The sequence below is a fragment of the Acinetobacter sp. NEB149 genome (assembly GCF_012516415.1).
Taxonomy (GTDB): domain Bacteria; phylum Pseudomonadota; class Gammaproteobacteria; order Pseudomonadales; family Moraxellaceae; genus Acinetobacter; species Acinetobacter lwoffii_V.
Genome location: NZ_CP051208.1, coordinates 865,069 through 922,739, shown reverse-complemented (window position 1 = coordinate 922,739; position 57,671 = coordinate 865,069). Strand labels below are relative to the sequence as shown.

53 protein-coding genes, 1 tRNA gene, 1 other RNA gene and 3 pseudogenes (2 of these 58 only partly in view) are annotated in these 57,671 nt (G+C 42.0%); 23 read left to right on the top strand and 35 right to left on the bottom strand.

Annotated features, from left to right (window positions below):
- Positions 1-652: the 5' portion of a polyprenyl synthetase family protein gene (locus tag HGD77_RS04315; protein WP_005104690.1), read on the bottom strand. 257 nt of this gene lie to the left of the window's left edge; only the first 652 of its 909 coding nucleotides appear in the window; it begins with the start codon at positions 650-652; its stop codon lies off the left edge, out of view.
- 225 nt (positions 653-877) lie between these two features.
- On the bottom strand, positions 878-2,068 hold the full coding sequence (prpF, locus tag HGD77_RS04310; RefSeq protein ID WP_005104691.1) for a 2-methylaconitate cis-trans isomerase PrpF: 1,191 nt from the start codon (positions 2,066-2,068) through the stop codon (positions 878-880).
- Positions 2,069-2,400: 332 nt separating this feature from the next.
- Here prpF and HGD77_RS04305 point away from each other — a divergent pair, with 332 nt between their 5' ends.
- From HGD77_RS04305 to HGD77_RS04290, 4 genes are all read left to right on the top strand, one after another.
- Complete coding sequence (locus HGD77_RS04305; protein WP_035342426.1) at positions 2,401-3,756, top strand: amino acid permease; 1,356 nt, start codon at positions 2,401-2,403, stop codon at positions 3,754-3,756.
- 88 nt (positions 3,757-3,844) lie between these two features.
- A tRNA-Arg gene (locus HGD77_RS04300) sits at positions 3,845-3,920 on the top strand.
- Between the two features lie 337 nt (positions 3,921-4,257).
- On the top strand, positions 4,258-5,586 hold the full coding sequence (locus HGD77_RS04295; protein ID WP_138743401.1) for an OmpP1/FadL family transporter: 1,329 nt from the start codon (positions 4,258-4,260) through the stop codon (positions 5,584-5,586).
- A 316-nt stretch (positions 5,587-5,902) separates the two neighbouring features.
- Complete coding sequence (locus HGD77_RS04290) at positions 5,903-7,123, top strand: OmpP1/FadL family transporter (protein ID WP_138743400.1); 1,221 nt, start codon at positions 5,903-5,905, stop codon at positions 7,121-7,123.
- Between the two features lie 66 nt (positions 7,124-7,189).
- On the opposite strand, the gene thrH is transcribed toward HGD77_RS04290, so the two are convergent.
- Complete coding sequence (gene thrH / locus HGD77_RS04285) at positions 7,190-7,807, bottom strand: bifunctional phosphoserine phosphatase/homoserine phosphotransferase ThrH (RefSeq protein WP_138743399.1); 618 nt, start codon at positions 7,805-7,807, stop codon at positions 7,190-7,192.
- A gap of 203 nt (positions 7,808-8,010) precedes the next feature.
- On the opposite strand from thrH, the gene HGD77_RS04280 reads away from it, so the two are divergent.
- A complete protein-coding gene (locus HGD77_RS04280; protein ID WP_004646224.1) occupies positions 8,011-8,745 on the top strand; it encodes a phosphoadenylyl-sulfate reductase in 735 nt (244 codons plus the stop codon).
- A 153-nt stretch (positions 8,746-8,898) separates the two neighbouring features.
- On the opposite strand, the gene HGD77_RS04275 is transcribed toward HGD77_RS04280, so the two are convergent.
- Positions 8,899-10,028, bottom strand: a protein-coding gene (locus HGD77_RS04275) for an IS3 family transposase (protein WP_089041187.1) whose coding sequence is annotated in 2 segments (ribosomal slippage) — positions 8,899-9,776 and positions 9,776-10,028 — 1,131 coding nt in all. Because the reading frame shifts where the segments join, the coding sequence is not laid out codon by codon here.
- A 472-nt stretch (positions 10,029-10,500) separates the two neighbouring features.
- Between HGD77_RS04275 and HGD77_RS04270 the strand changes: the two genes are divergently transcribed.
- Positions 10,501-11,883, top strand: coding sequence for a WS/DGAT/MGAT family O-acyltransferase (locus tag HGD77_RS04270; RefSeq protein ID WP_114541186.1), 1,383 nt, complete (start codon positions 10,501-10,503; stop codon positions 11,881-11,883).
- 177 nt (positions 11,884-12,060) lie between these two features.
- Here the strand turns inward: HGD77_RS04270 and HGD77_RS04265 are convergent, their stop codons facing one another.
- From HGD77_RS04265 to HGD77_RS04230, 8 genes and pseudogenes are all read right to left on the bottom strand, one after another.
- A complete protein-coding gene (locus HGD77_RS04265; RefSeq protein WP_004282344.1) occupies positions 12,061-12,762 on the bottom strand; it encodes an IS1 family transposase in 702 nt (233 codons plus the stop codon).
- 64 nt (positions 12,763-12,826) lie between these two features.
- Positions 12,827-13,918, bottom strand: a pseudogene (locus HGD77_RS04260) (IS4-like element ISAba33 family transposase).
- A 159-nt stretch (positions 13,919-14,077) separates the two neighbouring features.
- A complete protein-coding gene (locus HGD77_RS04255; RefSeq protein WP_005262425.1) occupies positions 14,078-14,251 on the bottom strand; it encodes a PA1571 family protein in 174 nt (57 codons plus the stop codon).
- Between the two features lie 132 nt (positions 14,252-14,383).
- On the bottom strand, positions 14,384-15,838 hold the full coding sequence (rng, locus tag HGD77_RS04250; protein ID WP_138743027.1) for a ribonuclease G: 1,455 nt from the start codon (positions 15,836-15,838) through the stop codon (positions 14,384-14,386).
- Positions 15,839-15,876: 38 nt separating this feature from the next.
- Positions 15,877-16,443, bottom strand: coding sequence for a Maf-like protein (locus HGD77_RS04245; RefSeq protein WP_085064472.1), 567 nt, complete (start codon positions 16,441-16,443; stop codon positions 15,877-15,879).
- A complete protein-coding gene (mreD, locus tag HGD77_RS04240) occupies positions 16,431-16,922 on the bottom strand; it encodes a rod shape-determining protein MreD (RefSeq protein ID WP_004279364.1) in 492 nt (163 codons plus the stop codon). Before mreD ends, HGD77_RS04245 begins: the two co-directional genes overlap by 13 nt.
- The gene (gene mreC, locus HGD77_RS04235; RefSeq protein WP_004279362.1) at positions 16,909-17,766 is read right to left on the bottom strand and encodes a rod shape-determining protein MreC; all 858 of its coding nucleotides are present in this window, start codon (positions 17,764-17,766) and stop codon (positions 16,909-16,911) included. Before mreC ends, mreD begins: the two co-directional genes overlap by 14 nt.
- A 16-nt stretch (positions 17,767-17,782) precedes the next feature.
- Entirely contained in the window at positions 17,783-18,829 is a 1,047-nt protein-coding gene (locus HGD77_RS04230) for a rod shape-determining protein (RefSeq protein ID WP_004279360.1), read from the bottom strand.
- A 132-nt stretch (positions 18,830-18,961) separates the two neighbouring features.
- On the opposite strand from HGD77_RS04230, the gene gatC reads away from it, so the two are divergent.
- Genes gatC through gatB form a run of 3 tightly spaced genes read left to right on the top strand, consistent with a single transcriptional unit; the run spans position 18,962 to position 22,288 of the window.
- Positions 18,962-19,276: an Asp-tRNA(Asn)/Glu-tRNA(Gln) amidotransferase subunit GatC gene (gatC, locus tag HGD77_RS04225; protein WP_004279359.1), complete on the top strand. Its 315-nt coding sequence runs from the start codon at positions 18,962-18,964 to the stop codon at positions 19,274-19,276.
- Between the two features lie 52 nt (positions 19,277-19,328).
- The gene (gene gatA / locus HGD77_RS04220; protein ID WP_004730378.1) at positions 19,329-20,807 is read left to right on the top strand and encodes an Asp-tRNA(Asn)/Glu-tRNA(Gln) amidotransferase subunit GatA; all 1,479 of its coding nucleotides are present in this window, start codon (positions 19,329-19,331) and stop codon (positions 20,805-20,807) included.
- On the top strand, positions 20,807-22,288 hold the full coding sequence (gatB, locus tag HGD77_RS04215; RefSeq protein ID WP_004730380.1) for an Asp-tRNA(Asn)/Glu-tRNA(Gln) amidotransferase subunit GatB: 1,482 nt from the start codon (positions 20,807-20,809) through the stop codon (positions 22,286-22,288). Before gatA ends, gatB begins: the two co-directional genes overlap by 1 nt.
- A 46-nt stretch (positions 22,289-22,334) precedes the next feature.
- Here the strand turns inward: gatB and HGD77_RS04210 are convergent, their stop codons facing one another.
- Positions 22,335-22,793, bottom strand: a complete 459-nt coding sequence (locus HGD77_RS04210) for a hypothetical protein (protein WP_138743026.1) — start codon at positions 22,791-22,793, stop codon at positions 22,335-22,337.
- 136 nt (positions 22,794-22,929) lie between these two features.
- Here HGD77_RS04210 and HGD77_RS04205 point away from each other — a divergent pair, with 136 nt between their 5' ends.
- Both HGD77_RS04205 and HGD77_RS04200 read left to right on the top strand, forming a co-directional pair.
- Complete coding sequence (locus HGD77_RS04205) at positions 22,930-23,334, top strand: transposase family protein (RefSeq protein ID WP_005103592.1); 405 nt, start codon at positions 22,930-22,932, stop codon at positions 23,332-23,334.
- A gap of 37 nt (positions 23,335-23,371) precedes the next feature.
- Positions 23,372-23,674, top strand: a pseudogene (locus tag HGD77_RS04200) (transposase family protein); the annotation flags it as partial.
- Here the strand turns inward: HGD77_RS04200 and HGD77_RS16940 are convergent.
- Positions 23,617-24,414: an AAA family ATPase gene (locus HGD77_RS16940; RefSeq protein WP_228761460.1), complete on the bottom strand. Its 798-nt coding sequence runs from the start codon at positions 24,412-24,414 to the stop codon at positions 23,617-23,619. The pseudogene HGD77_RS04200 and the gene HGD77_RS16940 sit on opposite strands and share 58 nt — an antisense overlap.
- A 39-nt stretch (positions 24,415-24,453) precedes the next feature.
- Positions 24,454-25,386: an IS5-like element IS17 family transposase gene (locus HGD77_RS04190; RefSeq protein ID WP_000743272.1), complete on the bottom strand. Its 933-nt coding sequence runs from the start codon at positions 25,384-25,386 to the stop codon at positions 24,454-24,456.
- Positions 25,387-26,134: 748 nt separating this feature from the next.
- On the opposite strand from HGD77_RS04190, the gene otsB reads away from it, so the two are divergent.
- Together otsB and HGD77_RS04180 are read left to right on the top strand one after the other, a co-directional pair.
- On the top strand, positions 26,135-27,016 hold the full coding sequence (gene otsB, locus HGD77_RS04185) for a trehalose-phosphatase (protein ID WP_004730399.1): 882 nt from the start codon (positions 26,135-26,137) through the stop codon (positions 27,014-27,016).
- On the top strand, positions 26,973-28,406 hold the full coding sequence (locus tag HGD77_RS04180) for a trehalose-6-phosphate synthase (protein ID WP_004730400.1): 1,434 nt from the start codon (positions 26,973-26,975) through the stop codon (positions 28,404-28,406). The genes otsB and HGD77_RS04180 overlap by 44 nt, the downstream gene beginning before the upstream one ends.
- 25 nt (positions 28,407-28,431) lie before the next feature.
- On the opposite strand, the gene HGD77_RS04175 is transcribed toward HGD77_RS04180, so the two are convergent.
- The 7 genes from HGD77_RS04175 to katE form a co-directional block, all read right to left on the bottom strand.
- Positions 28,432-29,676 carry an MFS transporter gene (locus HGD77_RS04175; protein ID WP_004730402.1) on the bottom strand — a complete coding sequence of 415 codons (1,245 nt, stop codon included), beginning with the start codon at positions 29,674-29,676 and terminating at the stop codon, positions 28,432-28,434.
- 205 nt (positions 29,677-29,881) lie between these two features.
- Complete coding sequence (locus HGD77_RS04170; protein WP_004730403.1) at positions 29,882-30,595, bottom strand: glycosyltransferase; 714 nt, start codon at positions 30,593-30,595, stop codon at positions 29,882-29,884.
- The gene (locus HGD77_RS04165; protein ID WP_004730404.1) at positions 30,592-31,206 is read right to left on the bottom strand and encodes a class I SAM-dependent DNA methyltransferase; all 615 of its coding nucleotides are present in this window, start codon (positions 31,204-31,206) and stop codon (positions 30,592-30,594) included. Before HGD77_RS04165 ends, HGD77_RS04170 begins: the two co-directional genes overlap by 4 nt.
- A complete protein-coding gene (locus HGD77_RS04160; RefSeq protein WP_004730407.1) occupies positions 31,196-31,981 on the bottom strand; it encodes a PIG-L deacetylase family protein in 786 nt (261 codons plus the stop codon). The genes HGD77_RS04165 and HGD77_RS04160 overlap by 11 nt, the downstream gene beginning before the upstream one ends.
- Complete coding sequence (locus tag HGD77_RS04155) at positions 31,969-32,952, bottom strand: acyl-CoA dehydrogenase (protein ID WP_138742652.1); 984 nt, start codon at positions 32,950-32,952, stop codon at positions 31,969-31,971. The genes HGD77_RS04160 and HGD77_RS04155 overlap by 13 nt, the downstream gene beginning before the upstream one ends.
- Before the next feature lie 52 nt (positions 32,953-33,004).
- On the bottom strand, positions 33,005-33,214 hold the full coding sequence (locus HGD77_RS04150; RefSeq protein WP_004730408.1) for a hypothetical protein: 210 nt from the start codon (positions 33,212-33,214) through the stop codon (positions 33,005-33,007).
- 71 nt (positions 33,215-33,285) lie between these two features.
- Positions 33,286-35,409 carry a catalase HPII gene (katE, locus tag HGD77_RS04145; protein WP_004730411.1) on the bottom strand — a complete coding sequence of 708 codons (2,124 nt, stop codon included), beginning with the start codon at positions 35,407-35,409 and terminating at the stop codon, positions 33,286-33,288.
- Between the two features lie 759 nt (positions 35,410-36,168).
- On the opposite strand from katE, the gene HGD77_RS04140 reads away from it, so the two are divergent.
- Positions 36,169-36,669, top strand: a complete 501-nt coding sequence (locus tag HGD77_RS04140) for a Dps family protein (RefSeq protein WP_004646199.1) — start codon at positions 36,169-36,171, stop codon at positions 36,667-36,669.
- A gap of 329 nt (positions 36,670-36,998) precedes the next feature.
- Here HGD77_RS04140 and HGD77_RS04135 read toward each other — a convergent pair whose 3' ends face one another.
- From HGD77_RS04135 to HGD77_RS04105, 8 genes and pseudogenes are all read right to left on the bottom strand, one after another.
- Positions 36,999-37,715: an ABC transporter ATP-binding protein gene (locus tag HGD77_RS04135; RefSeq protein ID WP_138742653.1), complete on the bottom strand. Its 717-nt coding sequence runs from the start codon at positions 37,713-37,715 to the stop codon at positions 36,999-37,001.
- Positions 37,708-38,931 carry an ABC transporter permease gene (locus HGD77_RS04130; RefSeq protein WP_004646197.1) on the bottom strand — a complete coding sequence of 408 codons (1,224 nt, stop codon included), beginning with the start codon at positions 38,929-38,931 and terminating at the stop codon, positions 37,708-37,710. Before HGD77_RS04130 ends, HGD77_RS04135 begins: the two co-directional genes overlap by 8 nt.
- Positions 38,928-40,151, bottom strand: a complete 1,224-nt coding sequence (locus HGD77_RS04125; protein ID WP_004730417.1) for an efflux RND transporter periplasmic adaptor subunit — start codon at positions 40,149-40,151, stop codon at positions 38,928-38,930. The genes HGD77_RS04130 and HGD77_RS04125 overlap by 4 nt, the downstream gene beginning before the upstream one ends.
- Positions 40,152-40,231: 80 nt before the next feature.
- A pseudogene (locus tag HGD77_RS04120) lies at positions 40,232-41,113 on the bottom strand (IS982-like element ISAba9 family transposase).
- 350 nt (positions 41,114-41,463) lie between these two features.
- Positions 41,464-42,987, bottom strand: coding sequence for a M81 family metallopeptidase (locus HGD77_RS04115; protein WP_004730419.1), 1,524 nt, complete (start codon positions 42,985-42,987; stop codon positions 41,464-41,466).
- Positions 42,988-43,018: 31 nt separating this feature from the next.
- Positions 43,019-43,162 (bottom strand): hypothetical protein, encoded by a 144-nt coding sequence (locus tag HGD77_RS04110; protein ID WP_155118326.1) that lies wholly within the window; start codon positions 43,160-43,162, stop codon positions 43,019-43,021.
- Positions 43,163-43,165: 3 nt separating this feature from the next.
- Positions 43,166-43,360: a hypothetical protein gene (locus HGD77_RS16935; protein ID WP_228129702.1), complete on the bottom strand. Its 195-nt coding sequence runs from the start codon at positions 43,358-43,360 to the stop codon at positions 43,166-43,168.
- A gap of 21 nt (positions 43,361-43,381) precedes the next feature.
- Positions 43,382-44,347 (bottom strand): MFS transporter, encoded by a 966-nt coding sequence (locus tag HGD77_RS04105; RefSeq protein WP_004730423.1) that lies wholly within the window; start codon positions 44,345-44,347, stop codon positions 43,382-43,384.
- 118 nt (positions 44,348-44,465) lie between these two features.
- Here HGD77_RS04105 and HGD77_RS04100 point away from each other — a divergent pair, with 118 nt between their 5' ends.
- Positions 44,466-45,404 (top strand): LysR family transcriptional regulator, encoded by a 939-nt coding sequence (locus HGD77_RS04100; RefSeq protein WP_004730425.1) that lies wholly within the window; start codon positions 44,466-44,468, stop codon positions 45,402-45,404.
- Between the two features lie 328 nt (positions 45,405-45,732).
- Here HGD77_RS04100 and HGD77_RS04095 read toward each other — a convergent pair whose 3' ends face one another.
- Positions 45,733-46,725, bottom strand: a complete 993-nt coding sequence (locus tag HGD77_RS04095; RefSeq protein WP_138743390.1) for a Fic family protein — start codon at positions 46,723-46,725, stop codon at positions 45,733-45,735.
- Between the two features lie 88 nt (positions 46,726-46,813).
- Here HGD77_RS04095 and HGD77_RS04090 point away from each other — a divergent pair, with 88 nt between their 5' ends.
- From HGD77_RS04090 to HGD77_RS04075, 4 genes are all read left to right on the top strand, one after another.
- Positions 46,814-47,506, top strand: coding sequence for a Fic family protein (locus tag HGD77_RS04090; RefSeq protein WP_004730429.1), 693 nt, complete (start codon positions 46,814-46,816; stop codon positions 47,504-47,506).
- A gap of 224 nt (positions 47,507-47,730) precedes the next feature.
- The gene (locus HGD77_RS04085; RefSeq protein WP_004730431.1) at positions 47,731-48,057 is read left to right on the top strand and encodes a DUF4236 domain-containing protein; all 327 of its coding nucleotides are present in this window, start codon (positions 47,731-47,733) and stop codon (positions 48,055-48,057) included.
- Positions 48,058-48,132: 75 nt separating this feature from the next.
- The gene (locus HGD77_RS04080; protein WP_138743389.1) at positions 48,133-48,699 is read left to right on the top strand and encodes an AAA family ATPase; all 567 of its coding nucleotides are present in this window, start codon (positions 48,133-48,135) and stop codon (positions 48,697-48,699) included.
- A 69-nt stretch (positions 48,700-48,768) separates the two neighbouring features.
- Entirely contained in the window at positions 48,769-49,737 is a 969-nt protein-coding gene (locus HGD77_RS04075; RefSeq protein ID WP_081398964.1) for an IS30 family transposase, read from the top strand.
- A 442-nt stretch (positions 49,738-50,179) separates the two neighbouring features.
- Here HGD77_RS04075 and HGD77_RS04065 read toward each other — a convergent pair whose 3' ends face one another.
- The gene (locus HGD77_RS04065; RefSeq protein WP_168387081.1) at positions 50,180-51,148 is read right to left on the bottom strand and encodes an IS30 family transposase; all 969 of its coding nucleotides are present in this window, start codon (positions 51,146-51,148) and stop codon (positions 50,180-50,182) included.
- 77 nt (positions 51,149-51,225) lie between these two features.
- Here HGD77_RS04065 and HGD77_RS04060 point away from each other — a divergent pair, with 77 nt between their 5' ends.
- On the top strand, positions 51,226-51,570 hold the full coding sequence (locus tag HGD77_RS04060; RefSeq protein ID WP_228761459.1) for a hypothetical protein: 345 nt from the start codon (positions 51,226-51,228) through the stop codon (positions 51,568-51,570).
- 15 nt (positions 51,571-51,585) lie between these two features.
- Here the strand turns inward: HGD77_RS04060 and HGD77_RS04055 are convergent, their stop codons facing one another.
- Together HGD77_RS04055 and ssrA are read right to left on the bottom strand one after the other, a co-directional pair.
- Positions 51,586-52,728: a tyrosine-type recombinase/integrase gene (locus HGD77_RS04055; protein WP_138742939.1), complete on the bottom strand. Its 1,143-nt coding sequence runs from the start codon at positions 52,726-52,728 to the stop codon at positions 51,586-51,588.
- A 181-nt stretch (positions 52,729-52,909) separates the two neighbouring features.
- Positions 52,910-53,268, bottom strand: a transfer-messenger RNA (tmRNA) gene (gene ssrA / locus HGD77_RS04050).
- A 130-nt stretch (positions 53,269-53,398) separates the two neighbouring features.
- On the opposite strand from ssrA, the gene glpK reads away from it, so the two are divergent.
- On the top strand, positions 53,399-54,883 hold the full coding sequence (glpK, locus tag HGD77_RS04045; protein WP_005267342.1) for a glycerol kinase GlpK: 1,485 nt from the start codon (positions 53,399-53,401) through the stop codon (positions 54,881-54,883).
- Positions 54,884-54,962: 79 nt separating this feature from the next.
- Here the strand turns inward: glpK and HGD77_RS04040 are convergent, their stop codons facing one another.
- Entirely contained in the window at positions 54,963-55,460 is a 498-nt protein-coding gene (locus HGD77_RS04040; protein WP_004646146.1) for a thioesterase family protein, read from the bottom strand.
- Between the two features lie 105 nt (positions 55,461-55,565).
- Here HGD77_RS04040 and hemB point away from each other — a divergent pair, with 105 nt between their 5' ends.
- Positions 55,566-56,579, top strand: a complete 1,014-nt coding sequence (gene hemB / locus HGD77_RS04035; protein ID WP_005267344.1) for a porphobilinogen synthase — start codon at positions 55,566-55,568, stop codon at positions 56,577-56,579.
- Positions 56,580-56,594: 15 nt separating this feature from the next.
- Positions 56,595-57,671 carry the 5' portion of a glycine oxidase ThiO gene (gene thiO, locus HGD77_RS04030; RefSeq protein WP_005267345.1) on the top strand. It continues 48 nt past the right edge of the window, so only the first 1,077 of its 1,125 coding nucleotides appear in the window; its start codon is at positions 56,595-56,597; the stop codon falls past the right edge of the window.

Below are 57,671 nucleotides of genomic sequence, written 5' to 3'. Positions count from 1 at the left end.
CAAATTCACGTAATTTAGGAATGGCCAGATCGGTGCCTTCAAAGATTGTCACCGCCGCCATCATGATCGCAGCGCTAATCAAAGCACCGGTTTTATTGCGATGAATATTTTCCAGTGCTTGCTGATCGATTTTTTTGCCTTCAGACTGCAAATCTAAAACCTGACCATTCACCATTTTCGAAGAAGCGGTTGCCAGAATCTGCATCTGCTTCAGTACAATGGAAGCTTCTACCGCTGGCCCCTGATCAAACAGACGACTGCTCAAAGTTTCAAAAGCCATAGACTGCAGGATATCACCTGCCAGCAACGCTGTATCTTCCCCATAAGCTACATGGCAGGTCGGCTGGCCACGACGTAGCAAATCATTGTCCATACACGGCAGATCATCATGGGCCAGTGAATAGCAGTGAATAAACTCGATCGCAACCGCTGCACGGCGCACTGCAGCGCTATTCTGGTTGGGTTTTAATGCGGCGGTGGCATAGCATAGTGCTGGACGTACTCGTTTACCGCCAAGCATCACAGCATGATGGACTGCCGACCTTAAAGGTTCCGGAATAGCAAAGGCTTCCAGAGCGGTCAATAAATCCTGTTGAATGCGGTGTTGTGCTTGAGTGAGTGCATGGGTTGATACGTCAGTGATAGATGACACATTCGCCTCGAATACGTAGTCCAGAAAAATAAAATGACAAGCGAATAAATGCCTGTACGCTGATCAGGCATTGTACCTAGAAATGCCTTGAATTTTCAGCCATAAATCGAATTGTTCTACTGAAATTTGCCATTCAACATCAAATAAGCAAGTCAGAGATTTTAAACAATAAAAAAACCACCGCAGAAATGGTGGTTTTATTCAGGCTAAATGTATGTACGACTTTTAAACGAGAACATCTTCTGGTACGCGCACCCAGCCTTCCATCAAGACGCGGGCACTACGGCTCATAATCGCTTTCTTCACTTTCCACTCACCATTTTCAAAACTTGCTTGTGCACCCACTCTCAAAGTCCCGGAAGGATGACCGAAACGCACCGCTTCACGCTCTACCCCACCTGCGACCCGGTTCACCAATGTTCCGGGAATAGCAGCTGCCGTACCAATGGCCACCGCAGCCGTGCCCATCATGGCATGATGGAGTTTACCCATAGACAAGGCCCGAACCAGAATATCGGTATCCGATTCAGTGACGGTTTTGCCACTTGAAGAGGTATAGCTACTCGGTGGTGCAACAAAGGCAATTTTTGGCGTGTGTTGTCGGGTTACGGCTTCTGTAATATCCTGAATCAGTCCCATCTGCTTTGCTGCATAGGCACGAATCGTTTCAAATTTTGTCAGGGCTGCCACGTCATTATTGATATGATCCTGAAGCTCGGTGCCCTTATAGCCTAGATCCCCCGCATTTAAAAATACCGTGGGAATACCGGCATTAATCATGGTCACTTCAAAGCTGCCAATATTTGGCACTTCCAAAGTATCGACCAGATTACCTGTTGGAAACATCGAACCGCCTTCAGCATCGTCATCGGCTGGATCCAGAAACTCGATCTGCACTTCGGCCGCAGGAAAGGTTACGCCATCCAGTTCGAAATCACCCAGCTCCTGCACTTGACCATTTTGCATCGGCACATGCGCGATAATGGTTTTCTGGATATTGGCCTGCCAGATACGTACCGTGCATAACCCATTTTCAGGAATACGTTCAGCCTCCACCAGACCATTAGAAATAGCGAATGCACCTACTGCCGCAGTCAGATTGCCACAGTTGCCACTCCAGTCCACAAAAGGACGGTCAATTGACACCTGACCAAATAAATAATCGACATCATGATCAGCGTGTTGGCTTTTTGACAGGATCACCGTTTTACTGGTACTGGAACTGGCGCCACCCATGCCATCAATCTGTTTCCCGTATGGATCGGGGCTACCAATCACGCGCAGCAAAAGCTGATCACGAATTCGGCCCGGCTGTTGTGCCTGTGCAGGCAGGTCATCTAGCTTAAAGAAAACACCTTTACTGGTGCCTCCACGCATATAGGTTGCAGGAATCTTGATTTGGGCGGCAAAACTCATGAATTATTTCATCCTTTGACTTATCTTTGTTTTCGTACGGGTTATTCAATATTTATATTCAAAGTATAGTATGTTGAAAGCAGAACTGCTTGGCTGCCAGACCTTAGTATAAAAAAACGGCATTTGTATTTTATCCAAGAAAATAGAGAACTCATCAGTAACAGTTTCAATAAAATTAATATATTGATTCATTTATATTTTATTTCAGTTATTTATATGAATATTTTTTATTACTCCTCCAACAATATTTCATTCTTAGGATGGACTAGGCTTCTTTAGTCTGATCAATTACAATCAGCCACTTATCATTTTCCATTGTCGGGCTGAACACTTTGAATAACGAGTCTTCACAACTTCAGCGTGGCTTAAAGAACCGTCATATTCAGTTGATCGCCATGGGCGGTGCAATTGGCACAGGCTTATTCTTAGGTTCCGCACAGGTGATCCAATCTGCGGGTCCTTCTATTATTTTAGGCTATGCCATTGGGGGCCTGATTGCATTTTTAATCATGCGTCAATTGGGTGAGATGATTGTTCATGAACCTGTCGCAGGTTCATTCAGCCATTTTGCTTATAAATACTGGGGGAAATTTCCCGGTTTCCTTGCGGGTTGGAACTACTGGATTTTGTATATCCTGGTAGCCATGACCGAACTTACCGCAGTTGCGAAATATATCAACTACTGGTGGCCGCATATTCCAGCCTGGGCATCGGTACTGTTTTTCTTTATCGTGATTACACTGGTCAACCTCGGCAATGTGAAATTCTACGGTGAATCAGAATTCTGGCTTTCCATCATTAAAGTGACTGCGGTCATCTCGATGATTGTCTTCGGCCTGTATCTGATCCTGACTGCTGATGCTTCTTCAGGCGCATCTTTTAGCAATCTTTGGACCGCGGGCGGTTTCTTCCCGAATGGTTTTGAAGGTCTATTCTACATGCTGGCCTTCCTGATGTTTGCCTTCGGTGGTATTGAACTGATCGGCATGGCGGCTGCAGAAGCTGAAAATCCGGAAAAAACCATTCCGAAAGCCATTAATCAGGTGGTTTTCCGTATTCTGATTTTCTATGTCGGTGCTTTGACGATTCTGTTGTCACTCGTGCCTTGGAATCAGCTTGAACTTGGTGGTCTGGACAAAAGTCCGTTCGTGATGATTTTCAGCCAGCTTGGCATTGACTGGGCAGCACACTTACTGAACTTTATTATCCTGACAGCAGCATTGTCTGTGTATAACAGTGGCATGTACGCCAACAGCCGTATGCTCTATGGTCTGGCTCAGCAAGGAAATGCACCTAAAGTCTTCATGAAAGTGAATAAACAAGGTACGCCAATTCCTGCTGTATTGTTCTCTGCCGTGCTGATTTTCGGCTGTGTGCTACTCAACTACTTCGTGCCTGAAGATGCCTTAAGCCATCTGATTTACATCGTAGTCGGTGCATTGGTATTGAACTGGGCCATGATTACCCTGACCCATCTTAAGTTTATTCAGAGCATGAAAAAGCTGGGACAGAAGACTTCTTTCCCTGCGCTATGGTCTCCGGCGGGCAATATTCTGGTTCTTGGTTTTATTCTTACGATTCTTTACATCATGTGGACGCAAGGATTCCAGGAATCTATTTTGATGATCCCGCTTTGGATTGTGGTCATGTTCGGTCTGTTTAAGTTACTTAAGCCTAAAAATACCTAGACAACTCCTGTAGCTATGAGTCCTTAAAAGTTATTGCTTCGGCAATAACTTTTTTTTGTATTTTTTACAGTACAATAGCCTTCTTTTCGCGCCCTTAGCTTAACTGGATAGAGCAGTTGCCTCCTAAGCGACCGACGTGGGTTCGAGTCCCGCAGGGCGCACCACCCTTTCAAAATGTGATCTATACTTCAAAAAATTAGCGTTAATCTTCATATTTTTAGAATATTTTTTATACAAAAAATCATTTTTTCTCCATTATTTTATTTCTTTTACTTTCAAATACTTATTTTAAAATACAGCTATTTTTTGGTGCAAAAACTCTATTTTGGTGCTTTTTTAGACTAATTAGTTTTTTCTAGAGCATTTACTCTTATTTTAATTGTGCTATTTTTGTCACATGGAGTAACAAATGATTGCGGATAAATACCCGAAATCTCCAAGAATTTAATAAGTGCAAACAACAACGCTAGATATAAATTTGTACCTCAAGGAAAGACGTAAATGAAATTAAAAACATTAACTACTGCAATGATTCTTGCAACTGTACCTATGACAGGCGCATTTGCAGCAGCACTAGATCGTTCAGGCCAATCTATTGCAGCCTTCCTACAACCTGGTAACTATTTTGAAGCAGGTATTTCTGTTTTAGATCCATCTGTATCTGGTAAAGCGAATGCAGGTTATACACCTAACGCTGCTATTCCTGCAGCTTTAGCTGGTCTTGAGAATACCTCTCTATCAGACATGGGCGAAGATTATTACTTCCCAAGTGCAGCATTAAAGTTTCAAGTAGCTGATAAATTATCAGTGGGTCTTTTATACGATCAACCTTTTGGTGCTGATGCAGCCTATTCAGTTGGTGATGCTGGAGCAAACCCAGCATTAGCAGGCTTGGGGCTTCCAGCTGCATTATTTGCTGGACAGGGCTTATTACATGATGGCCAAGAAGCAACTGAAGTAGAAGTTACAACCGAAAATTTAACGTTCCTATTAGGTTTCCAACCAACTGAAAACTGGAATCTATATGGTGGTGCAGTATACCAGACCGTTAAAGGGAATGTTCAATTACGTGGTACCGCATACGGTTCTACTATTGCATTAGGCCAATATAATGCAGATATGAAAGAAGATTCTGCAGTAGGCTGGATTGCAGGTTTAGCTTACCAAATTCCTGAAATCGCATTAAAAGCATCTTTAACGTATCGCTCTGAAATTGATCACGAAGCAGCAACGAATGAATATGGTACAAGCTTAGTTTTAACTGGTTTAGTTCCTGGACCAGGTGCGGTATATAACGAAAACACTACTACCAAAATTACAACTCCACAATCTGTAAACCTTGATTTCCAAACTGGTATCATGGCTGACACAGTCGCTTTTGCTAATGTGCGCTGGGTAAACTGGGAAGATTTTTCAATTCGTCCTGAACAGTTTGGTACAGTTTCAGAAGCTTTAGGTGCCGCAGGCTTAACCCCAGATAATCCAAATGGTTTTGACTTAGTGGGTTATACAGATGATCAATGGTCAGCTACTGTAGGTGTAGGCCGTAAATTTAATGAAAAATGGGCAGGTAATGTCTCTGTAGGTTGGGATTCAGGTGCAGGCAACCCTGTTTCAACTTTAGGTCCAACTGAAGGTTACTGGAACGTTGGCCTAGGTCTACAATTCTCACCTGCTGCAAACTACTTTATCGCTGGTGGTGTGAAGTACTTCTGGTTAGGTGATGCTAAAGCTCAACCTGCATCAATGTTTGGTACAGGAAACTCTGTGGCACAATTTGAAGATAACCATGCTTTAGGTTATGGCTTAAAAATGGGCTATCGCTTCTAATTCCTGTTAGTTAATAAAAACCACCTTCGGGTGGTTTTTATTGTCTCATTTATATTTTTATACACCCGTATACTATTCGATGCTTTTATCACCAATCAAATTTTGCCTAAATTTTGTTTTTAATATATTTTGATAAAAATTATTATTTGTTTATTTTCATTAAGTTAATCAAAAAAATATAGTATAAATACTCTAAGCAACCCTTTTATTTAACTGCCTTAGTTCATTTCTTCAACAGAGCTGAGTATTTACTCTTTTTAAAATTATGTTACTTTTCCTGCACATTTTTGTTACAGATGGCATCAGGGAACGTACCATGAAGCTCAATAAAATTTATTCTGCTATTTTACTTAGCACTTTACCTCTTTCTGTAGTTCAAGCAGCTGGCTTGGATCGTTCTGGCCAGTCTATTTCTGCTTTTTTACAGCCGGGTAACTATGCGGAAGCAGGTATTTCTGTTTTAGATCCAGAAGTTCAAGGTAAAGACAATGCCGGCAATAAAGTCAGCGATATGGCTGAAGATTACTACTTCCCTACTGCTGCTATAAAAATTCAGGCAACTGATAAAATATCTCTGGGTTTACTTTATGACCAGCCATTTGGAGCTGACTCTCAATATGCGCCTGAATCTAATGCTTTTGCTACAGTAAATACCAATACTGGTGTATTGGAAGGCACTTCTGTTGAAGTAAAAACCAATAGCATTACAGCACTTATAGGGTATCAGCCAAATGAGAACTGGAATGTTTATGCCGGACCTGTCTATCAAAGCGTAAAGGCGAAAGTCTCCCTACGTGGTACAGCTTATAGAGGCCCGCAAGTTCTTGGCGGTTATGATATTGACCTTAAAGAAAGTGAAGCTTACGGTTGGTTAGCTGGTTTTGCATATTCTATTCCTGAAATTGCCTTAAAAGCTGCTGTGACTTATCGCTCTGAAATTAAACATGAATTAGATACCACAGAAACCTTCGGTTTTGGTACAGATGGGGCTTTATATATTCCTGGATTAACTGGCACATTATTAGGTAAACCAGTAATTCCAACTTACCATAAAGCGGAAATTACTACACCACAATCAGTCAACATTGACTTACAGTCAGGCATTGCAAAAAATACCTTAGCCTTTGCTAATATTCGCTGGGTACATTGGGATCAGTTTGCAGTAAAACCTGCTTATTTATCTCAGCTAACTGGCGCACTCACCGGAAAACAGCAGAATCTTGTCGATTATTCAGATGATCAATGGTCTGCAAATGTGGGTTTAGGCCGTAAATTTAATAATAAATGGTCAGGTTCAGCTTCTGTAGGGTATGACTCAGGAGCGGGCAACCCTGTAACAACCCTAGGTCCAACTGAAGGCTACTGGAATGTAGGTTTAGGCGGTCAATACAGTCCAGCTGAAAATTACTTTATCCAAGCTGGTGTCAAATACTTCTGGCTAGGTGATGCAACTGCACAAACTGGTGGAAATCCAGTTGGAGAATTTGAAGACAATTATGCAATGGGTTATGGTTTAAAAATCGGTTATCGCTTCTAATAAATCGATCTCATAAAGAAAGGGCGCTTATAGCGCCCTTTCTTTTATTCCAATGTACTTAAAAGATTAAGCCGGAATATCACGTACTGAAGCATTACGAATCGCTTCTTTTAACGCATCATAACCACGAATTGGCGGGAATTGCGGGAATTCAGCAATCACATTTTCAGGCGCATCAAATAGGAAACCATGATCTGCTTCACCTAGCATCGTGGTATCATTATAAGAATCTCCTGCTGCAATCACACGGAAGTTCAAGCCATGTAATGCTTTTACGGCTTTACGTTTTTGGTCCGGCTGACGAAGTTTGTACGCTGCAATCATGCCATTTTCATCAGTTTCTAATTTATGACAAAAAATAGTTGGCCAATCCAGTTGCTTCATGAGTGGATGTGCAAATTCATAGAAAGTATCTGAAAGAATAATTAATTGAAAATGCGTACTCACCCATTTCACAAATTCTTTTGCACCCGGGAAAGGGCCCATTTCTGCAATCACATCCTGAATATCGTTCAAGCCTAAATCATGCTGTTTTAAAATATTCAGACGTTGGGTCATCAGTACATCATAGTCAGGAATGTCACGAGTCGTCGCTTCAAGCTCTTTAATACCGGTTTTTTTGGCAAAGTTAATCCAGATTTCTGGAACCAACACGCCTTCTAAATCTAGACATACGACTTCCATGAACATTCCCTCTGAGTTGTATTGAAAAAATTTTGCACTATCATAGCTGAAGAAACAGATTTTGCATTGTACTTTTTTAAATCTATTTTTTCATAAGTATTTATTTTTTAGTGATAAGTCAATTAAATCAATTCTATTAAAATAGATGTGAAATTAACTAATATAGGCCATGTCCTTTCCAAGCCTATATCGCCAGGACTCTCATGACCATCATTCCTACTATTGATCGTATTGATGCGCTTGCATCTGAATATGCTGATAAATCGCCCAATGAAATTTTGGCACTTGCACTGAGCCAGCAAGGTGAAATTGCGATTTCATTTTCTGGTGCTGAAGATGTTGTATTGATTGATATGGCCTCTCATCTGGGTAAACCATTCCGGGTATTCAGTCTGGATACTGGACGTTTACATGCAGAGACCTATCAGTTTATTGAGCGGGTGCGTAAGCATTATAATATCGAGATTGAAATCTGCTTCCCCGAAACTGCAGACGTGCAAAATCTAGTGACGACAAAAGGTTTATTCAGTTTCTTTGAAGATGGCCATCAGGAATGTTGCGGTATACGCAAGGTTCAACCGCTACGTAAAAAACTGGCCACGCTGGACGGCTGGATTACCGGTCAGCGCAAAGACCAAAGTCCGGGTACACGCAATGAAATTCCTGTGGTTCAGGCCGATCCAGGTTTTTCCGGTCCGGGAAAGCAGTTGATCAAGTACAATCCTCTAGCCAACTGGTCCAGCGCGGATGTCTGGAGTTATATCCGTATGATGGAAGTCCCTTATAATGCCTTGCATGAAAAAGGTTTTGTTTCAATTGGCTGTGAACCTTGTACTCGCCCTGTGCTGCCAAATCAGCATGAACGCGAAGGCCGCTGGTGGTGGGAAGAAGCCACTCATAAAGAATGTGGCTTACATGCTGGCAATCTAAAAAAATAAAGTTAAGTTTTATCGCTCCTATTGATTGAAAGGCTATTTTTTTAATAAAGATAGTCTTTTTTAATTGATAATTTTACATTTAGTGATGTGGTTCCGTTAATTAGACCACTCAATCTAGTTTTATAAGTGATAAATCCGCTCTAAATATTTAAATTATGCTGCCATTACTTTTAGTAAATGTTGATCATAAAATTCATTTGGTGTTGCCTTATTCAAACTTGAATGAGGACGTATCATGTTATAAAAATCCAAATATTCAGCAATTGATAGTTTCGCTTGTTTAACCGTATCGTAAGCCTTCAAATAGACTTCCTCATGCTTCACGCTGCGCCATAAACGCTCAATCATTACATTATCCATCCATCGTCCTTTCCCATCCATACTGATACGGATATTTCGCAATTTTAACTCATTCAAAAATGCCTCGCTTGTGAATTGACTGCCTTGGTCTGTATTAAACACCTCTGGACAACCATATTTCACAATTGCTTCTTGCAACGCATCTATGCAAAAGTCTGTTTCCATACTGATCGATACTCGATGAGCCAGTACTTTACGACTATGCCAATCTATAATTGCACACAGATAGACAAAGCCTTTAGCCATAGGAATGTACGTGATATCTGTACACCAGACTTGATTAGAGTGATCGATGACCATGTTTTTCAACAGATATGGGAAAATACGGTGTGCAAGATTAGGCTTACTGGTATTGGGTTTTGGATACAAGGCATGTATTCCCATCAAGCGCATTAAACGTCGGACTTTACGCCGACCTATTTGATGTCCTTGACGCTGTAGCATATCTCGTATCATTCGACTGCCCATAAATGGGTAGTCGAGATGAATTTCATCGATTAGACGCATCCAACTCAAATCAGTTGATGAAATCTCTTTGGGCTTGTAATACAACGTGCTGCGATTGATTTGAATCAATTGCGATTGTTGTCGTACCGAAAGTTGATGGGTCTTATCGATCATTTTTTGCCGCTCAGTTGCCCTGTTTTTCTGAGTGCACCTTCTAAAAAATCAATTTGCAATGCCTGATGTCCTATCTTGGCATGTAAAGCTTTAAGATCAATCTCTGGTTCTTGTTGTGCTGTTGGTCGTGAAAAAATATTGATCGATTGCTCAAGCAGTTGATTTTTCCAATCAATGATTTGATTTTGATGTAAATCGAATTGAGTAGAAAGCTCAGCGAGTGTGTGGTCGCCTTTAATTGCTGCGAGAGCAACTTTAGCTTTGAAATCTGCTGAGTGATTACGACGTTTTCTTCGTGTCATGGTTGACTCCAGAAACAAGCATTTCCCATGCTTATTGGGGAGTAGATTATCACTTATAGACGTGGTCTAAAATCATAGATCCACATCATAGTGACAAGATAGAAATTACCTTTTATCGGGATAATATTATTTTAATTAAAGAATTGATAAAATTTTAGCTCATTGATTTATTTGCATAAAATGTGAAATTAAACACAATGCTATTTCTCTAATAACACATAATTATTAAGTTACACTCCACTTCGCCTAGAAAATACTATTTTTAGAAATCTATTTTAAAACTAAAATTTTCACATTTCATAAACTTAGGAAGATATTTTGTTCTTGTCAATAGCCACTTTTTCACAGTTGAGGCAAGATAAAGCAGTTCATTTATATGCTAAAAAAGATATACTTTAAAAACTAAAGTAATAATTCTAACAAGGCTTTTTAGCAAAAAAGCCATAGAGAGTGCAGTGAGGCAATCCACGCTATGCGTCCATTACATCCAATTGATTTTATTTTCTTAACTTTAGAGAAACGGCAGCAGCCTATGCATGTAGGTGGACTATTTTTATTCCAAATTCCCGACAATGCGCCAGCTTCCTTTATTCAGGATCTAGTCACGGATATCCAAAATTCGAAATGCTCTCCAATCCCACCTTTTAACAATTATTTAAACGGCCTGTTTTGGGATGAAGACCAAGAATTTGATTTAGATCATCATTTTCGTCATATTGCCCTGCCAAAACCGGGCCGTATCCGTGAATTGCTAACCTATATTTCTCAAGAACATAGTGCCCTGATTGATCGTGCCAAACCTTTATGGACCTGTCATATTATTGAAGGCATTGAAGGAAACCGTTTTGCCATGTATTTCAAAATTCACCATGCTATGGTGGATGGAATCGCTGGCATGCGTCTGGTAGAAAAGTCGCTTTCACATGATCCAAATGCCAAGAGTATTGTACCGCCATGGTGTGTGGAAGGCCCACGTGCCAAACGCCTTAAAGCACCTAAAGTGAACAGGTTTAAAAATGTCCTGCAGACCATTAAGGGGCAACTGGAATGTGCGCCACGAGTTGCTTATGAACTGTCGCAAACCGTCATGAAAGATATGGGACGCAATCCGGATTATGTATCCAGCTTTCAGGCGCCAAGCAGTATTCTGAATCAACGCGTCAGTGCTTCACGTCGCTTTGCAGCCCAGTCTTTCGAATTTTCACGTTTACGTCATATTTCTAAGGCATTGGGCGTGACCATTAATGATATCGTACTGGCCATTTGTTCAGGTGCATTACGTGAATATTTATTATCGCAAAATGCCTTACCGAAAAAACCGTTAATTGCCATGGTTCCAGCTTCGGTTCGCAGTGATGACTCGGATGTATCCAACCGTATTACCATGATTCTGGCCAATTTGGGCACACATAAAGAAGATCCGCTGGAACGTCTCAAGATCGTACGCCGCAGTGTACTGAGTGCCAAAGAACGCTTCAAACGTATGAATGCCAATCAAATCTTGAACTATAGTGCTTTTGTCTATGGTGCAGCGGGTCTGAACATTGCCTCCGGTTTAATGCCGACACGTCAGGCGTTTAACGTGATTATTTCCAATGTACCTGGACCACAAGAGCCCCTTTACTGGAATGGTGCACGTCTTGAAGCACTTTATCCGGCTTCTATCGTACTGGATGGTCAGGCTCTAAATATCACCATGACCAGCTATCTAGACAAACTGGAAGTCGGCTTGACCGCATGTCGTAATGCCCTGCCGAAAATGCAGAACTTGCTAACACATCTGGAAGAAGAAATTCAACGTTTTGAACTTATTGTAGATGGCGAACCTGTCCCAAAGTTACGGGCGGTAAGCTAGCCGCGGATAAGTAAATAAGATAGATGGACTGCCAAAGGTGCTGATCATTTTTGCCAGTCCTTGAACACAGAATAAAGGGACCGATCCGGTCCCTTTGCTTTATTTTTTGAAATCTTTTTAAATTATTTTCTCTGTACACGACAAATTTCAGGTGGTGTTTTAAAAAGTATGCTGACATTAAATGAAGCCATTATTGATGTAAAAGAAGGTTAAGTCGAAGGCTTTAAAATGGTTTTCAAGCTTTTTGGAGAAATTACAACTTCTTCTAAAACCACGCCTTATTCGATGCCTTATTTTGCAATTATTACCTTCAATTCCTACAGTAAAAAACTTACCAATACTTTGCTTGCAGTTTTTAAAAGCAGTGATGAAACTGTCCCAATGATCACTTGCAATTCGGGTGTAGTGAATACCTAATTGTTTAAGCTTTGTCTTCAACCTTTGGACTGTAGCTAAATCTCTCTTACCCCAAACATAAGCAACAATCTCACCTGTTTCTCGATGGTAGGCGTAAATAAGCCATTGTTTATTATTTTTATTTCCAACAAAAGTCCAGAATTCATCTACTTCGAGAGATTCATAATGACTTTGTTTAGGCTGAATTTGATAGGCCGATTCAGTTAAAGTCCGTAAGACTTTACCGATACTAATGCGCTCAACTTCAGCGATATCTCGTATACCGCTGCCTCTGACCATTAACTGTAATATTTTACGAGTAATGCCAGAATTACATCCTAGATAGCTCAGAGCATGGTCACCAATAAACTGACGTTTGCAGTCTTTGCATTGGTAGTTTTGTTTCCCATCTACTTTGATGCCATTTTTCTTTATACTGTCACTGAGGCAGGTTGGACATTTGATTTCTAGAGTTATTTGCATTTCTCTATTTTATCAAAATTCAACCTGCTTTTTTTTAGCATACTTTTTGATACACCACCAAATTTCATAGGATCCTTGTCCTATCAGGCTTTTTCTTTCTTAAAATTGCTAGCACTTTCTTAAATTCTTCTTTTTTTTCCAAAACCAATCAAACGTAGAATAACCATTTGAACATAGTCCAAACCGTAGCGAAATAAACTTACTGAAAGTCGTCCATGCTTCTTTATTTTTATCGCTTTTTTCCGATCATGTTGCCATTCACCTGTTAAATAGCACCAACAGAAACCGATAGCTAGCACTGCTATCAATTTCTTGACTCGTCTAGGGTCTGTTAAACGAGTATTTTCAAGATTGAATCCACGTCCTTTGAGACAACTAAATAACGTTTCGATTTCCCAGCGTAATGCATAATCACGAATAGCAGAAGCATTAAACATAGGAGAAACAACAAGTAAAAGTTCTCCATCTTCTAATCGTAGCGCACTAATATACAGTTTCACTCGACCAACCCAAATACGTCGTTTACGACATTCAGTTTGACCAACTTGAAGATGACGAAATAAATCACTAATTTTATGATTCTTGGCTAAGTGATTGGTCACAATAAAGTTTTTTTAACACGTATACAGAAGTTAATGTCATTTTCAATTAACCATGTAAACCATTTCTCACCGATAAATTCTCTGTCTGCAAACACATTCACAATACGATCTTTACCAAAAATGGAGATAAAGCGTTGAATCAAAGCAATACGCTCTTTTGTATCTGAATTTCCACGTTTATTGAGCAATGTCCAAACAATAGGTATCGCTATTCCACGATAGACGATGGCTAACATCAAGATATTGATATCTCGTTTTCCCCATTTCCAATTAGTTCTATCCAAAGTTAATTGGACTTTATCGAATGAAAATATATTGAAAATTAACTGAGAAATTTGACGATAATCGAAATACTGATCTGCAAAGAAGCGTTGTATACGTCGATAAAATGATTGTGGTAAGCACTTGATGGGTAAGGCTTTAGATGCAGAAGAAAGATTACATGTCTGTTTTACAATTACTGCAAGCATAATCAGTGTAAAACATTTTGCATGTGACTTGTTCCACTTTAGATATTTGTTTAAGATGAGATGTAACTCATTGAAATGTGTCATCATATTCGTCGTCAGAAAACAAGTATTATGCCATTATTTCAATGAGTTATCTTTTTTTGTCGTGTACAAAGAATTATTTTAGAACTTTTGGAAGACTTCTCGATTTAAACATCTATCCAAATCATTTTTTGATAAGTTAGAAACAATACACAAATACAATCAGCTTTTAATGGTACGGCACTGTTGTAATAATTGATGACAGACGTTACGGATCATGGTTGCGGTAATCTGAACTTCATTACCGCGCTCATCGACGATATATCCCGCATGTACAGTCTTTGGTTCTAATACGTGTTTTAGGCCTTTATGGATTACTGCTTTACTCATACTCATCACACACTCCTTTTGCTAAGCCTGAAACTGGGAGAAACGGCTTTGGCTAATTCATGCATCTAGTATTGTAAATAAAGGCCCGATTGTAAAATTTCAGATGTAACAAGTGTTTAACGATATTCTGTTACAATTTCAGCTGAGAATGATATCGTATTGCTCTTGCGTATACAGATTTTCCACCTGGAACTTAATCACGCGATTAATGAAATGTTCTAGATCAGCGACTGCAGGCGCTTCTGCTGTTAATAAACGATCAATAACAGCCGGATGCGCAACGACAGTAAAGCCACTCTGTGACTCATAAGCACGAGCATAACGCAGAATCTCCCTGAATATTTCGTAACATACTGACTCGGCTGTTTTGACATAACCGCGTCCTTGACAGGTCGGACAAGACTCGCACAGCAGATGTTCCAGCGACTCACGGGTGCGTTTCCGGGTCATTTCCACCAAGCCCAGTTCTGATACCTGAGTAATCTTGGTCTTGGCGTGGTCACGTTCTAACATGCGCTCAAACTGTTTCATCACTTCTTCACGATGCTGCGCTTCCTGCATATCAATGAAGTCGATGATAATAATGCCGCCGAGATTACGCAGCCGTAACTGACGCGCGATAACATCCGTCGCTTCCATATTGGTTTTAAAAACCGTATCTTCCAGCGAACGTCCACCAACATAAGAACCGGTATTGACATCAATTGTGGCCATGGCTTCCGTCTGGTCAATCATCAGATAACCGCCAGACTTCAATGCGACTCGAGTTTGCAATGCCTTTTGCAGGTCTTCTTCGACATTATACAAGTCAAAAATTGGCCGCTCGCCCGGATAATGCAGCAAACGGTCTTTCATATTCGGGACAAATTCTTCGACAAATTCCTGCAGCTTGGCATGAATTTCACGTGAATCCACGTAAATTTTAGCAGTTTCTTCATTGGCCAGATCACGAATCACCCGTTGCGGCAAAGGCAATTCTTCAAAGATCAAAGACGGTACTGCAATAATCTTTTGCTTGCGCTGGATATATTCCCAAAGCTTGGCCAGATAAGCCATATCCTGTGCAATGGCTTCTTCTTCAATCCCTTCTGCCGCAGTACGTACAATCACTGAACCTGGCAGCTTATGTTCTGCCTGAATCCGCTCAATGATCGAACGCAAGCGATTGCGCTCTTCCTCGGATTCAATCCGTTGCGATACACCGATATGATTGCCATATGGCATCAGCACCAAATAACGCGAAGGAATAGAGAGATCGGTAGACAGGCGTGCGCCTTTGGTACCGAGCATATCCTTCATCACCTGAACCGTGAGGACTTGTCCCGGTTGAAGTAGCTCAAAGACATTCGGCGTCGGTTGATTGCGGGACCAGACCATATCATTGATATGCAAAAACGCAGTGCGAGAGAGTCCGATATCCACGAAAGCAGCCTGCATGCCGGGTAAGACCCGCACCACTTTTCCTTTATAGACATTCCCTACCAGACCACGCTTGGCCGTACGCTCGACAAACAGTTCATTGACCGTGCCGTTTTCAATTAACGCAACCCGACATTCCATCGGCGTGACGTTAATCAACAACTCGTCAGACATAACTACACTCAAAACATTATAAGAATTCTTTTCAGCAGTTAATTTAGTGCCTTAACCGTCTGTAATAACTGTACTGTTTCATATAAGGGCAAGCCAACCACATTGGAATAACTGCCCTGTATTTTTGGAATATAACGTGCTGCAATTCCTTGAATTGCATAAGCCCCTGCTTTACCCAAGGGCTCACCTGTGGCCCAGTAACTTTCCATATCTGCAGCGCTCAGGATTTGAAATTCGACCTGTGTGCGTACCACTATACTGTATTTTTCATGCTTTGTACGAACACAGACACCGCTATAGACATCATGCCATCGACCGGAGATTTTTGTCCACATTTCAATCGCATGTTGTTTGGATTCAGGCTTACCCAGAATCTCCTGATCCACCCCCAGACTGGTATCCGCAGCAATGATGATGGCATCTGGATAATACTCAGCCACGGCATCTGCTTTGGCTCGTGCCAGACGTTCAACATAGGCTGCGACCGACTCGCCTGCTTGTACCGATTCGTCAATTTCTGGGCTGTAAATATCGAAGCTCAGCCCGAGTTGCTGTAACAACTCGCGGCGCCGGGGTGAGCTCGAAGCAAGAATTATACGCGCCATTTTTTGAGCACATAATAAATAGCAGGCCAAACCAGAATACTGGTCAGCATCGGAATCCAGTGCCTTGCATAAGAAAATTGCACGCCAGCCACAATCTGGGAAAAAAAGATCATTAGCAGATGCGCGACAATCGCCAGCCCCATAATCACCCAGAGATTATTAAAGGTCAGGATACGGCGCTCACGGGTTAGAAAGCGGGCTAAAAAGGCAATAATGATAAAGCTCAGCGCATTCAGACCCAAAGGTGCATCCAGCAGTAGATCAATAAAAATACCGGTACCAAAGGCAAACCAGATCCCACACCAGGTCGGCTGGCACAGCACCCAGAAAAGCATGATCATCAGCATAAACAGCGGACGCCAGCCCGAGAGATTATAGGAAAGTGGATAGACCATTAAAATAGAAGCCACAATCACCGAAATGACGATGGCCATTAAAGGATCACGATGCTTTCTGGATTTCATCTTAGCGATTGACATGCGGTTGCTCCATCGCTAATGAATCGGAAAATAACACCACCACATGATGTCCACCAGCCAGTTGGGCTGCAGGCGTGACATCAATCTGGGCAAATTCACCGGAATTATGCCGTTGTACTTTAGACACCTGCCCTACCAGATAACCTGCCGGGAAATGTTGTCCCAAGCCCGAACTATAGACTTTTTCACCAACCTTGATGTTAGCACTGGTCGGTACATATTCCATTTTTAAACGCCCCAGATCACCCGTACCCGAGACAATGGCACGCATACCGGTATGTTCCAGGCGCACTGACAGTGAATGTTCCTTATCAGACAACAGCATGACCCGGCTACTATGCGGATAGACATTGATAATCTGCCCCATGATACCCTTGTCATCCAGTACCGTTTGCCCGACTTTCAGCTCGTTATTCGAACCCCGGTTGATCACGATAATATGCCGTAATGGATCGGCATCGGTGCCAATCACCTCGGCAATTTCAATACGTCCATCAATGATCAGTGGCGTGTCCAATAGACCGCGCAAACGGGTATTTTCAGCAGAAAGTTCAGAGATTTTTTGTAAGCGTACCTGTGCCTGTAACAGCTCGGCCTGCATCGCGGTATTTTCCCGACGCAATTGAGCTTCAGACTTGGTTTGTTGATTCAACCACTCTCGCGACAATACCGGATAGCTGGCCACCGCATAAATAGGATTATAAGCAGCGTACAGGACATCCCTTGCAGGTTGAACAACATGCGGCATGCGCCAATCAAAGAAAAGCACCACCAGGCATGTTACCAATGCAATGATAAAAGAGCGAAAAGATGGCGGTTGTCGAGAAAACAAATGTGCTTGCACCCGCCGGATCCTTTTCTTAGCCTACGAATAACATGTCATGATTTGGGTTGTCGAAAAATTCGAGTACCTTGCCGCCACCACGTGTCACGCATGATAGTGGATCTTCTGCCACCACCACCGGCAGGCCAGTTTCTTTGGCAAGCAGCTTGTCCAGGTTACGTAGCAATGCACCACCACCAGTTAACACGATACCGCGTTCAGCGATGTCCGAAGAAAGCTCAGGAGGTGTGTGTTCTAGCGCAGATTTCACAGCAGACACGATGTTTTGCAATGGATCAGAAATCGCTTGGGTGACTTCGTCAGAATTAACCACGATTGCGCGAGGCACACCTTCTGCGAGGTTACGGCCACGAACTTCAATTTCAAGCGGTTTAGCACCTTCATCTGGCAACGCCATACCCACTTCTTTTTTGATCACTTCAGCAGTGGTTTCGCCGATCACACAGCCATGCGCTTTACGCACATAGTTAATGATCTGCTCATCAAAGACATCACCGCCAATACGTAAAGAATCGGCATAAACACAACCCTGCAGCGAGATAATCGCAATTTCAGTAGTACCACCGCCCACATCAACCACCATCGAACCACAAGCCTGCTCGACTGGCATCCCTGCACCAATCGCTGCTGCCATTGGCTCTTCGATTAAACGTACATCACGTGCGCCCGCATTAAACACGGCTTCACGAATGGCACGGCGCTCAACCAGAGTCGATTTACATGGCACGCAAACCACCACACGCGGTGCCGGAGTGAATAAACGGTTTTCATGTACTTTGCGAATAAACTGATTCAGCATGGTCTCAGTGACTTCAAAATCCGCAATCACACCATCTTTCATCGGACGGATCGCTGAGATATTGGCTGGGGTACGACCTAGCATTTGCTTCGCTTCAAGACCGACTGCCGCAACAATTTTATGTGAACCACTATGACGGATGGCTACAACCGTTGGTTCATTTAATATAATGCCTCGTCCTGGCGCATAAATAAGTGTATTTGCTGTACCTAAATCAATGGCAAGATCGGGCGAAAACAAGCCTATTAGTCGTTTTAGAATCACGGGGACGTTCTCAGTTAAACTTTATATGGACGCAAGGTCGCCACTTTAACTAAATGTGATGATTTGGACAAGTCAATCGCTTATCATAACGCATGATAATTTGAATTTTTTTAATACTGATTAGGTAATATTATGTCTACATCGGATGCACAGCATTCTGCAGATTTAAGTGCAGAAACAGTTTCAGCTATTGCCAACCTTGCAAGGTTATCTCTCAATGATACGCAATCTGCTGAATATGCTCAAAGTTTAAATAAAATTTTAGGCATGATGGAAACCCTGAAAGGCATCAATACCGACGGTGTTGAACCACTGAAAAGCCCTTTCGACCACCCACAGCCTTTACGTGAAGATGTCGTGTCGGAAAGCAATCATCGTGAGGAATACCAAGCAGTTGCACCTGCTGTACAGGACGGTTTGTATCTCGTCCCACGCGTAATTGAGTAATTATTACCCAGTTCATTCTTTTTATTAAATTAAACGTAAAGAATTATTTCTCATGACAGATTTACATCGCTTATCCATTCGTGAACTTAGTGAAGGTCTGGCAAATGCCCAGTTTTCATCTCGCGAATTGACTGAACACTACTTAAAGCGCATCGCAAAAATTGATGCACAGGTCAAGGCTTATGTGACGGTAACTGCTGAACAGGCATTAGCTCAAGCTGATGCTGCCGATGCTGCAATCAAAGCTGGCAATGCCTCTGCCCTGACTGGTGTGCCAGTTGCCCATAAAGACATTTTCTGTACCCAAGGCATCAAGACCACTGCCGGTTCAAAAATGCTGGACAATTTTATCTCTCCTTACGACGCGACCGTTGTAGCGAAAGGTAAAGCTGCGGGCTTGGTCACTTTGGGTAAAGTGAACATGGACGAATTCGCGATGGGTTCGACCTCTGAAAACTCATATTACGGCGCAACGGCTAACCCTTGGAACTTGGGTCATGTCCCTGGCGGCTCTTCTGGTGGCTCTGCAGCAGCTGTGGCAGCGGATTTAGCACCGTTTGCTACCGGTACAGATACCGGTGGTTCTATCCGTCAACCTGCGTCATTCTGTGGTCTGACCGGCCTTAAACCGACCTATGGCCGTGTATCGCGTTTCGGTATGATTGCTTATGCCTCATCCCTAGACCAAGGCGGTCCGATGGCGCGTTCGGCAGAAGACTGTGCTTACCTGATGAATGTGATAGCCGGCCATGATGCCAAAGATTCAACCTCAATGGATCAAGCGGTAGATAACTATGTCGCGAACTTGAACGCTACCTCAGTAAAAGGCTTACGCATTGGTATTCCAAAGCAATATTTTAATGTTGCTGGTTTAGATGCTGAAGTCAAAGCACGCGTTGAAGAATCCTTAAAAAAACTGGAAGACATGGGCGCGATTCTGGTTGAGATTGATCTCAACATGACTGAAAGCTATGTGCTGACTTACTACCTGATCGCGCCAGCTGAAGCCTCTTCGAATCTGTCACGTTATGACGGCGTGCGTTATGGCTACCGCGCAGAAAACCCGGTGGACCTGATGGACCTGTACAAACGTTCACGTTCAGAAGGTTTTGGTGCAGAAGTACAACGCCGTATCCTGATTGGTACTTATGCTCTGTCTGCAGGTTATTACGATGCTTACTATGTAAAAGCACAGAAAGTACGTCGCCTGATCCAACAAGATTTCCTTAAAGCATTTGAATCTGTCGATGTCATCGCAGCACCTTCTGCGCCAACGACTGCCTATAAAATTGGTGCGGATTTAACTCCGGTTGAAATGTACCTGGGCGATATTTACACGCTTGCAGTAAACCTGGCAGGTCTTCCTGCGATTAACGCGCCTGTTGGTTTTGACCAGAACAACTTGCCAGTTGGCTTACAGCTGATTGGTAATTACTGGTCAGAATCTCAATTGTTGTCTGTGGTACACCAGTATCAACAGGCCACCGATTGGCATACAAAACGCGCTGCAATTGCTGAGGAGAACGCATAATGGCTCAAGCTCAAAAATCGGCTAAACCAAAATCCAACCTGATTGATGGTTGGGAAGTCGTTATTGGTATCGAGATTCACACTCAGCTTGCCACCAATACCAAAATTTTTTCAGGTTCATCGACTGTTTTCGGTAATGATCCAAACACGCAAGCCAGCCTGGTTGATTTGGCTATGCCGGGCGTATTACCGGTATTAAACAAAGAAGTGGTTGATCTTGCGATTCGCTTTGGTTTGGGCATCGATGCTTACATCGATCAGGCGTCTGTATTTGCGCGTAAAAACTACTTCTATCCGGACTCTCCAAAAGGCTATCAGATCAGCCAGATGGACAACCCGATTGTGGGCTTGGGTCATATCGACATCCAGCTTGAAGATGGCACGGTTAAACGCATTGGCGTAACCCGTGCGCATCTCGAAGAAGATGCGGGTAAATCGATTCATGATCAGTTCGAAGGTATGTCAGGCATCGACTTGAACCGTGCTGGTACGCCGCTGCTTGAAATCGTTTCTGAACCGGATATGCGTTCGGTTGAAGAAGCGGTTGCTTATATCAAGGCAATTCACACTTTAGTGCGCTGGTTAGGTATTTCTGACGGTAACATGGCGGAGGGTTCGTTCCGTTGTGACTGTAACGTGTCGTTACGTCGTCCGGGTCAACCGTTTGGTACACGTTGTGAATTGAAAAACCTGAACTCATTCCGTTTCATTGAACAAGCGATCAATGTTGAAATTGAACGTCAAATGGAAATTCTGGACTGGGATGGCACCATTGATCAGGAAACGCGTCTGTTCGACCCTGTAAAGATGGAAACGCGTTCTATGCGTTCAAAAGAAGAAGCCAACGATTACCGCTACTTCCCAGACCCTGACTTGTTGCCTGTAGTAATTGCAGATGAGCAAATCGAAGCGATTAAAGCGACCATGCCTGAGTTGCCTGCTGCACGTCGTGCGCGTTTCGTGGCGGACTTTGGTGTGACTGAGTACGATGCTCACGTTCTTACATTGACTCGTGAAATGTCAGAGTTTTATGAAGATGTTGTTAAAGCTGCTGGCGGTGCTGCACAAGGTAAGATTGCGGCAAACTGGGTAATGGGCGAATTCTCTGGTGCTTTAAATAAAGCCGGCTTAGACCTTGCTGACTCTCCTGTGTCGAGTGAAAAACTTGGCGGCATGATCGCGCGTATTGTCGACAACACCATTAGCGGCAAGATTGCAAAACAAGTGTTCGGCTTTATGTGGGACGAAGGCAAAACTGCGGACGAAATTATTGCGGAAAAAGGCTTGAAACAGGAAACTGATACAGGTGCGATTGAAGCGATTATTAAGGAAGTGCTTGCTGCCAACGAGAAGATGGTTGAAGAATACAAGTCTGGTAAAGAGAAAGCGTTCAACGGTCTAGTTGGTCAAGTGATGAAAGCGTCTAAGGGTAAAGCGAACCCTGCTCAAGTAAATGAATTGATGAAGAAATTGATTGGTTAATCTGATCTTTCTTTAAAAGAAAACCCGCTTTAGAGCGGGTTTTCTTTTAGGCATTAAAGAAGTTTCTAATTTCATTCACCCAAGGTATTTCTTCTTTATTCTTTACATTTTGAAGATATTTAAGTGCAAATATCACCTTCATATGATTACTATGTTTTTTGAAAAAACTCTTAAGTTCCCTATTTTCTGGAACAGAAAGCTTTAATGATAATGAAGATGGGTAATAGTTATGTTGTACCATATCTACTCTATTAGATTCACTAATAATTTTATCCAATTCAGGATATTCTTGTCTTAAATCATCAAGTGTATCAATAAATGTAATTCCATTTAAAACATCTTCGAGGACTGTTGATTTCGAAGCGACTGTAGAATTAACCTCTACTAAATCAGCAGACTCATTATTTTCATTAATAATTAAACGTCGATATTTTAACTTAGGATGTTGAGCATCATTTTTGATATGATTAGTATTAGCTTCCAATTTATCATCTGTATCGCACAATAAAAAAAATTTACCCTTCATTTCAGTTTTAAAGTCGTCAAAAGCTATTAGACTTCCGTCATAAATCAAAAAACGTACAATTTATTTGATCTTAAATTAATCAGCAAAATTATTTAATTCAATGGATAATCCTTGGATGAAATTCAAAGATATTCAAAAATTATCAGACGTTAAGTTTCGTAGGCTTACCGGTGTTAGTTGGGCTACATTTAACCTGATGTTGGCCGAGCTAAATAAGCAGTTACCTCGTCATATTGGTAAAGGACGACCGCATAAATTACCGTTAGAAGATCGTTTGCTCTTATGTATAGAATATTGGAGAGAATATCGAACATTTTTCCATCTTGGTATAAGTTACGGTGTATCTGAAACGAGTGCAATTCGTATCACACGTGTTATTGAAGATACCTTAATCCGTTCTGGAAAATTCAACTTGCCAAAACAACTTCCTAATCGAGATGAAGTGGATTGGGAAGTTGTTGTGATTGATGCCACTGAAATATTAGTTCAACGTCCAAAAAAAACAGAAGAAATGGTATAGCGGTAAAAAAAAGCGACATACCTTTAAATTTCAGCTATCTATGCACTATACAACAGGTGAAATACTGAGTGTATGTGGAAGTCATGGAAGCATGCATGATTTTAAAATATTTAAAAAAAGTATGAGGAAATTAAAATTTAAGCCCTTTTTTATCGTTGATAAGGGGTATTTAGGGATAAAAAAATTGGGTTTTGGATACCTCATGCCATCTAAAGCAAAGAAAACTGAAAAATTAGATTCTGAATTAAAAAAGTTAAATACAGAGATTGGTCGTAGACGAATTCAAGTAGAGCATGTATTTGGAAGGATGAAATGTTTTAAGATTTTATCTTGTGTATATAGAAATCGTCGTAAAAGATTAAACCTGCGGTTTAATTTACTTGCTGGCATATACAATTTAGATTGGGTGAAAGATAAACAATTAAATTGATTGAAAAATGATTTATGAAGGAAGTCTATTGAAAGATGGTTATACAATTTTTTAACTTCACTATATCCACCTACAGGTAAAATTCGTAATCTCTTATCATCAATAAGATCATCTAAAAAATATGACAAATAAATTTTTTCAGATGAACCTTCACAAATTAGCCAGTTAAAAGGATTTTCACTCATACTCCCATAAATAATTGCCTGTACTAAATCATTAATGCTTTTAAGCTGAATATTAATAGGCAATTTATTTTGAGAAATATCCTTTAAAATTTTTGTATCTTCACGATATTTTTCGATATTGATAAAATCAAAGGCATGATTATCCTGACTATCACGAGTAAGGATTACAGTATTTCCATCAACAACTGATGGGATATATCCATACCAATGCGTCGTAAATAGAACCTGAGAGCAATAATGTGTTGTTTCATACAAATCCTGAAACATATCAAAACAAGCAGAAATATGCAGAGATGATTCAGGCTCATCGAATCCAAAAATAATATACTTCTCTGAATTATTATCATTATTTTTCTTCAATAAGCTATTAGCAATGTCTAAAATTGCTTTTTGTTTTTCTCCTGAACTTAATTTAGTTATAGCAATAGATGAATTATCTTTTACTTTCACATGGCTTTGTTGCACAAAGATTTGAAATGCAAAGCGCCCCTAATTGAGCCAAATTTAAGGCGTAACTTGGGTAAGTGGTCGACCTAATTCCGTAAATCTGTTGAGGACTGCTACACGTGCATGAATTTCATTCACCTGACTAGGAAAGCTTCTTGCCATTAATTTATCGCCTAATAATTTGATGCAATGCATCTTGGTTTCCACCAAACTGCGCCGATGATAGCCTGACCATTTTTTCCATAATGTCCTGCCTAAACGTTTAACTGTTCGAAGTAATTCATTTCGCTCTAGCGAGCTACTCTTTGTATCTTTCCATGGTTTCGCATTTTTTCTAGGTGGAATCACCGCATGTGCTTGCCGATCTGCAATGACCTGACGGCATTGCTTGGTGTCATAAGCTCCATCGGTATAAACAGAGTCAATCTGCTCATCTTGTGGAATCTGATTAAGTAAATCACCAAGCACCTGTGAATCACTGACATTATTGGTTGTGAGCTGAATAGCGCGTATTTGTAGGGTTTTGGCATCTATACCAATATGTAGTTTACGCCATTGGCGACGATATTCAGCTCCATGTTTCTTGCGTTTCCATTCGCCCTCACCTAGAAACTTCATGCCTGTAGAGTCTACGAGTAGATGCAGCCCATCGCTACTTTTTTGGTAGCTGATTGCAATATCAATATGCTTTTGTCTTCTACAAAGCGTACTGTAATCTGGTGCGGTCCAATTTAATCCGCAAAGTTTAATCAGACTTTGCACAAAGCCAGTAACCATACGTAAAGATAGACGGAATAAGGATTTAATCATTAAGCAGCATTGGATAGCTGCGTCGGAGTAGGTTTGATTTCGCCCTTGTTTGCCTTTTGATGGAGCATACCATTGCGTAGCAGGATCAAACCAAATGGCAATATTTCCGCGACTCATGAGTGCTCGGTTATATGCGGGCCAATTGGTTGTGCGGTAGATTTTGTGTGTAGGCTTCTTCATTTGAAAATTATATCGCTGAAAAAGCCTTTACAGATAGGTTTGTGCAACAAAGCCGTTTAGTCATAGAACTGGCGTTCATCTTTCTTCGATTTTTTATCCTCTGATAAAATTTATCAATAAGAATTAAAAAATAATCTGAGATGCTAAATTAAGAGGCTGTTTAAATTGTATAGCTCTGCAATTGGTCCCAAGAAAATTTGATAATACGAAATTTCCCTCTAGCCAATATTAGTATTTTTTCTTTTAAGACAGCTTAGCCAATTTTAAAAATTATTAATTTTCATAAACTTAAGTTAAATATTTTAATTATATATACCTGATTTATAAATTTATTTAGATTATTCTATTTAAAAAGATCTCAAAATTACATCTCCCTCATATATTTAAAAATAAAAAAATAAATTAATAATAAATACTATATTCTAAAAAATTAATTAAAAAATACATATTCAAAAATAAAGATTAAATAATAAATCTTATTATGTAAAATCCTGAAAAACAATCAATCCAAGAAAATCTTAAAATATAAAATCCTCATAATTTATTTTTAAAATTTATTAACAATACTGGATTTCTACCAAAATATTTCTAAATCTTACAAAGTAACTGTACTTGTTAAAAGTGTTTCGTTTCTGCACTTAAAGCCAGTCTGTTAAATGAAATATGTTATAAATTTAATCAAAGCAATGACCATTCAGGTAATTCTAACTTTTAAATCAATTTAAATTCAGAGGCTTAGGTAGTATTTATGTCGACTCTAAAAGAAGATCAAGACCTAGAAGATTCACTTGCTACATCTTCTTATATATTACCTCAAGTGATTTTAAATCAGCTCAAACCTATTATTTATTCTCACAAACTTGTTTTATTTCTTGATATTGATGGAACCATTTCTGAATTCCACCCAGATCCAGCAAAAAGTATAATTAAGAGCGGAACCTTAAATACCTTAAAAGAGTTACAACAATATATTCAGCTAATATTAGTGACCGGTCGCTCAATTACACAAGCCCAAAAACTTATTTATCCATTTGACTGGAATATTGCCGGTTCTCACGGTCTGGAATTAAGCTATCAATCGCGTTTAAGCAAGTTAATTGATTTAAATCCTGAACAGTTTGAATTATTAAAAAATTATATTACAGAACATAGTAATAATATTCCTCAGACTCGAATAGAAATTAAAGACTATTCAGTCGCCCTGCATTTTCGTGAACATCCCTATTTAGAGCATCAAGTGCATGCATTTGCCTTGAATTGTCTTACTCATTTTCAGGATTTTGAACTTAAGGCTGGAAAGTTTGTATTCGAACTGGTGCCCAAAGGGGCAAATAAAGGTTCAGCCATCCAGCAAATCATTCAGCAATATCACTTAAGTGATCATTACCCCATTTTTATCGGAGATGACCTGACCGACGAAGCCGGTTTTCAAGTCATCAACACATTCAAAGGCTGCTCTATCAAAGTCGGTACAGGCAACACCGTGGCACAACATCGCCTCGAAAACGTGACTCAAGTACAGGCTTTTCTAGCAGAATTTTTAGAAATACTGAAAGCACAACAACAATTATTATTGGAGAAATTACATGTCGAAACTCATAGTGTTATCAAATCGTGTAAATCTACCTAAGTCAGACAATACACAGGCAGGTGGATTAGCGGTGGCATTGCAGGATGCTTTGCAGGATATAGGCGGTATCTGGGTTGGCTGGAATGGATCCCGAGTTGACCAGACGAAAGAGCAGAAGTTTCAAATCCTGAAGCATCAAAATGTTGAATATCACACGAGTCCATTGACTGAATCCCAATATCAAGGCTTTTATTGTGGTTTTGCCAACAATGCATTGTGGCCGCTGATGCACGACCAGCATCAACTTGTAGATTATCAGCCGCAGGATTTTAAGATCTATCAGGATGTCAATTTGCGTTTTGCCAAGCACCTGAAACAGGTGGCATCTCCATATGACATTATCTGGATCCATGATTATCATTTTTTAAGCGTGGCGCATTATTGCCGTAAACTGGGCATGCGTAACCGTATTGGCTTTTTCCTGCATATCCCCTTTCCTGAACTAAGGCTCTGGCAGACTTTACCCGCCCATCGCGATCTGGCACATCATTTGGCCAACTACGATGTACTGGGTTTGCAGACCTCTCGCGATCAGGAAAACTGTTTAAATTTCCTTGAACAGACCTTAAAAGTGCAGCATCGTCACAATGAAATCCTGAATTATCAATCTCGAAAGATTCATGTGAAATGCTATCCGATTGGTGTGCATCCTGTGCAACTACAGAATCAGGCCTCAGATACCCATCTGGAAAAGCTTCCCTTTGATCTGGATACAGTGCAGCCTTATAAAACCATCATTTCAGTTGACCGGATTGATTATAGTAAAGGCTTATTGGAAAAAATCGGATCGTTGCAGAGCTTGTTAGAAGATCAACCGGAGTTTAAAAATCAATTCCAGCAATTACAAATTGCCTGTCCATGCCGACTGGATGTAAAGACCTATAAGAACCTGTATACGCAATTTAAAGCTGCTGTGCATGAACTCAATAGCCAGCATGGCACAGCGGACTGGTTACCCTTCGATTGCAGCTATGATACTTTGGGCCATGAGGCCTTGATGCAACTGTATCGTAAGGCAGATATTTGCTGGATAAATTCGATCCGGGATGGTATGAATCTGGTCGCCAAGGAATATATTGCTGCACAGGATCCTTTAGATCCGGGTGTCTTGATTCTATCTAAATATGCCGGTGCTGCTGAACAAATGAAAGAAGCCTTACTGGTCGATCCTTATGAGCATGACAGTATGGCCAAAGCCTTGAAGAAAGCGCTACGTATGTCTAAATCAGAACGTTTAGAGCGCTATCGTTATTTAAGCCAAGGCTTGAAAAATTTCGATATTATTCGCTGGCGTGATCAGTTTATCACTGACCTGAAAAACTCACAAAGCTTGCGGATCTATCGTCCCGTGGCTGCAGGAGCTTCAAACCAGTTCAGTGTACATGCCTAAATTTTTAAGTAAAAAAACACCAGCATTAAGCTGGTGTTTCGTTTTGAAGAGGAGCCACAATCTCTTCGCTTTGTTGTACTTCGTTTGGGTCTGCAGTGAGATGATTCAAAATCACAATACTCAATAGACCAATCGCAATGACGCTAAATACTAAGCTCAATCCGATGATTTCACTGCCGAAGCCGACCAATGCCGGTCCAATTAATGAACCTGTATAAGCAAATACCGATACATAAGACAATGCCACATGTGAAGCCAAAGTTTTTTGACGTCCTGCACGGGAAAACATTAACGGTACAATGTTGGCACTACCTAAACCTAAAATCGCATAACCCACCAACACTACTTGCCAGACTGGTGCAAAGACTACGGTTAATAAACCGGTTGCAGCCAAGAGTGCGCTTAACAGAATCGTATTTTTTTCACCAAACTGCTGAATAATCAGGTGTCCACTAAAGCGTCCCAACACCATCAAACCCGCAAAGAAACTATAAGCCAAACCGGTTTGCGCCGCAGGCAGGCTGAACTCAGTAGCAAGATAAATACCACTCCAGTCCATAGCGGCACCTTCTGACAGAAAAGCCACAAAACAGATCAGACCAATGCCTAAAATCGCCCAGGTCGGCGCTGCTTTTTTCACCGACTGTTCTGATGATGTTTCTTCTACCGCCGTTTTTGGCTCAGCACCCAAGCTCAAAGGAACAGCAAATAAGGCAATAAGCAGCAAAATCACACTGACAATCACCGCACCAGTTAAAGGCGCCAAGCCGAATCCCATTAACATGGTCATGCCCAGTACGCCTGCTAGACCACCTAAACTACACACTCCATGAAAACCTGACATTAAACTTTTACCGAGTTTTTTCTCAATCTGTGCAGCCTGAATATTGACAGTCACGCCCAAAGCCCCGGCACTGGCACCAAAGAAAAACAGGCTGATGGCCATCATTAAATGATTCGGACTATAAGCCAGAGCAGGCAGAATGAACAAAAATGCACTGAGAATTACGGCTAAAACAGTACGGCAACCTAAGGCATTGGCCAGTCGGCCGGCCAGTGGCATCGCCAACATTGAACCAATCCCGGCACACAGCAATAACAGGCCAAAATCAGCATGATTTAATAACAGGCGCTGCTGTGCATATGGAATTAAGGGTGCCCAAGCCGCAGTACTAAAGCCTAAGCTAAAGAAGCACAACGCAGTCGCTATTTTCTGCCATAGATATGGTGATGGAGACTGAATTCGAGAAAGCAGTGTTTGATTGAACATTGTATTACCAAAAAAGAAGGCTCAGGCATCCATTACCGATCATCCATAGAAAAACCCTACAGACTTATAGCTAGAATGTATAAGTTTGCGGGGCTGAATTTGCGTGAATTATAAACAGAATAAATTTAAATGGAATAGTTTTTAGACACTAATTTTAAGATTTTTTACAAGTATCTGATTGTATAAAATTTATAGTTTTATGCTTTTATTTGCATAGGCTGATCGGTTCTTTCGCGGCCTGCTTAAGCTCAAGTTTTTGTAGAAAATGTGCAAAACCTGCAGCAATTTTTGAGCTAAGACGACTGCTGGTAGTGACTCTCAGCTGATTCGACCAGACAATCTGCGCGTCAGCTTTTTCTAAACGACGGATGAAATCGACATCTTCATGACAGTCCAGTTGCTGAAACCCATTGACCTGTATATAAGCCGAAGCTTTAAAACACAGGTTTGCGCCATGAACATGCCGATGTCCCATGCTGTCCTGATAATGTCGGAGATAAGCCTGACGGGTTTTGCGGCTTAAATGATCCCATTGATCCAGCTCGACTACACCACAAATCGCATCGGTGGGTTGATGCTGTAACATGACCTGAAACCAGTCGCACTGTACAAAAGAATCCGCATCGGTGCAGCAAATCCAATCACAACCTTGCTCGATCATCTGCTGAATCCCCAAATGGCGTGCCTTACCGACATTTCGGAAGTTGCAACTGATAGCTGGAATGTTCATTTGCTGAACTTTAGCAGCGGTACTATCAGTACAATGGTCCAAGACCACGAGAATCTGGATTTCAGGAAGATTTTTTATTGTTTTAAAGTATTGAAAAAAATAAGTTTGTGCTGATTTTAACGCTAATAGGCAGCGTTCAATATAGGCTTCTTCATTACAGGCCGGAATCACCACACCGATTTTCTTCATCTCAAACCCTCCTGCTCTGCCACAGATTGCGCTGAATTCAGCCAGAGATCTACCAAAAAATCGGAGTCCTGCAAGCTTAAACAATGTTCATAGTTTAAATGCGCTTTGAGATACTGATGGACATCTTCACCATTTAGGCTAAATCCCGAGATTGGCGCGCGCCAATGACAACTCAAGATACATCCGCCCGGTTCCAGTGCAGTATGCAGCCATGTCAGCACCTGTTGCAGAGCAATCGGGTTCAAATAATATAAAATCTCACTGACGACAATGAGCTGAAATTTCTGTTCGGGCAAATCATCTGGCACGATCCGCTGTAACACCTGTACATGCGGATAAGCTTGTAAACGCTGCTGCGCCAAATGGATCGCAGTATTATTGGCATCCAGACACATTAAGCTATTTGTCCGCCGCGCCAGTTCCTGACTAAAGATGCCATTACTGCAACCAATCTCAATCGCGGAGTCAAACTGCAAGTGCGGCAAGATCGCCAGACAAATCTGCCGTTTGCGCTGTTCATACCAACGCTGTTCATATTGCCAGGGATCTCCCTGATTCAGTGCATATAAGGCATCGAAATATTCCTGATCATAGGCTGCTTTACTGTTCATACAGATACACCTCCCAGGGCTGTAAAATACGTTGTAATGCCTGCTCTGACAGAATCGGTGATTGATCTATCGTCGGATCAAGCTCGATCTGGCTCTTAAAACACCGCGCAGCTCGAGACTTATATTGTAATTCTTCCTCAGTTAATTTGAGTTGATGAGCGACGGTCCAGGGAATTCTGGTATCTCCAGGTGTTGCCCAATGCCATGCCCAAATCAAGACCTGAATACAGGGCAAATGAAGTTCAGTGGCCAGCTGCTGTGTGACCTGCCCCGTAATTTCATGATCTGGATGTCCATCATGAACAAATGTGCTAATTAACACATCATTCGGTTGCAGATAAGATTGCAGATGCTGTTGCAACACATCCCGCTGTTCGGCCACCTTGCCATCTTGAATATCTAAAGCGATCCGCAAGATATTCTGTTTTAAAGGTAACGCTTCTAAAGCTGCTCGCGTTTCAGCAGGACGAATCTGGTTCAACTCTTCGGGAGTATATAGACTAGAGCCGGGATGACTGGCTGTCCCATTGGTAACGGCAAAAAGTATGATCTGATAGCCAAGTTTGTCCAGACGCTGAATCAGGCCTCCACAGCCCAAAATTTCATCATCAGGATGAGGGGCAATGATGCAGACTCTGGCATCTAGAGGAATAATCTTAGGAATATCAAATTCCGGCATCTGTTGCAGGATCTGACAGGAACGCCATTCTTCAAGTCTTGTGCCTTCACCATGGATGACACGATCCCCTACAATCTCATGTCTTATAACGTCCATAATTGTTCCTCCTGTGCAGTCAGCTCGCCAATCCGCTCCAAGTCAAATGCAGCATGACTTTGACGAATAAATACCGGAAGATCTGCTGCAAGCCGAGCGAAATGCGGATGCTCACAATACGGCCCAGCACCAAGTGCCTTACCTACATGAGTTAGTACATTTAAGGCAGTCGCTTCCACCTGAGCACGTAGGCTACGAATCTTTAACTCATGTGCGTGTTGCGGTTGCTGATCAATCAATGCAGCAACTTGATAAAATAAGGACTGTGTCGCTAAAAGCTCCCGACTAATTTCACCGAGATACATGGCCTTATAGGCATGCGGTTTTAACAATACTGCCTGTCTTAAATATTCAGCCAAACGCACGGTTGCGCCATACCAGCACGCGGCCACACCTGCGGCGCCATGCCAGAATCCGGGCCGATCCAGATAGGCATTTGGAGCTGCGACTTTTTCCGCCTTAACCTGATCCAGTTCAAGCCGGGCAGTCAAGGTATGCTGCATGCCCACTGCCTGCCAGGCATCCTGATGATGCTGAATGCCTTCTTGTGACAAATCTAGAATCAGTAATTGGGATTGTTGCTGCTCATCACGGTAAGTCAGCAGACCGTGTTGCACCCAGACCGATGCAGAACACCAGGGCTTAATTCCGCTTAGCTTTCTTGCTTGCAATGTTAAAGGTTTGGGACCGCCTTCTGCCGCCCATACTGCCCATAAGCCTTTTTGTTCTACCGGAATATTCAGTTCATGCAGAATAGCTAAAGCATCTAAATGCGATTCATACAGTTTGCCCAGGCTCAAATTGCTTGCCGAAACCTGACTAAGCATCTGCCAGCGTTTTAAGGTCGCTCCGGAAGCGGGATAAGGCACCTGAGCGGAAATCTCTACCAGCTCCATTAAAGTGTGGTGAATTTTTTCTTGTAGCTCCAGAGGAGAAGTTTCAAATCTTTGTAATATTGAACCGAGGTTCATGCATGCGGTTCCTCATAAAATACGGATAATGTTGTTGTGTTTGTAAAGTCAGTTAATGAGAAAGCTTGCGCATTTGTTTTAAACGTGTGGTCAGCCCTAATACCTTACGGCGTGCATTAATCTCTTCTTCATTGAAACAAAGTTGCTGCATCAGTTCAGCTAAAGGCAAATGATTATGTTCAATCAGATAAATATCCTGCTCTCTGCTCCATTTGGCTTGCTGTGCTTGCGCTAACAACTTTTTGACGTCCGGTCTCACCATCTCTTCATCCATTTTAAAACCATGAGGATAGAAGCCGGAGCCTCTATCCTCTAAAACATAAATTGGATCGTTTAGGCAGGAATTGCTTCCGCAATCGCTTCACGCGCCCAGACACGATGGTTCAGGATCAAAGTCTTGAAGCTATCTTGTACTGCTTCAAACTGTCCGTTTGCCAGAGTTCCTTCATCGCTAACCAAGCGCAGATCCTCAATCAGCTTGCCTTTATCGCCCAGGAACACGATTGGTTTTAAATGCTTGTAAGCTTCCAGCAGATAATGAGTCGCCACACCATCTTTCATCACCACATCGTAATTGTCACCGTCAGCAATCACCACAGCATCATAGGCAATGGATGGTTCTGCTTTTTGCATACCATCGGAAGGAATCACCTCGCCTTGCTGACCCAGTACCGGGCCCGGTTTTGGGGTCAGTACATCGACCACAGCCCCTTCTGATTCTGCCCAAGCTTGAACAGCTTTGATACTGGCCTCATTGGCCTTGTCGTGCACCAATAGCGCAATTTTGCGTGCCTTAATATCTTCAGGTTTAAATGCCTCAAAAGATAAACGTGGTGAAACCTGCACCTCTGGCAATTTTGCCGCCTTTTTCTCTGCCGGAATTTCAATACCCAATTGGTCAGCAACCTGCTGTGCCAAGTCCAGATCGATATTGCAGAGCACTTCAAGTACTTCACGTTCACGAATATATTTGCGCTCCACCTTGCTCAGCTCGAAGACATAGGCATCGACAATGTGCTTTTGCTCATGTGGTGCCTGGCTGCGGTAGAAAAGACGGGCCTGACTAAAGTGATCACTGAATGATTCGCTACGCTGACGGATCTTGTGTCCATCAATACGCTCCTGATAGCTTTCAAAACCACCACCTTGTGCTGCGGGCGGAGTTTCAGCCGGCCAGTTATTGTCAATCGAGTTCGGCTCATAACTGGCTTGACCGGTATGCACAATACGCTGATGTAGACCGTCACGCTGGTTATTGTGGAATGGACAAACCGGCTTATTGATTGGAATCTGGTGGAAGTTCGGGCCACCCAAACGGCTGAGCTGAGTATCAGTATAGGAGAACAGACGTGCCTGCAGTAACGGATCATTGGTAAAATCCAGTCCCGGCACAATATGTCCCGGACAGAAGGCCACCTGCTCGGTTTCACCGAAGAAATAATCGACATTACGGTTCAGCACCATTCTGCCAATCGGCGTCACCGGCACCAGTTCTTCCGGAATAATTTTGGTTGGATCCAGTAAGTCGAAGTCGTACTTCATCTCATCTTCTTCTGGAACCACCTGTACACCTAGTTCCCATTCCGGATAGTTACCGGAGGCAATCGCTTCATATAAGTCACGACGATGGAAATCCGGATCTTTACCCGCCAGTTTTTGTGCTTCATCCCAGACCAGTTGGGCGAGACCCTGTTTTGGCGTCCAATGGAATTTCACAAAAACCGCTTTATTCTCGGCATTGATAAAACGGAAAGTATGTACACCAAAGCCTTGAATGGCTCTTAAATTACGCGGAATACCCCGATCCGACATGGCCCACATCACCGCATGTGCAGATTCAGGCACTAAGGAAACAAAATCCCAAAAAGTATCATGTGCAGATGCACCGGTAGGAATCTCGGTCTGTGGTTCAGGCTTGACCGCATGTACAAAATCCGGGAACTTGATCCCATCCTGGATAAAGAATACCGGCGCATCATTCGCTACCAGATCGAAGTTACCTTCATCCGTATAAAACTTGGTGGCAAAACCACGGATATCACGTACCGTATCTGCTGAACCACGTGGTCCCTGTACGGTAGAAAAACGCACAAATACTGGCGTTTGCACACTGGTATTGGTCAGGAAGCCTGCCTTGGTCAGTTTTTCATTCCCCGGATAAGCCTCAAAATAGCCATGTGCGCCGACACCGCGGGCATGCACAATACGTTCTGGAATTCGCTCATGGTCAAAATGGGTAATTTTTTCCCGAAGAATAAAATCTTCGATCAAGGTCGCACCGCGAACGCCTGCCTTGAGACTGTTCTGGTTATCGGAAATTTTAACCCCTTGATTGGTGGTGAGTGCCTGCTCGGTCGCATCACTGCGATATGCGTCGAGCTGTTCACTTTTTTTATTGGTATTTTGTTTGTCTAAACCGTCTTTACCAGTCGCGGGGCTATTGGCCTTAATTTTCATGATGTATTCCTTGCTGAGCTTGAGTTTAGTTCAGATATTTTTGGTCTATCTCAAAGTCGCTTGAGCTTATATATTGCATGGCTTACCGAATCAAAATCATCCCGCAAGTCAATCTGCTACAGCCGATCCTGTATCAGCCTCACATTTCTTCTGAATATGCTGACTCGAAGCATTTTTGCTTTTCTGGGAATATTGTTATTGGTTTCGCCTGTGTCCTAACATAACTGCATTTGAGAAAGAGATTTATTATTGTTTGTAGTGCCTTGTTTAATTAAGGCAGCATTGTGTTACTTTTTATAAATTTCGGGTTTATTAATGATTCATATTTTCATCTAAGTTATTTATTTAAAATAAAATATTAAAATTTCGCAGAGATATTTCAAAATAAATATTCAGTGTGGTGATATGTGATCTTGCTCATAAATAGACGTCATAACCTAACACGATGTTTCAATCCTGAAATGATTAGGACTTTTTTAGAAGTTCAATTTGCTCTAAGAAATTAATATGCTACCGCTGAAGATGGTCAGAACTTGACAGATTTAAATAGTTACAATCCCGCGCCCTGCTTATACATAATGACTAAACTTCCTGCCTTTATATTGATCTAATATCTATAACTTATAACCACTTAAATCTCTTAGCCTGTTAGATCAAATACAAAGTCATAGAGATCATTTCATCTCTTGGTTCGGGCTTCAGATACATCCGACTTTATTTTAATACACCGTATCGCGTTAAGTTTGAAGGAGTAAGAGCATGGCCTCTTCTAAAAAAGAATCTAAAGCAATGAAAATTGATATCGGGATTTCGCATGATGATCGCGCCAAAATTGTCGATGGTTTATCCAGACTTTTAGCAGACAGTTATACCCTGTATTTGATGACCCATAATTTCCACTGGAATGTCACCGGCCCCCAGTTCAACAGCCTGCACAACATGTTTATGACTCAATATACCGAGCAATGGAATGCGTTGGACATCATTGCTGAACGTATTCGTGCTCTAGGTTTTGCAGCACCCGGCACTTATAAACAGTTTGTAAAACTCACCTCCATTAAAGAAGTCGAAGGTGTGCCTAAAGCCGAAGAAATGATACGTTTACTGGTAGATGCACATGAAACTGTGGCACGTACCGCCAGAAGTATTTTTTCGATCATTGAAGAAGCCAATGATCAGCCGACCGCTGACATTCTCACGCAAAGACTGGAAGTACACGAAAAAACTGCCTGGATGCTGAGAAGCAATCTGGAACAATAAAATCGGATCGAATCTTTGAAATCAGGCTTATTCACAGGATGAAATGGAAACTTGCGGTAGTGCCATTAAAGTTCGGCTTCATCCTGACGTTTATATTAGAGGGATTTATCGGCACTCAATGATTAGATCAAGCTAAAAGTCAGGATCATTAAAATTAAACCATCGAAATTTAAGGATATAGGCAATCGCATACATCCTTTTTTAACAAACAGATTGTTTACAGATTATTTCAATCTCATATATGGCTATCATTTTTTGAAAGCTATAAATCTGAAATATCTTTTCGATCGCTTCAAAAAATTAGCCCTCCTGGCTCCTTAGAGTACAGCTTAATCTTGAGGAGAATTGCTCGAATCACTTTCAATCCGGCCATCGACCAGATTGATGGTACGATCACAAGTGGCAGACAGGCGCGGATCATGCGTGACTAAAAGTACGGCGCAGTCGCGTTCACGATGCACTTTACGAAACAGTTCAAACATATCAGCCGCGGTCTGGGTATCCAGATTACCTGTCGGTTCATCGGCCAATAATAATGCCGGCTCAGTAATCAAGGCCCGAGCAATGGCCACCCGCTGCTGCTGTCCTCCGGAAAGTTCATTCGGTTTACGTTCAGCAAATTTTTCCAGCCCCACTGCCGCTAGTAAATCACGTGCGCGTTGCATTGCCTGCTGATCCGGTTTGCCATGCGCCATCATTAAAGGCATGAGAATATTATCCAGTGCACTAAATGCCTGAATCAGATGGTGAAACTGAAATACAAACCCGATGCTGTTGCCGCGCAGCGCCGTACGGCCGGTATCATCCATCGCACTGGTAGGTTGTCCCAACAAGTACAGCTCGCCGCTCGTTGGTTTATCCAGCAGTCCCAGAATATTTAATAAGGTACTTTTGCCAGAACCGGAAGGGCCAATGAGTGCAGCAAAGTCGTTGCGATCAATGCGCAGGTCAATGCCATGCAAGACCTCCACTTCATTGGGCTGGCCAATATTATAAGATTTTCGCAGCGCTTCCAGACGCAGAACTTCCTGAGATTGCTCAGACATGACGAATCGCCTCCACCGGATCGAGTGCCGCGGCCCGACGTGATGGCACTGCTGCCGCCAGTACGCCTGTTAATGTGGCCAACAATAGTGCCAATATCACCAGTTCAATCGAAATTGGAATATAGAATAATCCCGGCCCAAAATTATTAAATACCCATACCAGACCATAACTGACTATGCTGCCCAGCACTGAACCGAGCAAGCCAAAGATTGCACCCTGAAACAGAAAAACTCTCAGGATTTGCGATTGGGTTGCACCCGTCGCCCGCAAAATACCAATTTCCCGGGTGCGCTGCACCACACTGACGGACATGACGCTGGCAATCCCGAAAGCCACCGAAATTGCGACAAAGACAATAATCATATTGGTGGACAGGCTTTGTGCAGTAATGGCATTCATCAGTTGGGCATTGGTTTCAATCCAGCTTTCGGCTTTTAATGAGGTCAGGCGTCCGACTTGTGCTGCAACCTGGTCTGCTTCAAAAATATTGGCAATGGTCAGATCAATGACTGTTACTCCGCCTGGCAGGCCGAGTAAGGACTGCGCCTGCTTGAGATCCAGATAAACATAACGCGCATCCAGTTCGCGCACGCCCAGCTCAAAGATACCGGCAATATTCACCAAGGCACTGTTCTGTTGGCCAGTATCGAGTCGCAACTTGCTGCCGACCTGAACACCGAGGTCTTTGGCCAATTGACTGCCAATCAGTACATCATCCGCGCCGACCCGCAACTGGCCACTGATTAAATATTCTTTTAATGGAATGATCTGCTGATAACGTTCTAAATTCATCCCGACCAAGGCCACTGATTCGATCGCATCACCACGTTGTACAAAAGCTGGCCCCGACACCACCGGCGAGACGGAGGTCAGTACAGGCAACTGGTCTAGTGTTTCGGTAATCTGTTGCCAATTGTTAATCGAACGCAGGCGCTGTGCCCGTTTGTCTTCCTGCAATAATTGCACTGTTCCGGCGGGAGGTGACACAATCCGGTTGACTTCATCCGGTGACAGCAGACGAATATGAGCCTGTGTACCTAAGGTTCGTTCAACAATATTGGCTTGCAGCCCCTGAATCAACGCAGTGATAAAGACGATCACCGCTACGCCCACGGCAACCCCGATGGTGATCATGATGGACTGCGCGCGACCCTCGCGCAAAAAACTGACCGCGATTTTCCATTCGATCCAGAGCCGCCCGAATAAATTTTTCAATCGAAGTTCACCGGTAATTCATTTTTACTATTGGCCATATCAGCAGAATTCTGTAATGAACTCTGGTGTGGTTTTAAGCGAACTCTGGTGCCATCCTCCAATGAAGATTCGGCATCTACCAACACCTGATCACCCTCGCTCAGCCCGGATTTCACTTCCGACATGGCCAGGCCACGCAAGCCTAAAGTAATCTGCTGACGCTGTATTTTTCCATCACGTACCATTAAGACCACGGCCTTGTCTCCCTTGATACTGCTTAAAGCATCATTTGGAATAGCCAGTGCCCGTGCTCGTTTGGCCGTTTCGACATTCACCGATACTGTCATGTCCTGACGCAGAAAATCTGGTACGGGATTGACAGTTAACCTGACCTCTACTGTACCGCGCTGTGGGTCAATACTTGGCGCAATAAAATTGATCCGAGCTGGGAAAGACTGATCCGGATAGGCATCGCTAATGACGGTCGCATTTTGCTGCAAGGCGAGTTGCGGTAAATTCCGCTCATCTAGCGGTACCCGGATTTCTGTATTCCCTGTTAACGCAATGGTAAATAAAGTTTGTCCCGGCTGAACCAGATCACCCGGCTCGACATCGCGTGTCAGTACTGTGCCGGCGACCGCAGCCCGAATCTTGGTTTTGGCCAGTTGAGCCTGTGCCACTGCAAGCTGCTCCCGAAGCGACGCTTCTTCGACTTGACCCGCAGCCAATGCGGCTGCTTTTACCCGAGCTGTCTCATAATTATTGCGCGCGACTCTTTCTGCTTCCACAGCCTGTTCGACTTCTTCCCTCGACAGGATACCGGCTTCTGCATTACGTCGACGTGTAGCTTCTCGGCTGGCTTGCTCCAGCTGGGCTTTGGCACTGGCCAGTTCTGCTGCAGCCTGTGGCCGTCGGCTGCTTGCCAATTCGGTCAATGCCAGCTCGGCCTGTCTGACTTGGGCCAGCAATTCATCCGATTTCAATACCACCAGCAGATCACCCGGTTTAACCTGATCGCCTTCCTGCACCAGACGTTGCAGAACCACACCACTAATTTCACTGCCTACCTGGGCACGTGAAACTGTCGCAACACGTCCGGTCGCAACAACATTTTGTACCAGCGGCATGGCACTCAGCGTATAACTAGGCACCACTGGCCCCTGCCACCAACGAAATAGAGCAAACCCTACTGCCAGTAGCAATACGATAATGAGCAAAATTTTATAGCGGGCAACGCGCAATAAGAATCTCCGGTTGATTCGTCTAATTTAAAATAAGAAAGTCAAAACTGTATTTGTTTTTTTCCTAAGGTACGCCAATCTCAACTTAAAATAAGATTTTCGAATTGAATTGGTGAATGACCAAGCTTTTTATTTAGCACCACACAAATTGTATGCGACAGAATTTTACGAGTTATGCGGTGGGTTAAATGCCATAGATCTTTTGCCCTCACTTTCTGAATGTGAAAGCGATCTGTTAATTGACCAATCACTGTTTCAATCTTTCTTCTGGCTTTCATCAGTATTTGCAGTGTCTCTTTAGGTCTGAAATCTATCATGTTTTTTCTAAAGGGTGTTTGTAAATCAATACCCTGATATTCATAATATCGTTTCAATTCTGGTCTTAAATAGCCCTTATCTGCTCCCAGTAAACCGTAAATATCATTCGTAATTTCAGGTGCAACATCTCGCTCATCACAATGAGCAGGTGCAAAGGTATAACCCGAAATCATGCCTGAAAGATTAATGACGATATGAGCTTTGAAACCATAATATTTTTCTTGTTTTGCAGCACAATAACTAAAACCTGCGTATTCTTTAAAGTTTTTATGCTTTCTAGCTCTGGTATAACTACAGACAGGGAGTGGGAAGCCATCAATAAAGTGAATGTTATCTGAACCATAACGCTGAATGAGCTGTGCCATAATGGATTGACTGACATGCCACAGGTTTGCACAATGTTTACAGAAATTGGGATAAGATCCTAATTTTGGAAACCATTCTAACCAATTGTTTTTGAAATACATCTAAATATTTTTGTCTGTATCTAAACCAAGAAATTCACCTACTATTTGCATAGTGATGATTTCTGCATCAGTAACAGCAGGCGGAAAACCACGAGTTCTCAGGGGCTGAGTAACAACAATGGGATAAAGTTCTTCTATGATTACATAGACAAAAATGATAAATTCTTCAATGGACATAACTTTGCTTTAATTTCTTGGTGGAAACTAAAATAGGGTTATGTCCTTTTTATTTCAATCACTTAAAAAGTTGAGATTGGGGTCTAAGGTTTAATTTACAACAAGTTTCTAATTGGAATTATAGGTATTTTGTTGAGTTTGAAAAGAATGTTGAATTCCTGTCCGCTTTTTTTAGCTAGCCCTGTTTGATATCAGACTAGTCCATCTTTGGCAGATTCAGACGCGGGATCAGGTACCAGAAAATTATATTGAGTTTAAGGAAATGAAGATGTGATCAAAAAAAACAGGCTTGATCGTGATGGATCTAGCCTGTTCAATCGTTTGGGTGTTAATTGGATATTAGTTAAATGTTAAACAGTACGACGCAATGGCTGATCACGTTGCGCCAGACTTTCGCCCATCGGCACGAGTCGTCTATCAGGATCAATCTTTTGCCAAGGCAGGTCATTCGGGTCTGCTTTCATGGCTCCAGGCGCTTTCGCGACTAAAATGGCAGCAGCCATGTCCTGAAAATCTGCACGAAAATGTACCGAGCTTTTCACCACGATGATCGATTTATCTTGAGGCACAACACCAAAAATTCTAAACATATTACGATCGAGCAACTGGGCTTTGTAGGAACTGACTGCAATTTCAATACCATCTATTTCCAGTAATACACTCGGGCCGATATCCGCCTCAACGCCATGCATTATGGGCCCGCCATAGCTGAATTTCCCATCGCTATAGGCTTTGATTTTAAATTCAGCGCTAAATAGAGCATCCCCCGCAATACCTGATGTTCCGCCCAATTTCGCATAAAAATGCTGACCAAGCTCAAGCTGATAGGCTTGTTGCACCACCGCAGGATCAACAATAAGCCCAATCAGTGCATTTTTAACCTGATGCCGATGTAGCGCCGATAGCATCCCGGTCGTATTCGAATCACCACCGGCTCCCGGATTATCCTGAGTATCTGCAATCACCACGGGCCTGGTCGAATGATGCTGTTGATAAAGTTGAAGTGCCTGCAGCACGGCATGATCTGGTGATAAAAAATCCATATTCCAATGCGTTTCTTGTTGCAGCACATGGGCGATATAGCGTTGCATGGCCTGATCTAACTGCTCAGCGTTTTCACTATAACCCCAGATACAACCACCACATTCCTCAAAATCTGCCGCCGGAAAACCCGGCGTGAAATTCATCTGGACAGAATTATTTTGCTCTAGCTGTTCCAGTAAATTCATGCATGATTGGGTAGGTTCCAGCTCGGTACATTGTGCATTCAGCGCAATCAAAAACGGCAGCTTATACATTTGCTTATGCAGCTTTTTACCCCGGAATATTTGATCTAGCAGTTGGGCACAGCGTTGTCCGGTTTGAGCCATATCTACATGCGGATAGGTCCGATAGCAAATCAGCACATCACTATGAGCAAACATCACTTGCGTGACATTGGCATGGAAATCCAGACTGGCAATTACCGGAATGTCCGGCCCGACTGCTTCACGAACCCGTCTTAATAATTCGCCTTCGCCATCATCCACCTGTTCACTGACCATGGCGCCATGCAGATCCAGATACACTGCATCTGCCGGATGCTGCTGGATGCTCGCGATAATTTCATCACAGATCCGCTGGTAAGTGCACTGCTCTACATGTGCTGAAGGTGAAGTACCCGCCCAGATCACTGGCAAAAGTTGATAACCGAATTGTTCTGCTTGTTGAATAAAACCGCCAATCGGAATGTTCTGTTCCCGAAATTTCAGGACATCTGCGCCGCGGCTGAGCGGCGGAAATCCCCCACCCTGGACAAAATCGGCGTAGCTTGCTTTGGTCGGAGCAAAGGTATTGGTTTCATGTTGAAAGCCCGCAATGATGATTTTCTTCATATCTTGAATCCTTCCTATGCTGCATGATTGATTATTTATCGACGATTAAGGCAGCGCGTGTGACTTGCTGGGAAACAACTTGCTTTTTCAGTCTGAAGGCATAAATCAGGAAAGCTCCTCCGAGCATCATGATCACAGCAATCGTGAACCAGCCTGCCAGCATGGAACCGGTCATTGACTACGCCATGCCCATAATATTTGGACTGACAAAACCACCGAGTAATCCAATACTGTTAATTAAGGCAATTCCGCCTGCTGCCGCACTACCGCTTAAGTATTTCGATGGAATTGACCAGAAAATGGTATAGGCACTAAACATAAAGGCCGTTGCGGTACAGATCGCAATAAAGGACAGCAGGAAATTCGCACTCATCACCGACAACATCAAGCTGACTCAGGCCAATACCGTCGGCACTACACAATGCCATTTCCGTTCCTGCCATTTGTCCGAGCTGCGGGCAAAAATGATCATGAAAATTGCACCGCATAAATATGGAATCGCCACCAGCCAACCAATCATCTGCAAATTTTGGATACCGCCCGACTTCAGTAAAGATGGTAGCCAGAAGCCAATCGCATAGATCCCACAGATAATGGTGAAGTAGGCCAAGGCCATGAAATAAATCCAAGGATCCTTTAATACCGCTTTAAAATTACTATGACCAGTGGCAGACTGATGTTGGGAAATTTCTTTCACCAATAAGGCTTTGTCCTCTTGGGACAGCCATTTTGCTTGTGAGGGATGATCAGTTAAATAAAAGTACGCTACGCAGCCCAACAGCACGGTCGGCACAGCTTCTAATAAAAATAACCATTGCCAGCCAGAAAGATTATAAATCTGATGGAAAGTACTCATAATTTGTGTCGATAACGGTGCGCCTAACATGCCAGCAAGCGGCCCGGCCAGCATGACAATCGCCATGACACGTGCCATGCGTGCACCGGAATACCAATAGGTCAGATAGAAAATCATGCCCGGGGCAAAACCGGCTTCGAATACGCCTAGTAAAAAGTGCAAGACATAGAACATCTGCGGGGTGGTGACAAATAGCATCGACATGGAGGTCAGGCCCCACAAAATCATGATGCGGGTAATGGTTTTTCTGGCGCCGACTTTTTCAAAATACAGGTTGGTTGGCACTTCAAACAGGACATAACCTAAAAAGAATATGCCGGCTGCCATGCCATAAATTGCATCGTTAAAGCCCAGCTCCTGCTGCATTTGTAACTTGGCAAATCCGATATTGATCCGGTCCAGATAAGCAAAGAAATAACACAGCAATAAAAATGGCAGTAGCCGCCAGCTTACTTTCTTGTAAATCTGGTCTAACCGTTGTTGACGGGAAGTTATTAAATCCATCTAAAACTCCTTTTTATCTAGATCTTCTTATTGTTCAAAATCCATGTAAGCATGCTCCTGACTTGATAACAATGTAATTTATTTAGCATACTGATGCTTTAAAAGCATCAGAGTTTTTATGGACAGAAACTTACAATTCCTTGCGCCACTGAACGGAATCAATGAAAAGCGTTTGCGTTATTTCTATACGGTGATGATGTTTGGCTCGATGCGCAAAGCGGCAGATATCCTGAATATTGAACAGTCCGCCATGAGCCGACAAATTCAACTCTTTGAATCAGAATTAAAAATAAACCTGTTCAAACGTAAGGGTCGGCATATTATTCCGACTGAAGCCGCCTATCTGGTACTTGAGTATTTCAAGGAAAATAAAAATCGTGAAAATGAATTATTTGATAGTTTATTTCAGCTGCAATCTTCTCAACTCGGCAAAGTGAACATTGTTTCAAGTGAAAGTTATATGCAACACATGATTTATGATGTACTTCGACATGTGCATTATAAATATCCAAATCTTGAAATCCAGTTAGAATTAATGAGTGCCCAGCATGTGGTACGACATATTGTGGACAGCCTGGCGCATATTGGACTGGCGTATAATCCTCCATTTCATACAGACATCAGCACCATTGCCCATAAAACAGAACCTTTTATTCTGGCTGTTCCTGCCGGTCATCCTCTTGCCAAGCTCAAGCATCGCATTTGTCTTCCCGAAATTTCAGACTATAAATTTGCCTTAATGCCCGTAGGGCATGGTTTCCGTCAGCTACTCGACAGTGAAATGGTGCGCTTACAAGTGAACCTGAATATTGGTCTGACCACCAATTCTATTTATGCCTTAAAAAATTATGTGGTGGCTGGACATGGGATTTCCGCCATGCGCTATGCAGATATCGCAGATGCGGTTAAAGAAGGTCAGGCCGTTGCCTTAACTATTGATTCCGAGCTGTGCAACACGGCTCAGACCCAATTGATGGTCCGCAAAAATACCCATTTGTCAGAGTCGAAACATTTATTAATTGAGCGTATTCGTTCTAGTTTTGATTTGCTCTTTTAAATTGCTTATAAAATTTAGGCAATAAAAAAGCCACTTAAATAAGCGGCTGATTTATAACAAGAATTTTGGTGGTGGCGTCAATTGAACTCAAAACCTAACTCATTCATTTTAAAGCTCTTTTATTGAATAAAAAAATTCATTGACCCAATTTTGACCCAAATTAGATTTAGTGCATTGAATCACTTTAAAATCTTGTTCAAATCCGAATTCAGGATTTGAAGTGGCGTACGGCATTATAGCAGCAAATTACACCTAGAAATAAATGCAATGTTATAACATTTCAATTAGCTCATTATGATATTAATAATCACATCAACTTCAGTACAGTTCAATTTTTTAATTTGTACTTTTGCTTAGGACTCTTAGGCTTATCAGGAAGGGTACGTTCAATCACACCTGCTTCTAATGCTGGAGTTAAATAATTTTTTTGGAATGTGGCTCGATGGGACAAGTCCAATAGAGCCATAAGCTCAGTTAAGCTATATTCTTTCTGCTCCATATTCTGGATGAGACGTTTAACTTGATCGCTAACTTGTACGCTAGCTTGAGCGATATCTTGATCGCTGGCATCAGAACTAAGTATTGCATCTAGAATCATCTGCAAAATAAACTCAATAAAAGGTGCAGAATCTGAACGATCTGTGCTCGCTTGCAATGCATCGTAATAAGCTTTTTGGTTTTGATAAATCAAGCTTTCTACAGGGATGTTGAGAAAAATACGATTCCACTGGCTTAAGATTAAAGTTTGCCATAAACGCCCCATCCGCCCATTGCCATCAGCAAATGGATGTATAAACTCAAATTCATAATGAAATACTGAACTCTGAATTAATGGGTGCTCATTACCTTCAGCTAACCAGTGCAATAATTCTCCCATTAAACGCTGGACTTGATTTGCAGGCGGAGCCATATGCACGACTCGATCCCCTGACATCACACCAACACCGCCATGACGATACTGTCCAATTTCATCAATCAGTCCTGTCATCAATATTTGATGTGCTTTCAGCAAATGCGATTCTTGATCAGGATTCCAATCTTGAATTTCTTCATATGCCTTTAGGGCATTACGTACCTCTTGAACTTCTTTAGGTGGAGCGGTGACAGGCTTACCATTAAGGATCGCTGTGATTTGCTCTGTACTCAAGGTATTTCCTTCTATCGCTAAAGACCCTTGAATCGTTCGAATACGATTGGCTTTTCGCAATTTAAGGCTATCTTGGATTTGAGTTAATGCAGTCAAACGCCCTATTGATTCACTAATTTGTGCAATCAAGTGAATAATTTTAGAGGTGATCGTATAAGGCGGTTGATATTTCATTTGATCCCTAAACAGCGTATAAAGTTTTGTTTAATTAAACTCTAAAAGTACGAGTTTTCAAAGTTATGAATACAGCGAGATTTTATATTTGTTTACTCTCATAGATGATCTTAAACATAGACTAGATCAGTGCAGACCTTTGTCAGACTTTACATCAAGTAATATTGAAGAGGATCTTTTTCTTCGATTGATCTACAACTCGAATGCCATCTCAGGCAATAAGCTCAGTCTACTTGAAACTAAAGTTGTTTTAGAAGGAATCGCTATAGGGGGTAAAACTCTAGAAGATCATTTACAGGTCATCAATCAAAGAAAAGCTATTAATTACATTCAAAGCATCATTCGTAAAAAAGAAAACTTTTCAACAGAACAAATTTTTAACATTCATCTCATCATTTCAAATAATGTCAACATTCTACATTCGGACAGTACGCTGCCCAACTATACATCTTTAATTAAAAAAATAGCTCCACTATTGGATTGGTACAATACAGAAGCACATAAGCTTCACCCTGTTGAACGTGCTGCTAAAGTACATGTGGATTTTGTAGGCATTCATCCGTTTATTGATGCCAATGGACGTACATCGCGTCTCTTGATGAACCTTGAGTTGCTCAAAGCTGGATACCCTCCTTGCATTATTACAGTCGAAAATCGCTTAGCTTACTATGAAGCATTGGATCAATGGATGGCTTCTGGAAAGACCGAAGCATTTATTGAACTTGTTGCTGATGCTGTACTAGATGGATTTAAACCATATCAGGTTGTTTTAGGAATTTAAGTAGCTTGTACGGTAGCTTGTACGGTAGCTTGTACGGTAGCTTGTACGGTAGCTTGTACGGTAGCTTGTACGGTAGCTTGTACAAAATATCTAAAACCTTAGGTTTGAACAAATATTTATATCCAATAAAAAAGGGACTAGAATTTTTACAGCTATTTAATGTTCGGATTGTTCATTCACGATAGAATAAAATCCTTAAAACTTAAACTTTATTAGATGAAATCATGTCATTCCGATTTAAAAAAAGTATCAAAATTATTCCAGGTATTAAGCTAAATATTTCTAAAAATGGGCTTAACAGTGTAACCATTGGAAAACCAGGAGCATCTGTCAATATTTCAAAAAAAGGGAAACAGGCTACTGTTGGTATTCCTGGTACAGGTCTGTCATATTCACAGAAATTGCCTTCTCGCATAGATACACATTCAAAATCTCCTTCCATTCCCTCGTCAGCCGAACCGAACACTAAACAGACAATTAACCCAACAAAAATAATTATGATTAGCCTTCTTGTAATATTTGCTTTCTTAATAGGTGCTGTTTTTTTCTAATAATGAGTTAATGACTAGTCAAAATATACCGTTAACCATAAACTAATTCGAAACTTCATTTTCAAAATTAAGAATATGCATATTCAAAATCAGATAAGAGATTTTTTGACATCAACTACTTCAAAAGTATTGATTATTACTGGCAGTGCAGGAACTGGAAAAACTTCTCTAATTAAAGAAATTGTAACGTATTTAAATAGCCACCAATTAGACTATTACTTACTAGCGCCAACGGGTAGAGCAGCACACAATTTACAAAATCATGTTTTTGAAGAGACTGAAATAGCTCCGACCACTATTCATTCTTTTTTGTATAAAAAAGATGATGAGTCACCTCAAGACATTCCTGAAATTTTAAAATTTTCAGTAGTAGAAGAAAAAGTAGAAGACAAGGCTGTAGTCATTATTGATGAGGCTTCCATGCTTTCACATGAAGCAACGAGTGAAAAAGACTTTCTCCAATTTGGTTCTGGAAATCTATTTAAGGATTTAACTGATCACTTAGATTTACTAAATTCAAATCGTAAACTAATCCTTGTCGGTGATCCATCCCAACTTCCACCTATTAATGTATCGAAAGCTGAAGTACTCAATATAGAGGGCAGAGTAAAACTTGAAGTGCGACATAAACCACCTAATTAATTTAAAGGGTTTATGGAGTATATAAAATTGTCATACCATCATCTTAACTTTGAAGATCGTACTGCATTAATGCTTGAGTCAAGAAAAGAAGGCTTTTCAGCCAGAAAATTTGCTGAACTCATTAAAAGACATCCTAGTACGATCTATCGTGAGCTTAAAAGAAATAGCATCAATGACGTTTATCAAGCTCAATATGCTTCTGATAACACCTTCGCTAGACGTAGACGTGGTCACAGAAAACTCAAAATCGATTCAATCCTCTGGAAATTTATTGTTGAAGCGATCCGTTGTTTATGGTCTCCTCAGCAAATAGCAAAGCGTTTAAAGACATTTCCTGATTTGGATCAAACAATGAATGTAAGCCATACAACGATTTATTCAACGATACGAGCATTACCAAAGGGTGAGTTGAAAAAAGACTTATTATCCTGTCTGCGTCATGAAAATAAAAAGCGAAAAGCTAACGGTGAACCTAAAAAAGATTCTATATTACAGGATATTAAAACTATTCATGAGCGCCCAGCCGAAGTTCAAGAAAGAAAAATACCGGGTCATTGGGAAGCTGATTTAATTAAAGGTAAAGACAATAAAAGTTCGATAGCAACACTTATTGAACGAAATACACGGCTCTGTATCTTGGCAACATTACCTGATGCAAAGGCAGAATCAGTGCGCAAGGCTTTAACTGAAGCTCTGAAATATTTACCTGCAGAACTGCGTAAAACGTTGACCTATGACCGTGGACGCGAGATGGCAGAACATAAAATACTTGAAGAAGATTTAGGCATAGATGTATATTTCTGTGACCCACATTCACCCTGGCAAAAAGGCACATGCGAAAATATGAATGGTTTAATTAGGCAATATTTACCTAAAGGGATTGATTTAAATCAGGCAGATCAGCATTATTTAAATCAAGTTGCCATGTCACTGAATACTCGTCCTAGAAAAGCGTTAGATTGGCTTACACCATTAGAGAAATTTGCTCAGCTTGTTGATTATCATAAGACTTTTCAAACTGTCGCACCTCATGTTTGAATTCGCCTAGATATTAACCTACACCTAAAAGATGACAGATTATGTTGGTTCTTAATTAATAGATTCACCCAAGACTACGATATACCTATTTTTATTAGAGAAAGTACATTTAAGAAATTAAAAAACTCAGAAACATCAAGTCAAATTAATAATAATATAATACACAAATCCGCCCACAACCCTAAAATATATAGACAAAACGATAATCATAAAGTTCATAAAAATATTAACAATCCTAGAATTTTTATTTTAGCTTTGATTTATTTAAACCCTAAAATAACGAGAGATATAGATCAAAGAAATATAGACTTAGAAAACTACATTATTGAGTTTTATGAAATAAAAAAGAGAAAATAAATCTAAATAAATATATTAAGGATAAAGATTTTATAGAGTGGAGCAAAAACTATATTGATAAAAATTTTGAATACAATGGGCGAATTCAAACATGAGGTGCGACAGTTTGAAAAGTCTTATGATAATCAACAAGCTGAGCAAATTTCTCTAATGGTGTAAGCCAATCTAACGCTTTTCTAGGACGAGTATTCAGTGACATGGCAACTTGATTTAAATAATGCTGATCTGCCTGATTTAAATCAATCCCTTTAGGTAAATATTGCCTAATTAAACCATTCATATTTTCGCATGTGCCTTTTTGCCAGGGTGAATGTGGGTCACAGAAATATACATCTATGCCTAAATCTTCTTCAAGTATTTTATGTTCTGCCATCTCGCGTCCACGGTCATAGGTCAACGTTTTACGCAGTTCTGCAGGTAAATATTTCAGAGCTTCAGTTAAAGCCTTGCGCACTGATTCTGCCTTTGCATCAGGTAATGTTGCCAAGATACAGAGCCGTGTATTTCGTTCAATAAGTGTTGCTATCGAACTTTTATTGTCTTTACCTTTAATTAAATCAGCTTCCCAATGACCCGGTATTTTTCTTTCTTGAACTTCGGCTGGGCGCTCATGAATAGTTTTAATATCCTGTAATATAGAATCTTTTTTAGGTTCACCGTTAGCTTTTCGTTTTTTATTTTCATGACGCAGACAGGATAATAAGTCTTTTTTCAACTCACCCTTTGGTAATGCTCGTATCGTTGAATAAATCGTTGTATGGCTTACATTCATTGTTTGATCCAAATCAGGAAATCTCTTTAAACGCTTTGCTATTTGCTGAGGAGACCATAAACAACGGATCGCTTCAACAATAAATTTCCAGAGGATTGAATCGATTTTGAGTTTTCTGTGACCACGTCTACGTCTAGCGAAGGTGTTATCAGAAGCATATTGAGCTTGATAAACGTCATTGATGCTATTTCTTTTAAGCTCACGATAGATCGTACTAGGATGTCTTTTAATGAGTTCAGCAAATTTTCTGGCTGAAAAGCCTTCTTTTCTTGACTCAAGCATTAATGCAGTACGATCTTCAAAGTTAAGATGATGGTATGACAATTTTATATACTCCATAAACCCTTTAAATTAATTAGGTGGTTTATGTCGCACTTCAAGTTTTACTCTGCCATGTTTTCCCTCAATTTCTTTTTGAAAAAGAAAAGTTACATGAAAATTATATCTATGCCTATTTTGACGATCTTTACATTCATAATAGAGAAAAATATATTAATGATTTAAATAAACTTAAAAAAGCATGGCAGCAAAATGTTTTTAGATTAAAAAATAAGGATAATCTTAAAAAGAAATTTCACTTACCCTTAAGAAAAAATACAAAAGTTCGATTGAAAGAATTAGCAACTATTGAAAATATTTCTGAATCAGAATTTCTAGAAAAATTGATTAATAGGGAGTATGAAGAATATAAAGACTATAAGTAACTAGAAAGGAAAGGCTCAATACTGAGCCATCCATCCTTCTACCTGCTCCCCATACCATTCCATGATTTTTACACGCTCATCCCAATACTGTGCTCGGTTATACGCCGAGCGAATTCTATTCTGGGGTACGTGAGCAAGCTGGCGTTCAATGGCATCTGAATTAAACAGATTCGATTCGTTTAAGACTGTACTGAATAGCGATCTAAAACCATGTGTGGTCATTCGACCTGCATAACCTGAACGTTTGATCACAGCCAAAATAGACTCGCTACGCATTGATTCTTTGTTATTCAAACGATGTGGAAATAGCAGTTCCTGATTATGGGTAAGTCTCAAAGCCTGAAGCTCAGTAATCATCATGTCCGTCAACGGCACACGATGCGGCAGTCGATTCTTCATCCGCTCTTCAGGGATATCCCACTTACGTCCTTCTAGATCAAATTCTTCCCAGCGTGCTTGCAGCAACTCACTAACCCGAACGCCTGTCAGCATGATCAGAATAATGGCATGATGCGTTTGAGCATCACTTGGGTATGCTCTTACCTTTCTTAAAAATTCAGGCATTTCAGAGGCCGAAAGCGAAGCTAGGTTTTTGACCCGTTTATTCTTGAGGGCATAAACTAAATCCCCTGCCGGGTTGTCATAGCGGTATCCATGGGCAATAGCGTATTTCATGACCATCCCGCAACGAGATAAGGTACGTTTTGCAATTTCAAGCGAGCCTCTTGCCTCAATCTTCTTAATGATTTGCAGAATCTCAGGAGCCTGAATCTGATTAATACGCTTATTAGCAAGAGCAATATAAAGCTCATTCAATGAAGCTCGTACATTACTGATATGTTTGGATGACCAGGTTTCTTTTTGATTATTGAACCAATCTTCTGCAACTTCTTTGAAATAGGGCTTTAAGTCTTCATGCAATACTGAACGCGAGTATCTATGCTTAAGCTCATATGCAAGCTCCCTTGCCTTTTTTAAGCTTAAATCTGGATATGGACCAAGCGACTCAGACTTACGTTCACCATGGACAGTGACGCGCACATTCCAATATTTTTGACCTTTGGTGGTAATGATAAGGGATAAACCATGTGAATCTGAAAGACGATACTGTTTGTCTTTCGGTTGTGCTTTTCTGCATTCAGTATCTGTAAGTGGCATGTCAATTACCCATAATTGATGTATTAATTTCTGGGTAAATTTTCCCAATATTTACCCAGAAAGAGCAAATATGGGGTCAAATGGGATCAGACTATATCGGACAAACAGGCATAAAAAAAGCCTTTAAACATTGAGTTTAAAGGCTTTTTTAGATTCCGATGGATTACTTCGGAAAGAATTTTGGTGGAGGTGGCGGGAGTTGAACCCGCGTCCGCCAGCACTACGCTCGAGAATACTACATGCTTAGATATCGTCTATTGTTTTAACTCTTTGTGACCCGACGAACAGGGTACAAATCGCGATCCTCTTAATTTAGTACAAAGCCCCGAGGCTTAGCTTTATACGGACTTGTGTGCGTGCGCTTCAGTCGGACTCTCTAACCACAAGTATTCGGAGAGGCGGACAAGCTGCCCTTAGGCAGCTAGAGCGTATGATTCGTCGTTTGCGACTAAAAAATGCAAATTTGATTTACGAGAGAAAATGCGCTCTCGGCATGCATCTATGAGTTTCATCACCAGCGTCGAAGCCAGAAACACCCCCAAAGTACAAGGCAATCATAGCATAAATGTCAAAAATTACGATGTATTTTCTGAACATTTAAACAACTTGATGCGCTTAATTACATTATTGCGCTAATATTTTACTTTTCAAGCCAAATAACAGAAAAATTATGAGCTACCTTCTGGCCCTGGATCAGGGAACTACGTCAAGTCGGGCTATTATTTTTAATGAACATGGACAAGTTCAGGCAACGGCTCAACGTGAAACGCATATCCACACCCCACATTCGGGCTGGGTAGAACAGGATGCACAGGAAATCTGGAGCTCACAGATTGCTGTGATACAACAAGCTTTAGCAACTGCAGGTATTCTGGCAAAAGATATTAAAGCCCTTGGCCTGACTAACCAGCGTGAAACCACTGTAGTCTGGGATCGTCGAAACGGCAAACCGCTCGCTCCGGCAATCGTTTGGCAAGATCGTCGTACGTCTGATTGGTGTAACCGGCTGATTGAACAAGGCCTAATGTCCAAAATTCAGCAAAAAACAGGCTTATGGATTGATCCTTATTTTAGTGCGGGAAAATTAGTCTGGTTTTTAGAGCATGTTGAGGGAGTACGGCCACTCGCTGAACAAGGCCATGTGGCATTTGGTACTATCGATAGCTGGCTGATCTGGAATCTGACCCAAGGCGCAGAGCACGTCATTGAAGCCAGTAACGCTTCTCGTACCATGTTGATGAATCTGCAGCAACAGTCGTGGGATGAAGAGCTACTCGAGCTGTTTAATATCCCTGCTTCGGTCTTGCCGAAAATTATCTCTTCTGATTGTTATGTCGCTGACACTGCTTCTGGCTTACTTGGGGCCAATATTCCCATTACCGGAATTTTGGGGGATCAGCAGTCTGCACTGTTTGGCCAGTCCTGTTTTGAGGTGGGTAGCGCAAAAAACACCTATGGTACTGGCTGCTTTATGCTGTTCAATACTGGACATAACATTCAGCTTAGCCAGAACAAGCTGCTTTCTACTCTCGCCTGGCAAGCCCAAGGCCAAACTACTTATGCGCTCGAAGGCAGCGTATTTATGGCTGGTGCTGTAGTGCAATGGTTACGCGATGGTCTCGGAATTATTCAAAAAAGCAGTGATGTGGAAAAACTGGCACACCAGGTCGAGCATAGTGACGGCGTGGTTCTGGTTCCGGCATTTACCGGACTGGGCGCGCCGCATTGGGATAGTGAAGCACGTGCCTTACTCTGTGGCATGTCACGCGGTACGACCAAAGCGCATATCGCTCGTGCCGCATTAGAATCAATCGCCTTTCAGGTATCGGATGTGCTCAGTGCGATGCAATCTGATATTGCACATCCCCTTAAAGAACTGCGGGTTGATGGTGGTGCCAGCAGCAATGACATGCTAATGCAATTTCAGGCCGATATTCTGAATGTACCGGTACTGCGTCCGCAAATGCTGGAAGCTACCGCCTGGGGCGCAGCCGCTATGGCCGGATTAAAAGCTGGCGTATTTTCCGACCTGAATGAAATTTCCCAGTCCTGGGAGCTGGACCGTGCTTTTGAACCCAAAATGCAAAATGACGAAAGAGAAATGCATTTAGCCAAATGGCAAAATGCCTTGAAACGGGCTAAATCTGATCTCTAAATCCTCTAGGTTCATATTTGATCATCATAAAAAAGCGCTGTTAAACAGTGCTTTTTAGCTTCCTCAATTCACGATTTCATTAATAGGCATAAGACGCAATCGCTGTTGCAATCGCCTTATCTTCATCATTGACCATGGTCATGCGCATGGTGCAGCCCTTACGCCCCAAACGTAAGGTTTCTGCACGTGCAATAAAATATTTGCCACGTCCAGGCGCCAGATAATCCACCCGCATATCGACCGTCGCCAGACGCGACACTTTTTTAATGGTATCTGCAATCGTTTCCGGTTCAGCTTTTTTATACAGTTCGCCCATGGCCACAATACCACCGACGCTATCCAGTACAGTTGCAGCCAGACCGCCATGCAGAATCTGGAAAGCCACATTACCAATCATGAAATCCTGCATTTCTACATAGGCCTCAATCTGGCCCTCGACCACCCGCATGGTCATGCCGTTATGCTTAAAAAAAGGAGAGCTATTAAAAGCATGTACCAGCTGGTTCAGGACTACATCAATATCCACTTTCGAGCCCAGATGTATATTACCGGTCCAGTTTCTCTCTGTCTTACTCATCACTTTGCCCGAATCCACCACAATAAACAACCGCTAATTTATGCCCAAAAATTTGAGTTAGGGCTACAATAGAGGCCTAGTTTAATACTGATTACTGAGATTTTTATGACTTATACGTTCAATCGTCCCGCGTTTCCTGCAACTCGCATGCGTCGTATTCGTAAAAATGAACATTTACGTTCGATGGTTCGTGAAACCCATCTCGCGGCAGATCATCTCATTTATCCAGTATTTGTCCTGCCAGGACAAAACCAGACCCAAGATATTCCAAGTATGCCGAATATCCAGCGTCTGTCAGCGGACTTGTTGTTAAAAAAATCAGAACGTCTACTGAAACTCGGTGTCAATAAACTGGCGCTATTTCCGGTCACCCCACAAGAAGATAAAAGCCTGACTGCAGAAGCTGCATGGCGTGAAGATGGTCTGGTGCAAAACACCTTACGTTTATTGAAAAAAGAACTGCCAGAAATGGTGCTGATTACTGACGGCGCATTAGACCCGTATACCACGCATGGTCAGGATGGCATTATTGATGAGAACGGTTATGTCTTAAATGATGAAACGGTCGAGTGCCTGATTAAACAGGGCTTGAGCCATGCCGAAGCCGGTGCAGATGTGTTTGCTCCAAGTGACATGATGGATGGCCGGATCGGTGCAATTCGTCAGGCCTTTGAGCAAAATGGTCATATCTATACTTCGATCATGGCCTATTCAGCCAAATATGCATCAAGTTTCTATGGCCCGTTCCGTGATGCAGTTGGTTCTGCCAGCAACTTAAAAGGCGGCAATAAATACAATTACCAGATGGATGTCGGTAACCGTGCTGAAGCCCTGCATGAAATTGCGCTGGATATTCAGGAAGGTGCAGACATGGTGATTGTCAAACCGGGCATGCCTTATCTGGATATCGTCCGCGAAGTCAAAGATACTTTTGGCGTACCGACCTTTGTTTATCAGGTCAGTGGCGAATACGCGATGCTGGCTGCGGCAATTCAAAATGGCTGGTTATCTGATAGCGTCATTTTAGAATCATTGATGAGCTGTCGTCGTGCCGGTGCAGATGGTATCTGGACCTATTTTGCTGAAGAAGCTGCGCTTAAACTGAAAGACATGAAGTAAAAGGATTTCGGCGCAATGCATATTGCCATTATTGGCGCTGGCATCACCGGTCTGATGTCGGCGCTGGAACTGCTTGAACAGGGATGTTCTGTTACCCTTTTTGATCAGCAGGCCGCCGGACAGGCTGCATCCTGGGCTGGAGGAGGCATCCTCTCCCCCATGTATCCCTGGCGTTATTCCGCTGCTGTAAATGCTTTGGCCCGACATGCCAAACCCATGTATCAGGACTGGAATCAAAAACTGCAACCTTTCACTGGCATCGATTTCCAGATTCATGAAACAGGTATGCTGATTTTTGATGAATCCGATTTTGAAATCGGTTTAAGTTATGCCAAAACACATCAGGATCCGCAGCAACAGGCAGAATTGCTTGATCAGGCTAAACTGCAACAGATCAATCCAAGAATTAATCAGAGCAAATTCAAGCAGGCGATTTATTTCCCTGAACTGGCGAATATCCGTAATCCACGGTTATTACAGTCGATCATTCACTATTTGAAGCAGCATCCTCGTGTCACCTGGCAAGAAGACTGTAAAATCACTCGGCTCAATATTCAGCAAGGCTGTGTAAAAAGTATCTCAGATGAACATAGCCAGGTTTTTCAGGCAGATCAATATGTGTTCACAACCGGAGCATGGTCGCAACACTGGTCACAGCAACTTGGTTTGGAAATTCCGGTACAGCCGGTTCAGGGCCAGATGCTGCTGTTTAAAACGCCAGAAAACTGGCTGCCGACCATGTGCATGCATAAGGTGATGTACCTGATTCCACGTCAGGATGGACATGTTTTATGTGGTTCCAGTATGCGTCAGGTCGGTTTTAACACCTCGCCTTCTAGCGAAATCCGGCAGGATATTTTACAGGCGTGTATCGAGATGGTACCGGAACTGGCAGATTTTCCGCTGGTCAAGCAATGGGCCGGATTAAGACCCAGCTCACCCGATGGTATTCCCTATATTGGCAAAATTCCCAAGCTACACAATGCCTGGGCCAATTTTGGACATTTCCGGAATGGTTTATGCATGGGGCCGGCATCAGGCAAACTACTCGCTCAACTCATCCTTAAACAAATGCCAATCGTTGATCCAGCT

What these genes read in the sequence shown, in the direction of transcription:
- prpF (WP_005104691.1), bottom strand. Translation starts at nt 2,068, where the DNA reads ATGAGTTTTGCCGCCCAAATCAAGATTCCTGCAACCTATATGCGTGGA.
- HGD77_RS04295 (WP_138743401.1), top strand. Translation starts at nt 4,258, where the DNA reads ATGAAATTAAAAACATTAACTACTGCAATGATTCTTGCAACTGTACCT.
- HGD77_RS04290 (WP_138743400.1), top strand. Translation starts at nt 5,903, where the DNA reads ATGAAGCTCAATAAAATTTATTCTGCTATTTTACTTAGCACTTTACCT.
- thrH (WP_138743399.1), bottom strand. Translation starts at nt 7,807, where the DNA reads ATGGAAGTCGTATGTCTAGATTTAGAAGGCGTGTTGGTTCCAGAAATC.
- HGD77_RS04280 (WP_004646224.1), top strand. Translation starts at nt 8,011, where the DNA reads ATGACCATCATTCCTACTATTGATCGTATTGATGCGCTTGCATCTGAA.
- HGD77_RS04270 (WP_114541186.1), top strand. Translation starts at nt 10,501, where the DNA reads ATGCGTCCATTACATCCAATTGATTTTATTTTCTTAACTTTAGAGAAA.
- HGD77_RS04265 (WP_004282344.1), bottom strand. Translation starts at nt 12,762, where the DNA reads ATGCAAATAACTCTAGAAATCAAATGTCCAACCTGCCTCAGTGACAGT.
- HGD77_RS04255 (WP_005262425.1), bottom strand. Translation starts at nt 14,251, where the DNA reads ATGAGTATGAGTAAAGCAGTAATCCATAAAGGCCTAAAACACGTATTA.
- rng (WP_138743027.1), bottom strand. Translation starts at nt 15,838, where the DNA reads ATGTCTGACGAGTTGTTGATTAACGTCACGCCGATGGAATGTCGGGTT.
- HGD77_RS04245 (WP_085064472.1), bottom strand. Translation starts at nt 16,443, where the DNA reads ATGGCGCGTATAATTCTTGCTTCGAGCTCACCCCGGCGCCGCGAGTTG.
- mreD (WP_004279364.1), bottom strand. Translation starts at nt 16,922, where the DNA reads ATGTCAATCGCTAAGATGAAATCCAGAAAGCATCGTGATCCTTTAATG.
- gatC (WP_004279359.1), top strand. Translation starts at nt 18,962, where the DNA reads ATGTCTACATCGGATGCACAGCATTCTGCAGATTTAAGTGCAGAAACA.
- gatA (WP_004730378.1), top strand. Translation starts at nt 19,329, where the DNA reads ATGACAGATTTACATCGCTTATCCATTCGTGAACTTAGTGAAGGTCTG.
- gatB (WP_004730380.1), top strand. Translation starts at nt 20,807, where the DNA reads ATGGCTCAAGCTCAAAAATCGGCTAAACCAAAATCCAACCTGATTGAT.
- HGD77_RS04205 (WP_005103592.1), top strand. Translation starts at nt 22,930, where the DNA reads ATGAAATTCAAAGATATTCAAAAATTATCAGACGTTAAGTTTCGTAGG.
- HGD77_RS04190 (WP_000743272.1), bottom strand. Translation starts at nt 25,386, where the DNA reads ATGAAGAAGCCTACACACAAAATCTACCGCACAACCAATTGGCCCGCA.
- otsB (WP_004730399.1), top strand. Translation starts at nt 26,135, where the DNA reads ATGTCGACTCTAAAAGAAGATCAAGACCTAGAAGATTCACTTGCTACA.
- HGD77_RS04180 (WP_004730400.1), top strand. Translation starts at nt 26,973, where the DNA reads ATGTCGAAACTCATAGTGTTATCAAATCGTGTAAATCTACCTAAGTCA.
- HGD77_RS04175 (WP_004730402.1), bottom strand. Translation starts at nt 29,676, where the DNA reads ATGTTCAATCAAACACTGCTTTCTCGAATTCAGTCTCCATCACCATAT.
- HGD77_RS04170 (WP_004730403.1), bottom strand. Translation starts at nt 30,595, where the DNA reads ATGAAGAAAATCGGTGTGGTGATTCCGGCCTGTAATGAAGAAGCCTAT.
- HGD77_RS04165 (WP_004730404.1), bottom strand. Translation starts at nt 31,206, where the DNA reads ATGAACAGTAAAGCAGCCTATGATCAGGAATATTTCGATGCCTTATAT.
- HGD77_RS04160 (WP_004730407.1), bottom strand. Translation starts at nt 31,981, where the DNA reads ATGGACGTTATAAGACATGAGATTGTAGGGGATCGTGTCATCCATGGT.
- HGD77_RS04155 (WP_138742652.1), bottom strand. Translation starts at nt 32,952, where the DNA reads ATGAACCTCGGTTCAATATTACAAAGATTTGAAACTTCTCCTCTGGAG.
- HGD77_RS04150 (WP_004730408.1), bottom strand. Translation starts at nt 33,214, where the DNA reads ATGGTGAGACCGGACGTCAAAAAGTTGTTAGCGCAAGCACAGCAAGCC.
- katE (WP_004730411.1), bottom strand. Translation starts at nt 35,409, where the DNA reads ATGAAAATTAAGGCCAATAGCCCCGCGACTGGTAAAGACGGTTTAGAC.
- HGD77_RS04140 (WP_004646199.1), top strand. Translation starts at nt 36,169, where the DNA reads ATGGCCTCTTCTAAAAAAGAATCTAAAGCAATGAAAATTGATATCGGG.
- HGD77_RS04135 (WP_138742653.1), bottom strand. Translation starts at nt 37,715, where the DNA reads ATGTCTGAGCAATCTCAGGAAGTTCTGCGTCTGGAAGCGCTGCGAAAA.
- HGD77_RS04115 (WP_004730419.1), bottom strand. Translation starts at nt 42,987, where the DNA reads ATGAAGAAAATCATCATTGCGGGCTTTCAACATGAAACCAATACCTTT.
- HGD77_RS04110 (WP_155118326.1), bottom strand. Translation starts at nt 43,162, where the DNA reads ATGACCGGTTCCATGCTGGCAGGCTGGTTCACGATTGCTGTGATCATG.
- HGD77_RS16935 (WP_228129702.1), bottom strand. Translation starts at nt 43,360, where the DNA reads ATGAGTGCGAATTTCCTGCTGTCCTTTATTGCGATCTGTACCGCAACG.
- HGD77_RS04105 (WP_004730423.1), bottom strand. Translation starts at nt 44,347, where the DNA reads ATGGATTTAATAACTTCCCGTCAACAACGGTTAGACCAGATTTACAAG.
- HGD77_RS04100 (WP_004730425.1), top strand. Translation starts at nt 44,466, where the DNA reads ATGGACAGAAACTTACAATTCCTTGCGCCACTGAACGGAATCAATGAA.
- HGD77_RS04095 (WP_138743390.1), bottom strand. Translation starts at nt 46,725, where the DNA reads ATGAAATATCAACCGCCTTATACGATCACCTCTAAAATTATTCACTTG.
- HGD77_RS04085 (WP_004730431.1), top strand. Translation starts at nt 47,731, where the DNA reads ATGTCATTCCGATTTAAAAAAAGTATCAAAATTATTCCAGGTATTAAG.
- HGD77_RS04080 (WP_138743389.1), top strand. Translation starts at nt 48,133, where the DNA reads ATGCATATTCAAAATCAGATAAGAGATTTTTTGACATCAACTACTTCA.
- HGD77_RS04075 (WP_081398964.1), top strand. Translation starts at nt 48,769, where the DNA reads ATGCTTGAGTCAAGAAAAGAAGGCTTTTCAGCCAGAAAATTTGCTGAA.
- HGD77_RS04065 (WP_168387081.1), bottom strand. Translation starts at nt 51,148, where the DNA reads ATGCTTGAGTCAAGAAAAGAAGGCTTTTCAGCCAGAAAATTTGCTGAA.
- HGD77_RS04055 (WP_138742939.1), bottom strand. Translation starts at nt 52,728, where the DNA reads ATGCCACTTACAGATACTGAATGCAGAAAAGCACAACCGAAAGACAAA.
- glpK (WP_005267342.1), top strand. Translation starts at nt 53,399, where the DNA reads ATGAGCTACCTTCTGGCCCTGGATCAGGGAACTACGTCAAGTCGGGCT.
- HGD77_RS04040 (WP_004646146.1), bottom strand. Translation starts at nt 55,460, where the DNA reads ATGAGTAAGACAGAGAGAAACTGGACCGGTAATATACATCTGGGCTCG.
- hemB (WP_005267344.1), top strand. Translation starts at nt 55,566, where the DNA reads ATGACTTATACGTTCAATCGTCCCGCGTTTCCTGCAACTCGCATGCGT.